Genomic DNA, 57,671 nt, shown 5'->3' with positions numbered 1-57,671 from the left:
TTCGGCTAAATCGAATAGTTGCTCGTAAAGGAGCTTACCATCTTTTTTGCCGCTCAATTTAATGGTAGCATTTTTAGCGAAAACAGCATCCCAAGCAGCACGGGCATCAGTCCAGTAACTTTGCTGGCCTGCCCACCATTTTTTGGCATAAGCAAATTTAGCTTCGTCAACCTTGGTAAACTCCTCAAAACCTTTTTCCTGGGCTATAATTTTGTCTCCATCGGCACTGCGTACTACCTTATTATTATCCTGCTCGTACATCCAACCATTAGCGGTTAAGTAAATGCGGTTACCGCGATTAAGTACATTATAGTCGCTGCGTTTGGTGAACTCGCGGCGTGGCAGCGGCGAATCTGTTTTGCTTTGCCATTCGTGGCGGCCATCAACGTGTAACCAGGTACCAATGCTCTCGTAACGTGGGCTATCATCAACCTGGTAAACTTTCTGGATCCAGCGGCCTTTCACATCTGCCGGTTTTAAAGCAACTTTTTTCCAGGTGTTATCTTTCTCATAAGCCAGTATGGTTGGTTGTTCGTACACCCAATCCTCGCGCCAGTGTTTGATAACGGTGCTATCGCCAACAACTAATAAATGCTGAATGGAGATCTTTTTCGGAGAATCTTCCACTACAATAGCCCATTCATAACCCCATGAATGGTAGCGCGGGTGGAATTTATAAGCGGTATCCGGTGCGAAAGTTTCGGCGTAATTGAAGGTAACTTTGTAGTAACCTGCTAAGGACTTAATAGCGGCCCTGTCCCGCTCAAATTTAGATTGTGCAGATACGCTTATAGCGCAAATGCAAAGTGATAATAAGAATATAAATTTTTTCATTGCTATTATTATTTAGATTAAATCTAAACAAAGAAACGAATTATATTTTTATTTACACTAGGCAGACAATAATAATTCCTCTACATGTTTGAAATGAGGCAGTTAATAATGTATTTTTGTGTAATGATAAAGAAGGCAGGCGTATTGTTTTTGGTTTTGATGTATGTAATTACATCAACCGGCTTTGCGCTGAACTTACATTACTGCGGCAACCACGTTGCAGCTATCAAAATAAATGCTCCTGCCAAAAGCTGCGTTGCTCTGATGACTAAAAGCAAAATGAAATGCTGTAAAGATACTAAGCTTGATGTAAAAGTTAAGGATAGCCACGAAAGCCAGCCAAACTCATTTATTGCAAAAACAGCTCCAGTAGTTCTTCCAAAGTCTTTGTTTGGTGATTTTCTATTACCTGTACATCAAATTTTACTTAACTTATTTTTTGACCGCGGCCCACCCGAAGCGCCGAAGCAGAGCGTCCCCTCATTTATTAAAAATAGAACTTTGAAAATTTGATATTGGATCTTCTCCACAAGATTTAACATATCAATTTAAATTTAATTTTTAATAACATGAAAACCCTTAAAGTATATATAATCCTATTTATAGCAACCGTAACCGTTGCAAAAGCACAATTCACAAAGGCCGAACTACAAGTTAGCGGCCTTACCTGTTCACTTTGTGCGCGCACTACCGAAAAATCATTAAAAGCACTGCCATTCGTTAGCGAAATAAAACCCGACCTGATGCGCAACATCTATGTCATCACCTTTAAAAATGATGTCCCGGTAGATTTTGCACAGATCAGCAAAAAGGTAAAAGATTCGGGCTTTTCGGTTAGTTATCTAAAAACCACCTTCAACTTTGATAACGCAAAGGTTGCCGACAATGCTTTCACCTATGGTGCTAATACCTACAAGCTGCTTAATGTTGAAAAAGCATTAACCGGCCTGGTTACAGTTACCATTGTAGATAAAGGTTTTGCACCGTCTTCAGTTACCAAAAAACACCTTGGTAAAGCACCTGAAGAACCTGCAAACGCTACCGGCCGCACTTATCATTTAGCAATTTAAGCACTTTCTTAAAACTCATTTTATGAAGGTTATTTTATTGGCTTTTTGTCTAACGGCAATGGCATGCTTTGCGCACGCACAAGAGTTATATGTAAACACCGAGCCTGCCAGTAACATGGCTGCGCACTCCTTAGGCATAAGGCTGGAGAACCAGGGGTTTAAAGCGGCATCCATGTTTAAAAACCGAACCACTTTAGAGGCTATGTATGGCGCTACCGGCAAACTGATGCTGCATGGCGCTTTATACACCTCTAACTTTTATCAAAGCAACCAACGGTTTGAGGGCAGCAGCTTTTACGCCAAATACAGATTTCTTTCTGTAGATGCAGTGCAAACCCATTTCCGAGGGGCTGTATTTGGGAAAGCGGCTATTAGCCGTAACCCATACCAGCAGCAGGAGATCGCGTTGGAGGGTGATAATTCGGGTTTACAAAGCGGTTTGGTATTTACTCAATTATTGCATAAGTTGGCCATATCCGGCTCGGCAAGTTACCTGCGTGGGTTGAATAGCGCTAATGAATTGGGTACAATTAACGGTGCTAAAGAAGCACTGGCCTATACCCTTTCAGCAGGTTACCTGGTGTTGCCTAAACGGTATACCAGCTACGATCAGGTAAACCTTAATCTATATGTAGAACTGCTTGGTAAGAATAACCCCGGCTATAAACAAAACTATTTGGATGTTGCCCCTGCCATGCAACTGATCTTCAACAGCGTTTGCCGCCTCGATTTTTCTTACCGAACCCCATTGTACAATAACATGCAACGCAATAGCGCCAATATGTACCTGGTACGGTTCGAGTACAACTTTTTTAACTTATAGATCATCTTACAATGAAAATATATCTCGTAATACTCGCCTTGCTGGTATGGGCCATAACTGCCAACGCTCAGCAGATGGACCACATGCAACACATGCAAACGGATACCACTAAAAAACACATGAAGCACGACCAAGCCAAAATGATGGCCGAAATGCAGCATGATACTACGAAGCACAATATGAGCATGACCAGCCAATTTTCGCTGGATTTGCCAATGAGCCGCGATGGTTCGGGAACTTCCTGGGTACCCGATGAAACGCCGATGTATATGTACATGGTGCATGGCAAAAAGTGGATGCAAATGATCCATGGAAGCTTTTTTGCACGATACAATAAGCAGGACCTGCTTAACAAAGGCAGCCGCGGCGGCAGCCAGTTTGATGTACCAAACTGGTTTATGTACATGGCGCAGCGCAAAATAGGCAGCAATGGTTTGTTCGCAATCAACACCATGTTCTCCCTGGATGCATTTACGGTAGGTAACGATGGCTACCCGCTCCTGTACCAAACCGGAGAATCGTATCAGGGCAAAAAACTGGTTGATCGCCAGCACCCGCATGACCTGTTTTCGGAACTGAGCGTGGCTTATACCCAGCGCGTGGCCAAGAACACAGATGTTTCCCTTTCCGTTGGGATGCCGGGCGAGCCTGCGCTTGGGCCACCGGCATTTATGCACCGAATTTCGGCCATGAATAACCCTGATGCGCCCCTAAGTCACCATTATGCGGATGCAACGCACATTACCTTCGGTACGGCTACCTTAGGATTTAGATACAAAAATGTAAAGTTGGAAGGATCGATATTCACAGGCCGCGAACCCGATGAACACCGCTACAATTTTGATAGACCAAGGTTTGATTCTTACTCGGTGCGCTTATCGGTTAACCCATCCAAAGAGTGGGCACTACAGGTATCAAATGGATGGCTAAAAAGCCCTGAGGAAGCCGAGCCAAATGATGATGTAAACCGATTTTCCGCATCGGCCATTCATACTAAAATGCTTGGCGAAAATAGTTACGTAGCCACCACATTGGTTTACGGACAAAACCGCCACCATGGCCGTACGCAGCCTGCTGTATTGTTAGAGAATAGCTTGCAATTAAATAAAACTGCCATTTACGGCCGATACGAATATGTGCAAAAAGATGCCGGCGAACTAGACCTGGAAACCCTTTATCCCGGCAATCCAAACTATGGCATTAATGCCATAACACTTGGCACTAATCGCATTGTATCAACTTTTAAAAACACCAATCTAACCGTTGGTTTGCAAGCTACGCTGAACGCCTCTCCGCAGGCACTGAAGCAACTTTATGGCACGGCACCCATTGGTTTACAGGTTTACCTGCGCATTACGCCCAGCCTCATGAAAATGGGCGTAAGCAAACGCAAGATGGATCATGACATGATGAATATGTAAGTAAAAAGGGCGCTTAAGGCGCTCTTCTTACTTTTTAATTGTCATGCTGAACGATAGTGAAGCATCTGATCTACGCCAAGCATTTTACGAATGCATAGTTCAATAATAGATCCTTAGCTATCGCTCAGGATGACAAAAGGGAAATAGCTTTATTGCCCATCTTCTCCTTCGGCAACTTCCAGCAAACTTTCGGGTTGTTTAAAGTTACTTTTTACGAAGTGGCACCAGTCGCAGGTAACTTTACCACAACCTTTGTTAAAATCGTGGGCCATTACTTTTTGGTACACGGTGGTTATCTGTTGGGTTACATCTTCAATATCCTGAGGGGTAATCACCACTTTGGCTTTAAAGTATTCCCCTTCTTTCTCGGGTTCTACAAAATCAAATATGGTGTTGATCACTTCCCAATCGTTGGTGCGGTCGTTATCTACCAGTATCTTGTAGAAAACCGCTTGGCGCCAGTAATCGCCGCCGTTTGGTTCTTCGTAGGTAGGCCGGTTTAATTTAGGTTTGGCGTTACGCACGCGGCCTGTCTTATAATCAACCACGGTTACTTGTTTGCCGTCAAATTCTATCTTATCCAGGTTACCCTTTATCGGCACACCTGCCACTTCTATGTTTTTAATACCTCGCTCGGTTTGGGCTACTTTGTTCCAGGTGGGCACATTTTGTTCGTAGTATAGCGGTAATATCTTTTCGCCATAATCCACTCGGCGTTTAAAATCTTCTTTGGTGAATGAATCGCGATTACGGTACATGTACCAGCGGAACTCTTTTAAAAACTCTTCGGTAGATAAAAACTCGTCGTCGTTCTCTTTTAAGCGGCGATACGTTTTGTTAAGCGCCCAGTGCACCGCCTGCCCAAAGGTGGCCGACGGACTTTTACCCGATGGCACCCTGATGAGGCATTGAAAATAGAACCTAAGCGGGCAGTCCAAATAATTACTCAGATGGGTTACCGATAGCGTATAATTCTGCAGCAGTTGATTAATATAGTTCCTATCCAGCAGCTCCACTACCGGCTTATCTGCCTCGCTAAACTGGGTGGCGAAGAACTCCAGCATATCATCGCTGCTTACTTTGGGTCGGTCTATCAATAAATGCGTATCTGCCAAAATCTCGCCAATAAACTGCGATGGTTCCTGGTCTTTACCATTCTTATCCTTGCCCGCGTAAGAAATATTCAGGCATTGTTTGGAACGGGTAAGTGCCACATAAAACAACCTGCGTGCTTCTTCTTTTTGGGCGATATCGTCAGATGCAGCCCCTGTCAAAGTATCCGGATAGCTGAAACCACTGTTGCGGCCTTTGCTGTCCCATGTTTTTTTATCGCAACCGATGAAGAACACATGCTCAAACTCAAGGCCTTTCGAACCGTGGGCGGTAAGGAAGTTGATACCATTATCCGAAAAGATCACCTTATTCAATTCCAGCCTGATGTTGTTTTTACGCATCAGGTCGATGGTGACGATCAGGTCGGCTAATTTTATTTCGGGGTTCTTACGGCTTTCCTCCTTCAAAAAGTCGAAAAAGCTGGTAAGCACCTGCATATGCACGCCTTTATCGGGCTGCTGCATAATGTATTTGAGGATGCCCATTTTGGCTATCACATTCTGAAAAAACTGTTGCAGGGTTACGCTTACGGCATCAGTAAGTAAAGCATCAATATCATTTACCAGGAATTTCATTTCCTGTGTAGGTTGCTTGTTGAACAGATCTGCCTGGGCAACTAACTTTATTTCGCTGATGTAACGGCGCAGCGAGGTCTTGGGCTGGTTATTACTTGCCGTGCCGAAGTTCTCCTTGGATACTGCGATGCTCGCCTTAGCGATCTCGATAGACGGAATGGTAAAGAAGTCGTAATGAAGGATCTCAAAAAGCAACTCATCACCACTATATGGCGAATCCAGTTCCATGCTCAGGTAGCGCAGTATATTAATGATCTTCTCGCCGAAGGGAATAGTCAGCACATCTATCTTGCGTTTGGTGTTTACCGCGATGTGTTGGGTATCTAAAAAGTGCAACAAATCTTCTACCTGGCTGTGGTTACGGTATATCACCGCAATTTCACCCGGCGGGGTATCTTTATCTACCAACCGTTTTATCTTCAAGGCAACATCAACCAATTCCTGGCTTGGGTTTTCGTATTCTTTGATGACCGGCTCAACAATTTCTTCCTTAAAACGCGGGTGCGATGCCTTCAGGTTTTTATCGAGTTTGAGCTGTGCCGTTAAGCGTTCGTTATTATTGTTGATCAGCGCCCTTGAAATATCGAGGATATGCTGATTGGAACGATAGTTATGTTTCAACACAACCGTTTGCAGGGTAGACACATAATCGCCGGCAAAATCAAGAATGTTCTTCATGTTTGCACCCTGAAACTTAAATATCGACTGGTCGTCATCGCCCACCACAAACACGTTTGGGGTTTCCCAGTAGTTCAGCAAAAACTTCAACAGCTGGTTTTGCGAACCGCTTGTATCCTGGAACTCATCCACCAAAATGTATTGGTAACGTTCCTGGTAACGGCGAAGGATCTCGTCATTCTCGCGGAAGGCTTTTAACACCCAAAGGATCATATCGTCGTAATCATACCAATTATTATCGCGCATTTTGCGGGAGTAGTTCTGGTATTCGCTTACGGCAGCAAGCAGTTTGCTCATGGCCTCCTGCACTTTGTCGATATCCTTTTGTTTGGGGTCGCCTATGCTAATGCCTGCTTTGGCGTTGGCGCGTTTGTAAATAAATTCTTCGCGATTTGGCAGATCGTCCAAATATTCCTGTATGGCTTGTTTGATCAGGTCTTCCGTCCAGTTCTCGGTCTTCATGGTCGAGAACAGTTTTTTCAGCCTTGGGGCGTCATAATAAACATCGCCGGTAAAACGCTTTAGTAAATGATCGTTATCAAACTCATCTACCAACTCCCGGAACAACATGGCCGATTCCAGATCGGATAAGGCCTCCAAATTTAGCTTGCCGAAATACTCCAGGTTCTCCTGGATGATCTCGTTACAAAACGCATGGAACGTGTAGATGTTAATGCGATAAGCATCCGGCCCAATAAACTCGAATAAACGTTTGCGCATGGCAACAGCGCCGGCATCGGTATACGTAAGGCAGAGAATCTCGCTTGGCAAGGCATCGGTATCCGTCAGTATCTTACCGATACGCGCGGCCAATATTTGAGTTTTACCCGTACCCGGCCCGGCAACTACCAGCACAGGGCCATCCATTTGGTTAACGGCAGCCAACTGCTCGGGATTTAACCCGGCAAGAGCTTCCTGGAATTTGACGTTATATTTATTGAGTGGAGATTGCATAATTGTACCAGTAAAGATAAGGATTGTAGGCGATGCTAAGTATGGATGTGCAAAGATTGACGGTGGTTTACTCACCGCGACACCGCGACGCTGGTCGACCCTTTCTGATACGCAAAGAGAGTGAGAAAGATTGCCGATGGAACTGACAATTAAAAAAATGTTACAAATACTGAGCGTACTTGCTCATCAACTCGTCATGCGGGGTTAGTTTGCCTTCAGCTGCCTGTTGCTTTGCCATTTCAATTCCTTGTTTTACATTTCCAGCCAAATCGTCCCAAAAATCTTTGTCGTTATTCTCAGGCACTTGTTTAAGTTGAAACAATAACCCCTTGGCCGCAACATCAAAAAGGCGTTTAGCTAACTCTAATTTTTAGGCTATTAAGTTCAAATTGAATGTTTTAAAGGCAGCATAGCAATAGCGTAGCTTGTTGCGAAACACTGCTAAAACAAAAATAGCGATGGGTTTTACACCCATCGCTATTTTTTATAAAACTTTTGACCTTCTTATTTTTGCCTGAACCAAACCTGGATCGGTGCGCCTGAAAATTCGAAATTGGCACGAAGCTGGTTTTCGATAAAGCGGTAGTAAGGTTCTTTTACATACTGTGGCAGGTTACAAAAGAACGCGAACATCGGCGACGTACCTGCTATCTGCGTAATGTATTTGATTTTAACGTATTTACCTTTTAGTGATGGCGGCGGATATTTTTCGATGATCGGCAGCATGATCTCGTTCAATTTGCTGGTAGGGATCTTGCGGGCACGGTTGGCGTAAACCTGGTTGGCCACTTCAATCACCTTTAGCACACGTTGTTTTTCCAATACCGATGTAAACACAATAGGCACATCGCTAAACGGCGCTAACTTCTGGCGGATCTGCTCTTCAAATACCTTAATGGTTTTGTTGTTCTTCTCGATCAAATCCCATTTGTTCACTACGATAACCACGCCTTTCTTATTCTTTTCGGCCAGGTGGAAAAGGTTCACATCCTGTGCTTCCAGGCCATCAACGGCATCAATCATGATGATCACCACATCCGCTTCTTCCAAAGCTTTGATGGTACGCATCACCGAGTAAAATTCGATATTTTCTTTTACCTTGGTTTTTTTACGCATCCCGGCAGTATCGATCAGCATAAAATCATGACCGTACTGATTATAATGGATATGGATAGAATCGCGCGTGGTGCCGGCAATAGGCGTTACAATGTTACGCTCCTGTCCTATAAGGGAATTGATGATAGATGATTTACCAACGTTAGGGCGGCCAATTATGGCGTACTTAGGGCGGGTATTTTCTTCAAAAGGGACATCCTCAAAGTGCTTCACAACCTCGTCCAGCAGTTCGCCGGTACCTGAGCCTGTCATAGACGACAGGGTGTAGATCTCACCTAAGCCTAAGCTGTAAAACTCGGAAGCATCAGCCAGTTGGGCGTTGTTATCCAGTTTGTTTACAACCACAAACACCGGCTTTTTACCTTTACGTAAAAGGTTGGCTATTTCGTCATCCAGGTCGGTGATACCAGTGGTAACATCAACCATAAATAAAATTACCGAAGCCTCCTCGATAGCGATAAGCACCTGCTCGCGGATGGCTACCTCAAAAAGCTCGTCGGAATTGGCTACGTAGCCGCCGGTATCAATCACCGTGAATTTTTTATCAATCCACTCGGATGTACCGTAATGCCTGTCGCGGGTTACGCCGCTAAAATCGTCAACAATAGCTTTACGGCTTTCGGTTAAACGGTTGTATAAAGTGGATTTCCCAACGTTGGGCCTGCCTACTATAGCTACTATATTACTCATGCTTTTTAGAATCAAGAATTAAGAGCCAAGAACCAAGACGATATAAAAATCGTGATCTTATCTAAAAATTCTGTAATGTGTATTAAATTTTTTCTTGAATCTTGATTCTTACATCTTGATTCTCTTCTTTTACTCGTACCCGAATTTTTTTAGGTAATTTTTTTTGCTCCGCCAGTCGGGGATAACCTTAACAAACATTTCCAGGAAGATCTTCTTCTGAAAAAAGTCTTCCATATCCCTACGGGCGTATGTGCCCACTATCTTCAGCATTTCCCCTTTTGTACCTATGATGATATTTTTCTGCGAATCGCGCTCTACAATAATTTCGGCGCTGATGCGGTGCAGTTTTTCACCCTCCACAAACGCGGTTACAATAACCTCGGTGCTGTATGGAATCTCTTTTTTGTATTGTTTAAAGATCTGCGCGCGGATCATTTCCGAAGCGAAGAACCTGTCGTTCCTGTCCGTCAAAGCATCTTTCTCGTAATAAGCGGGATGCTCAGGCAAACCGTCCAACACAAAATCCATAACGGCTTTTATATTATGATCCAACAATGCAGATATAGCGTAGATGGCTTTAGGGTTTAATTTTTCCTGCCAGTATTCTACTTTCTCTTTTACCTCTTCCTCGCTAGATAAGTCTATCTTGTTGATCAAAACAACCAGCGGCGCTGTTGAGCCTTCCAGTTTTTTGATCACATCCTGCTCGTTAAATTCCTCGTGGATATCCGTAACCAGCAGTATCAGGTCAGCGTCTACAATAGAGCCGTCTACCTGGTGCATCATACTTTCGTGTAATGCGTAGTGTGGTTTAATGATACCCGGGGTGTCCGAAAACACGATCTGGTAGTCGTCGGTATTTACAATTCCCAAAATTCGGTGGCGGGTGGTTTGCGCCTTTGGGGTGATGATTGACATTTTTTCGCCCACCAATGCGTTCATAAGGGTTGACTTACCTGCGTTGGGCTTACCAATTATACTTACAAAACCTGCCTTATGCGCCATAAAAAAATAATTAAAATATTATTTGGACTGCAAAGAAACGAATTATATCTTTGCAGTCCAATTAAAAGGAACAGCAAATTGCTTTTTTACAATTGGAAACAAACATTTCGGAGTTATGCCCGTTATGTAATACACCAAAAAGATAGTGCGGGATGGAGCAGTTGGTAGCTCGTCGGGCTCATAACCCGAAGGTCGTAGGTTCGAGTCCTGCTCCCGCTACCCAAAACAAAAGCCTTTAACGAAAGTTAGAGGCTTTTGCTTTCTTATAGTGTGGCTAATTTATTAATTGCCGAAACAGGGTGTTACTGAACACTAACAAACTTGCAGATTTTATGACTGCAATTAAATTTAAAATAGTGCGGGATGGAGCAGTTGGTAGCTCGTCGGGCTCATAACCCGAAGGTCGTAGGTTCGAGTCCTGCTCCCGCTACCTAAAAATGAAAGCCTTTAGCCGAAAAATGGCCCGGCTTTTTATTACTTATTGTGCACACGTAATACAGGTACCCGCTACGAATTAACTATTGTTACAGTGTAATGCCTACTTGTTTTAAGATCGATTCTACAGTAAGCGGGTCTATTATATCAACCTTTGCTAATATTTCTTTAGCTTTATTTGTGTCTATCATTTTAACAGAAATGTCAAACTCATCCATTTGTCCACTTACAAACAGCCTTTCATTAACAGTCATTCCTTTATATTTATCATTCATAATCTAAAAGTTTGGGTTCGCTCCTGAAACTCTCTTAGGTGTAACGTTTTTAGGGTTGATTATATATTCTGGTACTCCCCCTTTGTTTCCATCAAGTGGTAAAGCTGCTCTATTTGTAATAATAGCATTTGGCTTTACAGTTCCTTCAATAACGAACTGACCACTATTCATTGAGCCATTAGCTCCACCTGATGGAAGTCCTGCTGCATCCCGGTAGTTACCTACGCTATTAGGATTGACTGGACTCCAAGAAAAACCATCTGCCTTTGCATCTTGCCCATAAACTCTAAACACAGAAACCTCAGCAGCGCTACCACTCAAAGCTTTTGCCCCCATTCCTAATAGCTTCCCACCCGCGTAGCCTACTGCTAAATCAGTTACTATTTCTTTAGAAAGTCGGGTATTCTCAGCTTTTGCTTCAGCTCGTACTTGAGGGTCTTTATCAAATGCACGGTGAGAGTTTTGACCATCAATCCATTGTGTAACAGCACCTACAAAACCTATAACACCTTTAACTGCAGCTTTCTCAAAAGCCATTACCTTTTGACTCAAATATTGCGTGGTTCTCTTATCTATAAGTCCACCCATTGGAAAACCGCAACATCCCTGCGTTTCCATCCCGTCGGGGTCAATGTTCCTAATTGGGTTATTATCTCCGTAAACATAAGGCGACCACCTTCTTGCCTTCTCCGCCAGCGGGTCAACACTCGTCCATCTACCAATTACCGGATCATAGAACCGCGCGCCATAATCGTATTGGCCTGTTTCGTCCTGTAGTTCCTTTCCATTATAAAGATAATGGTTTTTTGGGCTTGGTACATTCGGTTCCAAAGATTTTATGCTCAGACCGAAGGCATAGTAATCATTCTGCTACAGAATTTTTGGCGTTAGCTGCGTGGCGTTGGCCGCATCCCAGGTCACCGTGGCGCGCGTGTTGCCCAAATGGTCTTTTATGTCATACTCATATTTATACACCGTGCCCGATAACCTGGCCCGGCCTTCCTCCGTTTGTACGAAGTCGATCACGCCGTTGTTGTATTGTAAGCCGTTGATATATTCCGTCGTGGTGGTGCTTGCACCTAACGTAAAGGTCTTTTTCAGTTTCCGGCCTGAGGCATCATAGGTATAGGTAATGGTATTGCCATTGATGATTACCGTTTGCGGCAGGTTCAACTGGTTATAAACGATGTTGCTGATCCCCTTGTTCAGGTCCTTCAGCGCGTTACCGTTCCCGTCATAGGTATACTCGTTGGCTTGTTTCACCGCATCGGTAAAGCCCGCTGTTCCTGCGTAGGTAGCCGCGTCATCCACCCGGGTAAGCCTGTTACCGCTGTAGCTATAGCTCAAGGTATCTATCTTCGTTTTAACGCCGCTTACTTTCTCGTTGCGCCCAAGCGCCGTGATGTTGCCCATCGCGTCATATGCCAGCGTTTCGTTATAAAAACCGTCCTTCGCCGTGCTGGTGGTAGATATCGCCGCAAGCAGCCGGTTAAGCCCGTCGTACCCGTAATCATACGTCTGCAACAGCGGAAGCGGAAGTGACACGTCCGTTCTGCCCTGTTTCCACTTTACTGTGGCGATGTTGCCGTTATACTGCGGCGTGGCCGTGGCGGCGTTCTGGTAGCTGAGCTCCATCCCGAAGGCATCATTGGCATCGCTGTTGGTATAACCACCGTCGCTGTTTAGCCCGCTGTTGTTGATGCTCGTCAGTCAGCCCCGCTCGTTATAACGGTAGTCAATATTCTGTATAAAGCCGGTATACGGGGTCAGGCTGTGCAAGCCTTTCTTTATTACCTGGCCAATATCGTTATAAGTCTCCTTACTTATCGCTACTGTTGCCTGTGAGGTAAGCAACTGATGCCGGAGTTGGTTGTAACTTATGGTTTTACGGCCCATATGGTCATATGTATAACTGTTGGTTACCGTAAGAGCAAGCGTTGCTGCCGTACCGCCGGCGTTTTTAACGTAATTTTGGCGGGTTACTATCAGCGGCTGGCCGTCAAAGTTATACGTTGTTGTTACCAAATCGTAATTATACTTGTTAAGTGCCCCGCCGCCGCCAAAGTAGTGCTGGCTGTAGGTTTTAATGTTACGGCCATCGTTATCGTAATAGTTTATCACCCAAAGCATATCGGCAGTGCCTAAAACGTTTACCTTACCCGCCGTGGGCAGCCCAGTGGTTTGGCTGCTGTACACCGTTGCAGTATAAGGGATACCTGGTATATCGTAGTTATCGTAATAATTAATGCTCTGTACGGTAAGGCTACTAAATAGCAGCAGGTCGCTCAGGTTATCGTACCCTGTTGTGGTGCTGCTATTGCGGCTTCTTTCGGGAATTGCGACCTCGTATTTAATTCCTTAAAAAGCTCATAGTAAAAGAAAAAATACTTTTCGGTTTATATTGATTATGCATCAATGTAGAAAATTACCTTTGCTTAAATTGTTAGGATTGGGCGTCGGCAACTGGCCGAACGATATCCCGGTTTCACTAATCCCGACCCCGTCTAATAAAGGATTCGTTACTGGGTGAAAAACTTATACTTTTAATTGGCTAAATGCTTTGTTAACTAAAAGTAAATAATTTCATGTCGGATTTTATGAATAGTCTTTAATTTTTATTGAAATTTATTACTGATTTTGATAGCCTCGAAGAATTGGAAGACGAACTACTTAAGTACCTTGTTTACTACAATTGGGAAAGCCCCCACCAAGGTATTAATAGTAAAAAACCTATAAAATTGTCACCCTAAACAACAAATAAAAACACTTAATTCTATGGTCGAATTACGTAACCCTTACAATTGCAAGAAATAAGCAATCTCTTTGCTATACAGAGCCGATCTGCCTATGTAGAGATTGCTTAGTTCCCCGCAAAAACGAACTTTAAGATTTTATTTAAACTTATTTTTAAGCGCCGCCAGTTTGCTCATCAGGTCCATTTCAGGTTCCGGCTCTGCTTTAGGCTTAGGTATAAAACTCTTTTGAACCGGCTTTGAGGCTTGTGGCATTGGTGCAGGGGCTTGTCCTTTCACATTCTCCTTCATGCTTAGCGCGATACGTTTTCGGCTTACGTCTACCTCGGTTACAGTAACTTCTACCTTTTGATGTACTTTAAGCACCTCGTAAGGGTCTTTAATAAAACGGTTGGTTATCTGGCTCAAATGCACTAATCCGTCCTGGTGTACGCCAATATCTACAAATGCACCAAAGTTAGTGATGTTAGTAACGATGCCCGGTAGTTTCATGCCTAACTTAAGGTCGCCAATGGCGTTAACACCTTCAGTAAAGCTAAAGGTCTCGAACTGCTCACGAGGGTCGCGGCCAGGTTTGGCAAGCTCGGCCATGATATCGTTAAGGGTTGGTAAACCTACCGTATCCGCAATGTATTTTTGCAACGGGATAGATTTGCGCAGGGTACTATCACTCATCAGGTCCTGCACGCTGCATTTCAGGTCCTTAGCCATTTGCTCAACCAACGTATAACGCTCGGGGTGGACAGAACTACTATCCAACGGGTTCTCCGCTCCGCGGATGCGTAAAAAACCGGCTGCCTGCTCGTAGGCTTTATCACCTAAACGCGCGACTTTCTTCAACTGGTCGCGGCGTTTAAATGCGCCGTTTAGGTTGCGGTATTCTACAATATTTTGCGCCAGCTGCGGGCCAAGGCCGGATACATAGGCAAGTATCTGTTTCGATGCTGTATTCAGTTCAACACCCACAGCATTAACACAACTCATTACGGTATCATCCAATGACGTTTGCAATTTGTTTTGATCAACATCGTGTTGGTATTGCCCAACACCGATTGATTTTGGGTCGATCTTAACCAGTTCTGCCAGCGGGTCCATCAAACGGCGACCGATTGATACAGCCCCTCTCACAGTAATATCCTTATCAGGGAATTCCTCACGGGCAACATCCGAAGCGGAGTAAATAGATGCGCCGCTTTCGTTCACCATAACAATGGTAGCGCCCGGCAGGTTCAGGTTGCGTATAAACAGTTCTGTTTCGCGGCCTGCGGTGCCATTGCCTATGGCAATGGCTTCTATATTATATCGCTCAAATAAATGCTGAACGGTTTTTTCGGCCTCCTTTGCCTGGCCTGCACCAGTATGCGGGTAAATGGCAGTGTTTTCTAACAGTTTACCCTGCTCATCCAGGCAAACTAATTTACAACCCGTTCGAAAACCCGGGTCTAAAGCCATTATGCGTTTCTGACCAAGAGGTGCACCTAACAATAGCTGGCGGGCATTCTCTGCAAATACGCGAATAGCTTCTTCGTCGGCTTTTTTCTTAGTCAATAAACGAATTTCGGTTTCCATAGATGGTTTAAGTAGGCGCTTATAACCATCGGCAATAGCCAAACCAACTTGCGTTGCTGCGGCATTGCGTGAGGTTATAAATTCGCGCTCTAACAGGGCTAAGGCATCCTCTTCGGTTGGTTTAATATCCAGGTAAAGAATCTCTTCCTTTTCGCCTCGGCGCATGGCCAGGATGCGGTGGGATGGTGCCGATTTTACAGGCTCCGTCCACTCAAAATAATCTTTGTATTTAATGCCTTCCTGCTCTTTTCCGGGGGCAACTTTCGACTCAAAAACACCTTTTTCCGTAAATAATTGACGCATTTTCGCGCGTGTTTCTGCATTTTCACTGATGTGTTCGGCAATAATGTCGCGGGCACCGGCCAAGGCCTCGTAGGCAGTGGCAACGCCTTTTTCGTCATCAATAAATTTACGGGCTTCCAGTTCCGGGTCAATACTTCGCTGGGCAAGGATAACATCGGCCAGTGGCTGCAACCCTTTTTCGCGGGCGGCGGTAGCACGGGTTTTACGTTTAGGGCGGTAGGGCAGGTAGATGTCCTCTAACTGTACCATTGTTTCGGCCGCATCTATTTGCTTTTGTAGTTCAAACGTTAACTTGCCCATATCAGTAAGCGATTTCAGGATAGCCTCGCGGCGTTTATCCAGCTCGCGCAATTGTAGCACGCGATCGCGGATGGCGGCTACCTGTACCTCATCAAGGCTGCCGGTAACTTCTTTACGATAACGTGATATGAACGGCACAGTTGCGCCTTCATCAAGCAAAACGATTGTCGCGCTTACCTGTTTGCTGCCAACAGAAAGTTCCCGGGCTATTTTGATATTATATGATTCCATTATATGATTTCACCGATTAGTCCCGATAGCTATCGGGAGATTACACCGATTACCGGGAATGCGAAGTTGGCACTCTTTGGGGAGAAATCAAACGGATATTTTTCAACTATTCATGTTAAAACGGCACAATAACCTTTACACTTAAATTCCTGCCGATATTATAGATACCGCTGCGGCCGTTGGGGGATGCATTGTAGTACTCAAAATACTTTAACCGGTTGAGATTTGATTGATAGGCAACATTAAACAGGTTATCAGCCTGAAAAAATAATTCGCAAATGGGTTTGCCTGATTTTGCTTTTAGTGTCGAACCAATGCCCGCATTGATCAGCGTATAGCCCTGAGTAGGGGTTTCTGTATCATTTAAAGCGTAGAACTTGTTTTGGGCTGCGTAGGCATCTGCCTCGGCACGGAAACACACTTTGGAAAAGATCCCATAGGTGCCCTGCAGTTTCAGCTTCACCTCCGACCTCATATGCAACGGCGGGATAAATGGCAGGTATCTGGCTGCGCCGTTACTTTGGGCTATCAGTTTCTCGTTTTGATTGAGGCCTATTACATAAGCCGCGCTATTGTTCAGCTCGAACCATTTGGCGTTATGCGGGTGCAGGTTAAACGTAAATTCGGCGCCATATAACCGCGCTTTAGATTGCTGGTACTGGTAAGTAGTATTACCAAGCACATTAATAACCGGGTTGCCGCTGGCATCGTCTAACCGGGATTGGTAGATGTAATTCGAGATCTGGTTATTGAAAACCTCCAATATAAAGTCGGCATCTTTTAGGTAGGCAATAAAACCAAGATCTTGCTGCAGACTAAACTCCGGCTTGAATGTCCGGTTACCCAAATAAACAATGTGCGCGCCGGGATCGAGGCCGTTACTGCCAATTTCGGTGATGTTTGGCGCACGGTAGCCACGTGCAATATTGGCCTTTAGCAATACGCGTTCGCTCACATTGTAGGTAAGCCCTAAACTACCCGAGATGCCATGGTAAGTATGCTTAAAGCTAGGGAATTGCAAAGTGCCGCTTGGGTCGGTAGCTGTAACACGCTGCTCAAATCCGTTAGCGGGATTTTCGCCTACGTAAAAATCATTCCATTTGATATTACGGGTATCATAACGCACACCGCCCGATATATCGGTTTTGCCAATGCTTTTCTTCACGAAAAAGAACCCACCAATATCAAACAAATTATAATCGGGTATTGGGAAATCGGTACCGTTTTTATTGCGGTTGGTTTGGGCTATGCCATTCACACCGAACGAAGTTTCCCACCCATTAACTACCTGCGGACTGTACCTAAAATCGTAGTTCAAAGTATTCAGCGTAACGTAAAGCCCGGCCTGATCTGGTTGTGTGGGGTGGTTATACTCGCGCCTTACGCTTTGTTGCCAGCCAAGTGCCGAAGCAAAAATGCCATCGCCCAGTTTAATTTCGGTTTTGTTGTAAATGCGATAATGCTGGATATGCTGATGCAACGGCGTAACACCGTACGATGTCATCCATTCTTGCGGGGCAAAGGGACGGTTCTTGATATTATCGTTACCTGCTTCGGCCACCTGAACGGTAAATCTGCGGGTAAGCGAATCACGGCTGCCATCGGGGATTTCCTGTTTGTTATTATAGGCAGTTATTGCGAATTGCGACGACCCCCATTTTTTATCTACCTTTGCCATTCCTGAAAAAATATATTCCTGAAACGCCGAATTGTAAACATAGCCGTCGACTTTATTTTGATAATTATGAGCCGCCTTGCCGGTAGCCCGGAAGGCATATTTCCAGTCATTTTTTTTGTAGGATAGCCCAAGCGACGAACCTATCAGCCCGTTATTACTATGGTAATCGGTAATAATATCACCATTCAGTTTGCCATCCTCGCCATTAGGGATGTAGGGGATGAGGTTGATAACCCCCGCCAACGCGTCCGACCCATAGGTTAAACTTGCAGGGCCTTTGATAACCTCGGCGCGGGAAATGCCATACTGGTCAACCTCGATGCCGTGCTCATCGCCCCATTGCTGCCCTTCCTGGCGGATGCCATCGTACAAAGTAAGCACGCGGTTATAGCCCAGTCCACGGATAAACGGCTTGGAGATATTTGGCCCTGTAGTAACCGCCGTTACGCCCGGGATGCCCTTTACAATAGCATCGATTATATTATTGTTTACGTGTTGGTCGATGTCTTTTTTGCTTAAAACTACAATAGGCACGGTGTTGCTGCGCAGTTCGGTAGCACGAGATACGCCGGTTACTACCACTTCGTTTAGTTTAGAGCTGCCTTCTTTTAATTCGGCATGCTGGGTAACGGGTTCGCCTGTGGCGATGGTCACTTTTATACGCTCGGGGAAATAGCCAATGCTGCTGAACAGTATGGTATATTCGCCAGGCTCTATGTTTTTTATCTCGTAAAAGCCCTTATCATTGGTTGTTGTGCCGTGTTTGGTGCCGATTAGGGCGACAGTAGCGTAAGCCAATGGCTCATTATTCACCGTCACGGTTCCCTTTAAGGAATTTTTTTGTGCCGACGCTGTAAGTGTAGAAAGTATGATTATAATTATTAGTAGATGGCGCATAGATTTTTTTTTACAAACGTACAAAAAATTTGATTTATCTATTAAATAAAATTAGTCAAGACTAATTTTATTTATAATCATATGTTTTCATTTATATTTGTATAACCCAATAAATAAGTATGCATACGCTATCCGAAGAAAATTACCTGAAATGTATTTATCGCCTTTGGCATGACAAAGGGCAAAAGATAACGCCCACTGCCATTGCGGAGTCGCTTGGTAACAACCCGGCATCGGTGGTGGATATGATTCGTAAGCTTACCGATAAACAGCTAATATCGTACGATAAAAAGAAAGGTGTAGAACTGACCGCGCAAGGGCAAAAGGATGCTACATTAATTGTGCGCAGGCACCGCCTTTGGGAAGTGTTTTTGTTAGAGAAACTGGGCTACCACTGGGACGAGATCCACGATATTGCCGAAGAACTGGAGCATATAAAGGATGCCACCCTTGCCGACAGGCTGGATAAATTTTTGGGGTTCCCGGAGTACGACCCGCATGGCGACCCGATACCAAAGGCCAATGGAAAAATGGCCAAACGTTTTTCTACCACCCTTGCCGATGTTAAAACCGGTGGTAGTTGCCGCGTTGTGGCCGTAAAAGATACCACCAGCCAATTTTTGCAATATCTGGTAAAACTGGATATCAATATCGGCACAAAAATTCAATTGATAGAGGAGATCCCATTCGATAGTTCGCTGGTGATCAGTATCAATGGAGCAGAGCATAAAACGGTTTCGCAAAAGTTTGGAGAGAGTTTGCTTATAGATATGTAGTAGTGTGTAAGTGTATAATCTCCATGTAATTGCGAGCGATAGCGTGGACAACCGGCCAGCGAGGGTTCATTAATACCTTATAGAAAAATAATTGCATTAATAATCTCAGCATATCCGCTTGTCCTCTGAGATTGCCACGTCATTCCGTTCCTGGCAACTACATGTTTTAATAATGCAAGTCAGTATTGTTTACCCACCATGCTCACCCAACAGTTTCTTTAAACTTTCCAGCGTATCAGCTTCTTCCTTCGGTTTATCATGCCGCCACCGTAAGATTCTTGGGAAACGCAGGGCGATGCCCGATTTATGTCGGGATGATTTGTTGATGCCTTCGAAACCTATTTCAAAAACAAGCTCGGGTTTTACGGTACGTACGGGACCAAATTTTTCTAATGTATTGCGTTTTACAAAATAATTCACCTTGTTGATCTCGGCATCGGTGAGGCCACTGTATGCTTTGGCGAATGGCACCAGTTTATCGCCATCCCAAACGGCGAAGGTATAATCAGTATACAAATCGGCACGGCGGCCGTGGCCTTTTTGGGCGTAGATCATCACAGCATCAACCGAGAGCGGGTCTATCTTCCACTTCCACCAATCGCCGCGGCGACGGCCAACCTGGTATTCAGCTCTTTTGCGTTTCAGCATAATTCCTTCAGCGATCATAGCGCGGGATTGCTCCCTTGTTTTTTCCAACTCTTCCCAGCTATCAAATTTAATGAGTGATGAAATGCGGAACACTTCCGGGAACTCAGTTTCCGCCTGTAATTTTTCCAGTATTTCTCTCCGTTCCGACTGTGATTTGTGGCGGATATCTTCGCCCGCATATTCCAGGCAATCGTAAACGATGGTAGCCACCGGGCTATCGGTCAGGATCTTTTTACTTAGGTTTTTACGCCCTATGCGTGTTTGCAGCACACTAAACGACATGGGTAAGCCATTCTGAAAACTCAGGATCTCGCCATCCAGCACGGTGCCATCCGGCAATGCTTTCAGGAATGGATGTAGCTCCGGAAATTTCTCGGTAGCCAAGTCTTCACCGCGGCTCCAGATAAAGATCTCACCGCCGCGTTTTATCATTTGCGCTCGGATACCGTCCCATTTCCACTCAGCCTGCCAGTCGGCAGCATCACCCAAGGCATTACCCACATCCTCTGCCGATTTTCGTTTCTCGGATGTTTCTTGGATAGGATAAGCCAAAAAGAAAGGGTAAGGGCGCGAAATGTTATCTGCAGCGTTTTGTTCTTGGATCAGCTGGTCATAAGTATAATCCTCGGGCATCCAGCTACCCATAATACGGTGGGTAAGTGCGGGGGCTTCTATCCCGGTAATATCCGCCAAAGCTTTTACCACCAGGTTACTGGATACGCCAATGCGGAAGCTGCCTGTAAGCAATTTGTTAAACACAAAGCGTTCCTGCCTGTCCAGCATCGCCCATGATTCTATTAGCCACAATTTTCTTTCTTCTTCGGTACGGGCGGCTTGTTGGTTAATCTCGGCTATCCACTCCGTTAACGTTTTACTGCTGCTGCCGGGGCTTTCGGGCATCAATAACGACATCGTTTCCGCCAGGTCACCCACCACATGGTAGCTTTCTTCAAACAGCCATTGCGGGATGTTTGAAGCCTCGATAGCCCAGGTACGGATCAATGTTGAATTGATTGGGCGCTTAGGCCGCCTGCCGGTGAACAGGGCAAGCATGTGCATTTTATCGGTATCGGGTACGTTGGTGAAATAGTCCTTCAGCACCTTAACTTTCTCGTTGGTTTTGTTGGTCTCGTCTAAGGAGAGGAAGAGTTGTGCGAATGCTTTCATATAACAGCCCCTCCTACCCCTTCTAAATCTCCTCCGCTGGTTAGCGGAGAAACATTTTGATTGTTTTGAGTGCCAGGAAGCTCCTCTCCTCCCGGGGGAGGTTGGGTGGGGGCCTCAGCGTCTTCTTCTTCGCCGCCATAAAGGGTATGCACCTCGCTGGCGTTAAATCCAATTTCGTTCAAATACCGGGTGAATGATGCGGTATAGCCGTGGGTGAGGTAAACACATTCACAATCCGTTGCGTCAATGGCGCTTACCAGGCCATTCCAATCGGCATGGTCCGACATGATGAACCCCCTATCGGCAGCGCGGCGGCGTTTTGCTCCACGGATAGCCATCCAGCCGCTGCAATAGCCAAAACTATACGGGCCAAACTTGCGCATCCAGGGTGTGCCTACTGATGAAGGCGGAGCAATGATGATGCCTTTGCGGACTTCTTCTTTTGATGATTCAATAGTGATACGTTCGGTTGGGTTCAATATCACACCGTTACGGCGCAGGGCTTCGTTGGTGTTTTCGATAACGCCGTGGGTGTATACTTTGCCAACGCTCAGATCGAGATTTTGCAGGATGCGCTGGGCCTTGCCTAATGAGTAGCCCACGATAACTGTAGCCACGCCATTTTGGACATTGGTGCGCCACCAGTTGTTCACTTCAGTAAAAATTTCAGTTTGCGGTTTCCATGAATATACCGGCATCCCGAAGGTACACTCGGATATAAAATGATGGCATTTTACCGGCTCAAAAGGGGTAGAAATACCGTCATCGTCCGTCTTGTAATCACCAGAAACCACCCAAATAACGCCCTTGTATTCAATTCTGATCTGCGCCGATCCAATCACATGCCCTGCCGGGAACATCGAGATGCTCACACCATGTTTTACCACGGTTTCGCCATACTCGATAGTACGCAGGTTGATGTCACCCAAACGGTAAAGCATCACCTCGCGCGATAGGTGGTGGGCCAAATAATTCTTGTGCCCAAAATAGGCATGGTCGGCGTGGGCGTGGGTGATCACGGCATCGTCTACAGGTTTCCATGGGTCGATATAAAATCTTCCCTGTTCGCAGTAAATGCCGCGGTCAGTAAATTCAAGTAATGGTTTAGCCATGGATTTAGTAATAACCTATGGATTTAATTTAAGTTTTCTTTTAACCACAGAGGACACAAGAAAGATACAGAGAACACTGAGATTTTTAAAATAACAAAAAGAGGCGCAATTTCATTGCGCCTCTTTTTGTTATTTTAAACCTTGGTATTAGTTTGTACCTGCAGGTTTTACAGTAGTTAACTTGCTTCCTAAAGTAAGATAATCAGTTAATACCTGGCCTGCTTCTTTTTGCAGGAAGTCCGTATCCTCTTTTTTAGGTTTTACCTGGCCTTTTTTTAATGGCTGTAAACCTAAGGCTAAACGGCGAAGATTGTTGTGCTCAAACGCTTTTTGTTCATCCGCATCACGCTCTTGTTTAAGCTTCTGCTCGTTAAGAGTTACGCTTTTCTCACCAGACTGTTTTTTAGACTCTTCAATATCCTGTAGCAGGTATTTATAACTCTGGCTTGCGGCCATACGGTCTTCATGTAACTTTTTAAGCTGCGGCAAAACGGTAGTAAAATTACCTACAGCCGTGTAATCGCTTTTTTCGATCACATCAAAAGGCATTGCAGATGGCTCGGTATCTTCACCATATTTATCCAACGGGATGATAGACGGGAAATCAACATCGGGCAATACACCTTTATGCTGGGTAGAATTACCGTTAATACGGTAGAATTTTGCGATAGTTAAATTCAGCTGTCCAAACTTATTCTGGCTGCCTGTAGCTACTATTTTGGTTTTACCCGCAACAGCTAATAATTTGTCTTTTAATGATGGGGTGATCACCTTATCCAGGTCGATAGCGTTTTGTACCGAACCTTTACCATAAGTTTGTGTACCTAAGATCAGGCCACGGCCATAATCCTGTATTGCGCCCGAGAAGATCTCTGATGCGGACGCGCTAAAGCGATCTACCAGTACCGCTAACGGGCCAGAGTAAGCAATAGCAGGGTCATCATCTTTATTAACCTCTACCTGGTTACGCGAATCGCGCACCTGTACCACAGGGCCGGTTTTAATGAATAAACCGGTAAGCTCAACCGCTTCCATCAACGAGCCGCCACCATTTTGGCGAAGGTCGATAACTACGCCGTCAACGTTTTCGCGTTTAAGAGTGTCTAATATCAACTTAACATCGCGGGTGGTACTTTTGTAATTAGGGTTGCCTGCTTTGTAATCGGCAAAATCAAGGTAAAACGCCGGGATAGAAATAACACCTATCTTAACAGCTTTGCCATTTTGCATATACGTACGGGTCTCTTTTTTAGCAGAGATATCTTTCAAAATAATTTTTTCGCGCACCAGTTCAATTACCCTTGGCTTAGCAGTTGGTGAAACACCCTTGGCTAATAATTGTAACCTTACAGTTGTCCCTTTAGGGCCACGGATCAGCGCAATAGCATTGTCTATTCTCCAACCCACAACATCCTGAAATTCGCCGGTTTTGCCTTGTGCTACCGCTATGATACGGTCATCGGCATTTACCAGTTTGCTTTTATCGGCAGGGCCGCCCGGGGTAACGCTCTTAATGGTCACAAATTCGTTCTCCATTAATAGTGATGCACCGATACCTTCTAAAGAACGCGACATGTCAATATTAAAATTCGCCGCGTTTGACGGGTTAAAGTAATTGGTGTGCGGGTCAATCGCTTCGGTGAACGAATCCATAAACGCCTGGAACACGTCCTGGTTAGATAATTTGTTTGATTGAGAAAGGATGTTGGTGTAACGTTTCTTCAGCGTTTCTTTATTAGCGGCAAGTTCTTTACCGGTAAGCTTAAGGTTAAGCAGATCGTATTTTACGCGTTGCGCCCAAACATTATGCAGGGCGGTTTCTGATGCTGCCCACGGCAACTTATCCCGGTTGTAGGTGTAAGTTTCATTTTGGCTAAAATCAAAGCTTTTGCCCAATTGCGCTATCGAAAAGTTAACATACTCGGTATATCGTTTTTGGAATACATTAAAAATGTAAAATACATTAGCCAGGTTACCGGCCTTGATATCATCATCAAAAGTAGTTTTGAACTGCTCAAATTCTTTAAGATCTGATGCTAACAAGTAATTATGGTTCTCATCAAGTTTTTTGATGTAACGGTCATAAATAATAGCGGACACCGAATCATTCAACGGCACTTTTTTATAGTTATAATCAGAGATGAGCGTATAAACATATTTTAAAACAACGCTTTGCTGCTCATCGGGTTGCAAATCATTAGGGCCTGCGTGTTTGTAGTTTACTTTGGCCGGGGCGGCATGGCACGCAAACGCGGTAGCTAATGCCAGCATTAAATACAATTTCTTGAACATATCTTTTACACTATTTAAATCGGGACCTGTGTGAAACATCAATACTTGTGCCTGTTTTTAATTTGTACAATAAAAAAGAGACGGCCAAAAAGCCGTCCCGCTAATATATTGAATAACAATATTACAATAATGTTTGGGTTGTTTTATTATAGATGCCGCATTTTACCTTAATGTTACAAAAACAGGCTTTTATTTAGATTTACCGTTAACCTCAACAGCTTCGGCATAGCGCAACTCTGATTTTGGTAACCAAACCTTGTTGCTTTGTACAAATTTAATCTTGCTATCTATTAACTTAACATCATTGGTACGCCCTGTAGTACGTGCAAGGTCGCGCGCTTCGGCAAGGTCCTGCTGTGCCTGGGTCAAATCGCCAAGCTCGGCTTTAATAAGAGCCAGGCTAATTAAGTTATTAATGGTGTGTTGGTAGTCGTTTTGTTGTTTAGAGATGAGGATGCTTTGCAGGTAATACCACTTCGCTTCCGACAGGCGGTTTTCGCCAACATATATATTGGCAAGTTCGCTAAAGCGGTAGCTGGCTAAAGCATATTCGCGGAAACGCATATTATGCTGGGCCGCGCGCATTACTATACGCTCATTAATTTCCAGGCTAAACTGGCTGCGTGGTATTACGTTTTTTGCAAGTTTTTTTGGGTTGTAACGGGCTGGTTTGTCTGCCAAATACCTTTTAAGAGAATGGTCTTTTACCTGTGATATTGGGGCGTACCGCACGTGCTTTTTAAAATCGCCGCGCCACCACTGGGCAGATGCCGATAGGTTTAAAGCGCAAAAAATCACTAATATTAGGTATCGCATTTAAATTATAAGCGGGGGATATTAAGTTAATTATTTTAACTCGTATTCAAATATAAAAATTAGTTTCTTGATTTGCAATACCTTAAGCGGGTATAAACGACTGTGATTTACAGACTTGTACAACGTACTCTCTAAACGTAAATTAAGAGGAAATATTGTTTGATGGATTTAACTCTACTGTTAAAAATCGGTTTTTTTACCTACTCAAACACCTCCACTTCACCATCATGCAGGGCCCAAACCATGTAAGGGTGAGTATCGGCATGGTAAATATGGCCGTTGCTAGTAATGCCGATGATGCCTGCAAAACCATCGTAAGGTTTCATTTCGTCTAAAGTTTTTGCTGTTGCGACGGAAAGGGGCATGCCATCGGTTACGCGGGTAACAATTTTTGAGGCTATGGCTGCGCTGGTAATATCCTCGCCCACGCCTGTGCAGGAAATGCCAGCGAATGCATTGGCATAGTTACCAGCGGTAGTAGCAGAATCGCTTACCCGGCCGGGGATCTCAAAACCTTTGCCACCGGTAGACGTTGCTGCCGCGATGTCGCCATAAATATCAAGCGCCACACAGCCAACGGTACCCAGGCGGATAGAATCACTCAATTTTTTTTCGTATTCTTTACGGCGCTGGGGGATCTCGGGGTTGTAGTAAGTAAATCCGTTTTCGGATGCAAAGCCGTTGGCGCCTTGTCCGCTTAACACGCGGTCGTCATATTCCATCAGCTTCTCGGCAACGCAAATGGGGTTTTTAATATCCTCAATATTAATTACGCCGCTAAACTTTTGGGTTTTGCCATCCATCAGCGAAGCGCTTAACCTTATCTTGCCATCGCTTTGGATCTGCGAACCGGTACCTGCGTTAAACAGGTCGCAATCTTCAAGTAAACGCACCGCATAAACCACGGTTTGAGCAGCAGTGTGGTTTTCCAGATATTTGTGTCCCTGGGTAACAATTTCGCGCAAGGCATCCTGCTTGGCCTTTTTTACCTCCTGGTTTGTGCCCGACTCGCTAAAAAAACCTCCGTGTATGATCAGTTTCATTGTAATAAATCGTTACTGCTATCGCTATCCTGAACGCTAATATAAACGCCCTCCTCAACCTTAACCGCTTTTTTAATAATCATACGATGCTGCTGCAAGTCGTATTTATCAAATATCGACATTACGTGCACCTTTAGGTTCTCAATAGAAACGGGGTCGCCTATCTCTACATCATAAACGTTTGTTTCTACAATATTCTTGCCATCAACCAACATTATTAATCCCGAGCCTATCGCCTCCATCGTGGCGCCTTCGGTTATCAGCAGGCCGGCATCTTCGCCAAGGCCAATGCCCAGTATGCCCGGGTTAGTAGCTACAGCGTATAATAAACGGCCAATGCGGCCACGTTGTACAAAGTGGGTATCCACAATAACAGAGTCTATAAAGCCAAGGCCTGCGGTTATCTGTACCTCGCCCTTTATAAGAGCCTCGTTGCTTTGCCCGCGATAGATCATGTGGGTTGATGCCGCTGCGGCACCTGCTGAGGTACCTGCTATTATAAAGTTATCGTTTTGGTAGCGTTGTTTCAGAATCTGCAAAAATTGCGTTCCGCCAAAAATGGCAGTTAAGCGCAACTGGTCGCCACCGCTAAACATTACTACATCAGCTTTGCTAATGCGTTCTAAATATTCGGGGTTAGCAGCATCCTCGCGGCTTTTAATGTGTAGGATGTTTACATGGGTAACGTTTAGCTGGTTAAAGGCTTTAATATATTCGTTACCAACCAGTTCCGGGATCTGCGATGCGGTGGTGATCACCTCTACAACAGAGCCTTCCTTGTTTGCCGACTCGTTTATAATGCGCCTTAATATGCCTTTTTCAAAAAACTTGATATAGTTAGGTTTCATGATATGCTCCAGCACACTTACATTACTGCCCATATCAACAGCACCACCAATAATTACTAATTTTCCTTTAGGGGCATCCATAAATCTTTATATCAATTTGTACAAATTAAAATAAAATTGATTAAAAACTAATGGTTTAATTAATAAAACTGCATTTTTTGCCCGAAACATTTTATTAGATTGATAAGTTATTTAGATTTAAAAAGAAATTCCCGACGGGTTTATAGAAGCAAATATGAAGATTGAAAATATACAGGTACTACGTGGCCCCAACCTTTGGAGTGTTAGCCGCAAAAAATTGATCCAGATGCGGTTGAACCTTGAGGAGATGGAAGACCGCCCGTCAAACACTATTGATGGCTTTTACGAGCGCATGAAGGAGCTTATCCCAAGCCTGTACAGTCACCGCTGCTCTCCGGGTGTACCGGGTGGCTTTTTTGAGCGTGTTATTGCAGGTACATGGATGGGGCACGTGATAGAGCATATCGCCTTAGAGATTCAAACGCTTGCGGGGATGGATACCGGCTTTGGCCGCACCCGCGAAACTAAAACACCGGGCACTTATAACGTTGTATTTGCTTATTTAGAAGAGAAAGTGGGCGTATTTGCTGCCGAATCTGCCGTGAATATTGTGCAAGCGCTTATAGATGGTACCGAGTATGATTTGGAAAAGGATATCCAAACTATGCGCGAAATTCGCGAGAATACACGCCTTGGCCCAAGCACCGGTTCGATAGTGGAAGAAGCTATTTCACGTAAGATCCCGTGGATTAGGTTAAACAACCAATCGTTAGTGCAATTGGGTTACGGTAAAAACCAGGTTCGTTTCCGCGCTACCATGACGGAGAAAACCAGCAGCATTGCCGTTGATATTGCCAGCAATAAAGAAGAGACCAAGCGCCTTTTACAGGAGCAGGCCATCCCCGTTGCCAAGGGCATAACCATCAGCAAAACCGAACAGGTGATAGAGGCTATTGACCGCATTGGCTTCCCGCTGGTGTTTAAACCGTTTAATGGTAACCATGGCCGTGGCATCAGCATCAATATAAATACTATAGAAGATGCTATTGCCGCATATGAGTTTGCCGCCAATATTTCGCGCCGCGTTATTGTAGAGCGATACATTACCGGTTACGATTTTAGGGTTCTGGTGATAGATAATAAAATGGTAGCCGCTGCCCTACGCGACCCTGCCCACATCATCGGCGATGGCGAACTGAACATCCAGGAACTGATCGACAAAACAAATACCGACCCTCGCCGTGGTTACGGCCATGAGAATGTGCTAACACTGATAGATATTGACCGTGATACTTTAGACCTTATTGAGAAAAAAGGTTACACCTTAGAAACCGTACCCGAAAAAGGTGAAAAAATCTTTGTAAAATCTACTGCTAACCTAAGTACCGGCGGTACTTCTATAGATGTTACTGACCATGTGCACCCACAGAATATTTTTATCTGCGAGCGCATCTCAAAGATCATCGGCCTGGATATTTGCGGTATTGATATTATGGCGCAAAACCTTACTGAGCCGCTTACCGAAAACGGTGGCGTAGTATTGGAAGTGAACGCAGCGCCGGGCTTTAGGATGCACATTGCCCCCAGCGAAGGCTTGGCACGCAACGTAGCCGGCCATGTTATTGATATGCTTTACCCACCGGGCAAATCGGCACGCATCCCTATTATTGCTATTACGGGTACTAACGGTAAAACTACCACCACCCGTTTAATTGCACACATTGTAAAAAATAACGGTCACCGCGTGGGCTTTACCACATCAGACGGCATCTACGTACAAAACACCATGATGCTAAAGGGCGACACCACAGGCCCGGTGAGCAGCGAGTTTATATTGAAAGACCCTACGGTAGATTTCGCTGTATTGGAAACCGCCCGTGGCGGCATCCTGCGCTCGGGGCTTGGCTTTAGCTCTTGCGATATTGGTGTTATCACCAACATCCAGGAAGATCACCTTGGCCTGTCAGACATCCACACACTGGAAGACCTTACCCGTGTAAAAAGCGTGGTGATCAACGCAGTGAGGAAAGGTGGTTGGGCTGTATTGAATGCCGACAACAAGTATTGCGTACAGGTTGGTAAAAAAGCGGATTGTAACGTAGCCTATTTTAGCCGCGACGAGAAAAACCCGGTAATTGTTTCGCACTGCAAAAAAGGCGGTATAGCCTGTGTGTGCGAAAACGGATTTATTACCATTATTAAAGGCGACTGGAAGATACGTGTGCAACGCACCATCCAGATCCCGCTGACCTTTGGCGGTACCGTTCCGTTTATGATAGATAACGTAATGGCGGCCACCCTGGCTACTTACCTCCATGGCTTTAAAACAGAGGATATCAAGATATCGCTTGAAACATTTATTCCATCGGCAGCGCAAACACCGGGACGTATGAACATCTTTGAGTTTAAAGATTTCCGTTTCATGATTGATTTTGCGCACAACCCCGATGGTTATAACGGCATCAAAACGTTCTTAAGTCATATTGATTCGCCGTTGAAGATCGGCATCATAGCCGGTACCGGCGACAGGCGCGACGAGGACATTCGCGAGTTAGGTAAAATAGCTGCCGAGATGTTCGATTACATCATCCTTCGCCAGGAAAAACACCTCCGCGGCCGCACCGAAGAAAATATCCTCGACCTGTTAAAAGCAGGCATTGCCAACGGTGGCAACACACCATACGAGGTAATCCCGAAAGAGGTAGATGCCATAAAACATGCCATGAGCCTGGCCAAATCGGGCGCATTCATCACCGCGCTAAGCGACGTGATAAGTAATGCCATAGAAACGGTACAAAATTACCAGGAGCAGGAAAGAAACGGGTTGTTTAACGTTTAGAGGCCTCTCCCTGCCCTCTCCAAAAGAGAGGGCAGGGAGAGGCCTCTTTTCATTATAGACTGCCCCCAAAAAGTTAGACACTTATTAGGGGCAGTCCAGTTCGCCGGGCGGGCTTTTTAGTTCACGATTTTACTAACCCGATAGTTGCTTCGTCGACCCTCTCTTCGCTGCGCGCAAAGAGGGTCGACCAGCGTAGCGCAGTCGGGGTGAGTAAATTGGGCGCTTGCAAAGTTCAATTGGCCTGCTGAGCGATAGCGAAGCATCTATTCTTCGCCATGCAAGTGGATATGCATAGCTGTTAGATCCTTCGCTATCACTAGGATGACAAAAGATTTTAAGCCCTCTCCTTTGGAGATGATTTGGGTGAGGCTAAATAATAATGCCACAGCAACATACTCGCCACCGTTCTATAGGGCTTCCAGTCCTCGGCAATAGTTATCAACTCTTCTTTGGTAGTTTCTTTAGGCAAATCCTTCAATCTTTTTATGGCATTTACAATAGCCAGATCACCGATGGGTAAAACATCGGTATGCTGCAGGGCAAACATTACGTATACATCTACCGTCCAGTTACCGATGCCCTTTAGGGCGGTTAGTTGGCGGCGAATTTCTTCGTCTTCCATTTGTTTAAAAACTTCGAGGTCAATTTGTCCGCTGATAATAGCTTCGGCGAGGTAGCGGATATAGGCCGTTTTCTGACGGCTGCAATAGCACTCGCGCATTTCGGTATCGGTTAATAATAAGATGCGGGCAGGGGTGATCTCCTGCACACGCTCGCGTAGTTTATTCAGGGCAGATAATGCCGACGCCAGCGATACCTGCTGCTCCAGTATGATATGCACCAAACTCTCGTACGTGTTTGGCCGCGACCAAAAAGGCGGGTAACCATAAAGTTTAATAACATTATTAAAGTCGGTATCTATTGCGGCAAGTTCGTCGCAAATGGAATAATATGTGGCGTGGGTAAACTGTTGCGGCATATAATTGTTAATATAAAATTACTAAATTTCTTAGGATTTAGCATTTCTAATTCTGAATTTTACATTTATGATCAACCTGCCGCCTTTAGCCGAACGTATGCGCCCAAAATCACTGGATGATTACGTAGGCCAGAAACACCTTGTTGGGCCGGGTGCGGTTTTGCGCAAGGCTATTGAGAGTGGCACCTTGCCATCTATGCTGTTTTGGGGGCCGCCGGGGGTAGGTAAAACTACGCTGGCTTATATTATATCTCAGTCGCTGTACCGCCCGTTCTTTTCGCTCAGTGCCATAAATTCGGGTGTAAAGGATGTGCGCGAGGTTATCGAAAAGGCATCCCTACTGAAAGAGCAAGGCGAGATATTGCCGATACTTTTTATTGATGAGATCCATCGTTTTTCTAAATCGCAGCAGGATTCATTGCTGGGTGCGGTTGAGCGTGGCATTGTTACGCTGATAGGAGCCACTACCGAGAACCCATCGTTCGAGGTCATCTCCGCTTTGCTGTCGCGATGCCAGGTTTATATTTTGCAGCATTTGGCGGAGCAGGATCTGCTCGACCTGCTGGAAAAAGCCAAAAAGGAAGATGTTGTACTGAAAGAGAAGAATATCATCATCAAAGAACATGAAGCCTTACTACGCCTAAGCGGTGGTGATGCCCGCAAGCTGCTGAATATTTTCGAGTTGCTGGTAAACGCCTTCGACAGTAAAAAGATAGTGCTCACCAATGAGGTGGTATTAGAGCATGTACAGCAGAACATGGCCCTATATGACAAGACTGGCGAACAACATTACGACATTATATCTGCCTTTATCAAAAGCATGCGTGGCAGCGACCCTAACGGCGCGGTTTATTGGCTGGCGAGGATGATCGTAGGTGGGGAAGACCCACTATTTATTGCCCGCCGAATGCTGATATTGGCATCAGAGGATATCGGTAACGCCAATCCCAACGCTTTATTACTGGCGCAAGCCTGCTTTGAATCGGTCAATAAAATTGGTATGCCCGAGTCGCAATTGATCTTGAGCCAAACGGTGATTTATTTGGCTACATCACCAAAAAGCAATTCGGCAACTACGGCTATTGGTGCGGCTATTGCATTGGTACGCCAAACCGGCGACCTTCCTGTTCCCCTACACCTGCGTAATGCGCCAACAAAGCTGATGAAGAACATAGGCTACGGCAAAAACTACAAGTATGCCCACAGCTACGAAGGCAACTTCGCCGATCTTGATTTTTTACCCGAAGAGATTCGCGGAACAAAAATTTATAATCCCGGTAACAATGCGCGCGAGAATGAATCAAAAGAAAAGCTAAAGAAACTTTGGGGCGACAGGTACAAATATTAGTATCTTAACCACAACTGTTTTTTAGGCTTAAATCTTACATCCTCACATGATATCAACCTTTTTCGATCACGAGCTGAAAGCCTTTTGGCGCTCGAAAAACACAGGTAAAAGTATAGCGGTAAAAGTGGTAATGGGGGTCTTGATCCTTATCCTGTTTTTATATGTGCTTTTATTTGGGGTTTTACTGGATGAGATATTAGGGGCAATGTTCCCTGAAGAAAACCTGACCATCGCGTTCTGTGGCATCATCTTAGTTTACTTCCTGTCGGACTTGCTAATGCGGATGCAACTGCAGGAACTGCCTACACTTAAAGTACAGCCATATTTGCACCTGCCCGTAAAACGGAATAGTGTGGTTGGTTATTTGGCTTTAACGGCGTTGTTATCGTTTTTTAACTTATGGCCGATTATCATTTTGGGGCCGTTCATTATAAAAGTGATATTGCCTGCATCGGGTGCAGGCGTCACTGTAGCATTTATAATTTCTATCATCGCGTTAGCATTATTTAATAATTACCTGGCCTTATACATTAAGCGCAAAGCCAACTTAAACGGTTGGATCTTCCTGATCGCCGGTGGTATTTTAGCGCTAATTACCTGCGGCGATTACCTATGGCATATCTACTCGCTAAAAGCAATATCATATCTGTTTTTTGGTAACCTTATTTTAAAACCTTACCTGGTTTTGCTACCTATTGTGCTTGCCGTAGCGATATATTACGTTAACTTTTACTATTTAAAGGGCAACCTGTACCTGGAGGAATTAAGTTCTAAAAAAGAAGATGCCAAAAGTAGTACTGAGATCCCTTTTCTTGGCAGGTTTGGGCAAGTAGGCGATTTGGTTGCCAATGAGGTTAAGCTGATCCTGCGGAATAAAAGACCGCGATCTGCCCTTATTATGGGTTTGCTATTTATGTTTTACGGGCTGATATTTTACACCAATCCCAAAATGGGCGAAGGCTTTAAAGTATTCGTGGGCATGTTTATGACAGGGATCTTCATCATTAACTACGGGCAGTTTATGTTTAGCTGGCAAGCCGGACACTTTGATGGTATACTGGTAAGCAAAGTAAAATTCACCGATTTTTTAAAGGCCAAATACCTGCTGTTCAATATTGTATCAACTGTAGCGTTTATCCTTACTACCCCTTACGTTTACTTTGGGTGGAGAACAGTAATGATCCACTTTGTAATGTACTTGTGGAACCTGGGCATCAACACCACCATTGTGCTTTACTTTGCCAACCGTAACTACAAACGCATCGACCTGAGCAAAGGTGCATCCTTTAACTGGGAGGGCGTTGGCGCAAGTCAGCTGTTGCTGTCGTTCCCGCTGATATTGTTCCCATATTTGGTTTACCTGCCGTTTAAATATTTAGGTTATACCGATGCGGGCTTAGCGGTACTGGCGGTTATTGGCGTTGCATTCATCATCACCCGCGATTTCTGGATCAAGAAACTCGACCAAGATTTCCAAACCAAACGATTTAAAATAGCCGAAGGCTTCAGAAATAAGTAATCATGATAGAAATTAAAGACCTTAAAAAAGTTTACAACGGTTTAACTGTAGTAAACGTGCCCTATCTGCAGATAAACAAAGGCGAAAGTATTGGCCTTGTGGGTAATAACGGTGCAGGTAAAACCACTTTGTTCCGCATGATATTAGACCTGATCCGTGCTGATAAAGGTGAAGTGCTATCAAACGGCATAAATGTCGCCGGTGGCGAAACCTGGAAAAACTATACCGCGGCTTACCTTGACGAAGGTTTCCTGATCGATTACCTTACCCCCGAAGAGTATTTTTACTTTATAGGTGGCCTGCATAATCAAAATAAAGCTCAGGTTGATGAAAAGCTGGCAAGCTTGTCGGAGTTTTTCAATGGTGAGATCATCAAAAAAAGTAAATACATCCGCGACCTGTCTAAAGGTAACCAGTGTAAAGTTGGGGTAGGCACATGCCTGCTGCAACAGCCGGAATTGCTGATGCTGGATGAGCCGTTCGCTAATATTGACCCGAGCACACAGTTTAGGTTGAAGAATATTTTGAAGGATCAGAATAAAAATCATGGGGTAACTACGATTGTGTCCAGTCACGATCTGAACCACGTAACCGATGTTTGCGATCGTATCTTATTAATGGAAAAAGGCGTGGTGATCAAAGACATGGCCACAAGTTCATCAACCCTAACCGAGTTGGAAGAATATTTTGGTGTGGGACAAAGCATAGCATCGTACACAGTAAACCCGGAAGAAAACCACTAAAATTTGCCCTATGTATTTGATACGAAAAGGAACCGTAGCCGATATAGATGCCATTTTACAGATAGCCGAACAAACCTGGTGGCCTACATACGAACCTTTGCTTGGCAAAGAGCAGGTAGCCTATATGCTTCGCGAACTATATGCGGCAGATAAAATAACCAAACAGGTGGCTGAAAAACAGCAAACGTTTTTATTGCTGATAGAGGGGGGTGAACCTGTCGCTTTTGCAGCTTATTCGCCACGCGAGGAGGATGCCGACATATACAAACTGCACAAGCTTTATTGCCTGCCTGTAACCCAGGGCAAAGGCTATGGCAAGATCCTGATAAACGCCGTTGCCAATAAAACCCTTAAAGCGGGCAAGCGTACTTTAGACCTTAACGTAAACCGTTATAACAACGCCAAAAGCTTTTACGAGAAAATGGGTTTTGAAGTGATATACGAAGAGGATATCTCTATAGGGCCTTATTGGATGAATGATTATGTGATGAGGAAGAAGTTGTAAAATAATCCACCATGTAATTGCACGTAGCGTAGCTACGTGGCAATTACAGCAAATTCGCTTGGCCTATGAGGTTGCCACGCTATCGCTCGCAATTGCATGGGTTTATTAAAAGTTTACGCTGTAAAAGCCTCTATTGCTTTCTCAATCCTAATTATCGTTTCGCTTTCGCCTAACAATTTAGCTATATCAAACACATGCGGGCCGAATTTGCCACCTACCAGCATAATACGGAATGGTAACATTACATCGCCTGCTTTTAAGCCTTTTTCTTCGGCAAGAGCTTTGAATTTGGCTTCCAATTCGTGGGCATCTACCGGCTCTGCGCTTAATATTGAGATGAACGCGGTGAAAAAATCAGTTTTGGCATCCGTCCATTTTGGTTTAACGGCATTCAGATCATACTCGGCAGGTTGCTGGAAAAAGTATGCCGATTGCTGGTAGAAATCTGGCAATACAACGCAGCGTTCTTTCACTACATCAATCACCTTTAGCAGATAAGCTTCGTCTTTTATAACAATGCCTTTCGCTTTCAATATCTCCCAAACTTTAACTTTCAAGGTTTCGGCATCGGTGCGTTTTATCCACTCGGCATTGTACCATTTGGCTTTTTCAAAATCGAATTTTGCGCCGGCTTTGCTGATGCGATCGATAGAAAATTTCTCTATCATTTCATCCAGCGTGAAAATTTCCTGGTCGGTGCCGTCATTCCAGCCAAGCATGGCCAGCAGGTTCAAAAATGCTTCGGGCAGGAAACCTAACTCGCGGAAACCCGGGGTTAGTTCGCCTGTTTTGGCATCAAACCAGTTCATGGCGTAAACCGGGAAACCAAGGCGTGCGCCATCGCGTTTGCTTAGTTTGCCGTGGCCATCTGGTTTTAGTATTAATGGCAAGTGTGCCCATTGTGGCATATCGGCTTTCCAGCCCAGGTACTCCCAAAGCAGAATATGTACCGGTGCCGATGGCAGCCACTCTTCGCCACGGAAAGCGTGGGTAATCTTCATCAGGTAATCATCAACCACCACGGCTAAGTGGTAGGTTGGCATACCGTCGGCTTTTAAAAGCACTTTATCATCAATCTGGTTAGTCTCGAAACTAACGTGGCCGCGAATCATATCGTTAAAGTTGATGGTATCGTCCTCCGGCATTTTAATGCGGATAACATGCGGTGTACCATCATGCAATAGTTTTTCGGTTTCCTGCAAAGGCAGGTTCAGTGAATTGCGCAGGCCGTTGCGGGTTGCAACACCGTATTGAAAGTTTGGCACTTCCTTACGTTTGGCATCCAGTTCTTCGGCAGAGTCAAAGGCATAGTAGGCGTGGCCTTGTGCAACCAGTTTCTCGGCGTATTCGCGGTAGATGGGTTTGCGCTCGCTTTGGCGGTAAGGGGCGTATTGGCCGCCAACAACCGGGCTTTCATCGGGCGTAATGCCGCACCATTTAAGGCAATCCAGTATGTACTGCTCGGCGCCATCTACATAGCGGGTTTGGTCGGTATCTTCTATACGGAGCACAAAATTACCTTTGTGTTTTTTAGCAAATAAGTAATTAAACAAAACGGTACGCACACCACCCAAGTGTAAACCACCTGTAGGGCTTGGCGCAAAACGGACTCTTACTTTTTTTTCTGACATCGCGCAGTAAAGATAATGCGAATAACCCGAAGCCGAAAACTTGATATAAAATGTGGCAGGAGGGATACAAAATGATTGTCATCCTGAGCTTGTCGGAGGATTAATAAGGAGGCTAATGGTTCGACAGGCTCACCATGTAACCCCGCTTTTTTTATTGAAATACCCACATAATTCCCGGGTGTCCCACTATATATTACACAAGTAATAATTATTGCTTAATATGCTAATAACTAACACCTTACAGGTTTAAATTTTATAATAAAATAGTTGAATTAAATTATAAGTAATTGATTGCTAATTATTTGCAATTGTTAAGAGGTGTCCCACTTGTTTCTAAATGGGACACCGTGGGACAGCAGATTTTTTCGCCCTTTTTTCACCTTTTTTCGCTCATCATCCGATACGGATTTATTGCTTTTAAGCTATAAATACGTCACCCCGTCAAATACGGATTTGGTGTAGTAGATAGCATCGAAAGGTTCGTTCTCCAGCATCTGGCAATCGGCTTTTACGTTGGTGCAAACCACATCGCCAAATATGCTGGCAATGGCGGCGTCGGCAGCATCGCGGCCGGTAGCTATTTTAACCAGGCCGTTTAACGGGGCAAGCTTGGTAGCGTCAAACAGGATCCATTCGCCACCTATGTAGGCTTCAAAACAGGCGTGAAAATCGGCAGGGACAAGCTTGTAGGCGTACCCTGTAAAGTACCGTGCCGGGATAGTTAAAGACCGGCAAAGGGCTATACCCAAATGCGCGAAATCGCGGCATACGCCGGCTTGCTGGGTAACGGTATCATAAGCTGATGTTTCGGAGTTACTAAAGCCACTCAGGTACTCCACATTTTTATGGATCCACTCGGTAACGGCTACTACCTGTTGGTAGGTATTGTTTATTTGCCCGAAGGTGTTGTTGGCTAAACGGTACAACTTGTCCGACTGGCAATACCTGCTTGGGTTTAAATAAGTAAGCACTGCAGGGTCAAACTGGCTTACGGGCACCTCTGTATAATTGTGGTAATCTTTTATCTCGTAATAATTGTCAACGGTGGCCTCGTATTTTATGTTGACGGTGCCCGTATCGATAATATCTAACCGCACAAAACGATTTTCCCCATTGGTGGAAGGTAACTCTTCGGCCATAATATCGGGCTCGATGCTTAGTTTTTCGTTCAGTATGGTTTGGCGTGCGGTGCGCAGCGCATGTACATTTAATATTAAAGTACTGGGTGCCTTTACATCGTATCCTAACTCTGCCGAAACTTTAAACTTCATCTTTTACCGCGGGTAATTTTGCAAACGCTTTTTCCATCCAATCTCCCGATATATGCTGCAATGCGGCTTTCAGCTCATCATCCCATTGTGCCGATATGCTGGCCATGTCTTTTTGAGTATACCGCTGCTCAACTAACGTAAAAGTATCTTTCCTGTATAGTGCAACATCTATCGGGAAATCGACATTGTTACTGCTCACCCTGGTAGAATCGAACGAGAGGAACGCAGCCTTCAATGCTAAATGCATACCAGAATCCTCGTCGATGGTACGATTTAAGATGGCCTTGCCGTGGCCCGAATTACCAATAGCTACAAATGGTGCGCCCTGCCCAAGTTCCACCCAATTCCCCTCGGGATAAAGCAGGAAAAGCTTATGCTCGCTGTCGCCTTTTAACTGGCCGCCAATAATGGTGTTCAGGTCGAATTTAAAACCTGCTTTTTCAAGCGTTGCACGGTCTTCCTCGCCAACCCGGCGTACCTGTTCGCCAAAGGCATTCACGGCCTGGTAAAGTTTATCGTAGGTTTGGGTTTCTACCAATTCGTTAAAATAAACAACGGCCTTGTCGCGTACAGAACGCAGGCCGCTGGTCATGATGAACATTGAGCCACCATCTTTTTGCACGGTGGTCAATTTCTTTTTAACGGTAGTTTCTGTACCCGATGTTATGCGGGTATCGGCAAGGGCAATTAAGCCTTCTTTAACTTTAATTCCTAAACAGTAAGTCATATATACCTTAATAAGCCCCCTCTAAATCTCCTCCGGAAGGGGATACTTTAAAAACTAATCAAATGCCCTCCCTTCCGGGGAGGGTTGGGTGGGGCTTTTATATTTACTTATTGCTGCTGTTGTTGTTGCTGCTGAATCATCTCCATGTACTTCGCATAGCTATTGCGTGATGCAGTAGTAGAAGGTTTTGGATAATCATTCGATATGGTAAATATATCTTTTTCTTCGTGAACTTGCCCGTCCTCGTACCCAACAGAAACGGATACTTCCAGCCTGTGGCCTGCAGCACCTTTGTAAACGCCCTTAACCGGCGAGCAATCACTAAAGTTACGGCCAACGGCTAAACGCACGTGGTTCTCGTTAGCCGCGCAATTGTTGGTTGGGTCGATACCCAGCCAGCCGTAACCGGGCAGGTAAGCCTCGGCCCAGGCATGGGTAGCACCTTCGCCACGCATGCCATCTTTATTGGGGCATATGTAACCGCTAACGTAACGTGCAGGGATGCCAACCAGGCGCAGCATCACCATTAACAGGTGGGCAAAATCCTGGCACACACCGGCACGGATCTCCCAGATCTCATCAAGGGTGGTTTCTACAGTAGTTACACCTTTTATATATTCGAAATTTTTGTAAACATAGCTGCAAAACTTTAGCGCGGTACGGTAGGGGGTATCTTCTACTTTACGTTCAGATTCTACCACCGGGCGCAGTTCACTCAAGCCTTCAAAATATTCCTGTTTCAGGAAATCGATGTAAGGCACAACATAGCGCAGGTTAAATAAGTCGTTCCATTGTTCGGCCGAAAAAATATTATCCAAAGGTAATGGGCGGGGATGGGTGATGATAGATAGTTGCGAATTGATCATCATTAAATTATGCGGCTCGGTGTAAGTAAAACTACCCACCTCGTTGCCATAATAATCTATATAGGTATCTACCTGCGGGTGCCCGCTGATGTTCAGATCGTGCTTTAAAACTTCCTGGTAAATATCAACAATAGGGTACAGGATAATTTTGTTGGCACTATCGCGCACAAAACCATCATAAGCGTATTTGGTGATATGTTGTATTTTAAATTCGGGCATGGTGCTATTATTTTAATTTGAAGATTTGAGAATTTGAAAATGCTTGTTCCTTATAAGTTCATTTTCAAATTTCAAATCATCTCATTTTCAAATCAGGTTAAGAATTTGCAAAGTAATATTCGTTAAGCGAGTTCCCTATGCGGTAAAGGTCCTCGCGCAGGCTGGTTAAATATTCGTGCAGGCCCATTTGGCCAATGCTTTTAACCGAACTGTATTTGATATTACTTTGCAGTTTTCCAATTTGAAAAGAGATCTCGCGATAATCGTTTACGTTGCTGTTGTTCTTCAGCCTCTCGAAATACCGTTGGATGTTATTTACCGAGTAGATAACCGAGCGCGGGAAATCATTATTCAGGATCACCTGCTCAATTACGTTATGCGCTTCCAGGCCATCGCGATAGGTTTTCTGGTAAAGCTCGTAACCGCCGATAGACAACAATAAGTGTTTCCAGTAAGTAATATCCAAAAGCAGGTCGGGGTTATTGTTTATCGGCCCAAACTTTACATCAAGGATATCTATCGACTGGATAGCCCGTTCCAGGTATTTACCAATATTCATAAAGCTGCGTGCCTGGCCGCGTTCCATCGTGATCTCGGCAGTGCCATAGTACAGCATAACCTCTTTGATCAGCACATCCAGAACGCCTATCGGGTCGTCCTTTTTTAAGCCCGAAAGAATGCGCGGTTCTTTAGCCGTATGGTAATACTCGTTTAGGCATTGCCAAAGGTCTTTGGGGATGTGTTCCTGTACACTGCGGGCGTTTTCGCGGGCAAGAGTTACCAGGTTTACTATAGAGTTCGGGTTTTCCTTATCTATCACCATAAATTTTAAAACCGCGCGGCTGTCGTTATTTAGCTTGGCTATCAGCTCTTCATCCGACCCCGAAAAAATATGGATCACCGGTTCCCAGGTAAAGCCTGCAACCGAATCCTGCGACGAAGCATAGTTGGTCTTCAGCATCCTTAAGATACCGTCGCTACGCTCAATATATCGGCTTAACCAATAAAAACTTGCTGCTACCCTACTTAACATATTTTCTTATTTAGGATTTTCAATTTCGGATTTATTCATCCGGATTGAAGCTCCTTTTGTTTCTAAATTCTTGTTTTCTTAACCCGCTCTAACTCAAAACCCACGTATCCTTACTACCGCCACCTTGCGAACTGTTCACCACCAGCGAGCCTTCTGTTAAAGCTACGCGGGTTAAACCGCCGGGCACTATCTCAATGCCATCCGGGCCGCAAAGGGCGTATGGCCTCAGGTCTATCCGCCTTGGCTGCAGTACCCCGCCTATATAACATGGCGCTGCCGATAAACTAATGGTTGGCTGCGCGATGAAATTGCGCGGGTCTTTCAATATCTCCAGTTTGTATTTTTCTATTTCTTCCTCGCTTGATGCATGGCCCATCAGCATCCCGTAGCCTCCGCTTTCGTTGGTTTTTTTAACCACCATGGTATTGATGTTTTTGAACACAAAGTCGCGCTCATCCGGGTCTGATAGTCGATGCGTTGGCACATTCTTCAATATCGGCTCCTCGTTAAGGTAATACTTGATCATATCCGGCACGTAGATATAAGTAGCCTTATCATCGGCCACGCCATTACCTATGGCATTTACAATGGCCACGTTACCTTTACGGTAGGCCCCCATAAGCCCGGCAACGCCTAAAACGCTGTTGGGGTTAAATACCAATGGGTCTAAAAAGTCGTCGTCCACCCGGCGGTAAATCACATCAACCTGTTGCAGGCCGGTGGTGGTTTTCATGTAAACCTTGTGGTTGTTCACCACCAGGTCGCGCCCCTCTACCAGTTCCACCCCCATTAAACGGGCAAGGGTAGTATGCTCAAAATAAGCGGAATTGTAAATCCCCGGACTAAGCAACACAATAGTGGGGTTGCTGATTTGCCTTGGCGATAGGGATAATAGGTTTTTATATAATATCGACGGATATTCTGTTACGCTGCGTACACCGCAATTTGGCAAAAGATCAGGGAATAAGCGTTTAGTGATCTCGCGGTTCTCCAGCATATAACTTACGCCTGATGGGGTGCGCAGGTTATCTTCCAGCACATAAAACGTACCATCATGGTCGCGGATCAGATCGATGCCGGCAATGTGTACATACACATCATAAGGAACATCCAACTGATACATTTCGCGCAGAAAATGTGGGCAGGAGTACACAATATCTATCGGCACAATACCATCTTTTACAATAAACTGGTTGTGGTAAATATCTTTCAGGAAAAGGTTAAGCGCGGTAAGCCTTTGCTTGATGCCTTTTTCTACAAAAGCCCATTCATCAGATGTAATAACCCGGGGGATAATATCAAACGGAAAGATCTTCTCGATACCCTCGCCGCTATTATAAACGGTAAAGGTGATGCCCTGCGTCATGAACAGGCGTTTAGCCAGTTCTTCTTTTTTATTAAGGTCATCCGGCGATTCTTTTGCCAGGTATTCAATTACTTTTTCATAATGACCACGAACGATGCTGTTTTCGTTGTACATTTCGTCCCATACGCCGTTTATTAAATTATATTTTTCAAAATGCTGTGCTTTGTACATAAAAACCTCCTTTTAATGAGCTAAAAAACAAACGGTTTTCAAAAAGTATTGATTTGCGATTGATTTAACAATCAGAATTAATGATTTTTGGTAATTTATGAAAAAAATCATACAATTAATGCAAGATTTATATTAAAATATAATTAAAATCCTAAATTTTTAAATAATACCAAGCAAAATCGTGTTTGCTGGTTGTCTTTCGGCAGGTTTATTGGCGATGCATAATTACAGAAACAAGCAACCCTACCCTGCGTTTGTAACTAACAGAAGTATTTATGTGAAGAAATTGAGCGTTAAGCTGAAGCCGTTTCGCCTTGTTTTAACGGCTGTTTATCGTTAATGAAGTCGTTAAAAAGCAACTCCCACGATATCTTAAACCAAATGATGATGGGGGCATACGCTTTAATAGCATAAAGCTGCATCCAATGCCGGGCGGGTTTCGGGAACGCGTCTGATGGGCCAAGGCCGGTTACCACCAATAGCAAAACCAGCATAACAATGTTAAAAGCAGTAAAAGGTTTCTCCTGCATCATCATGTAAATTACCGCGCCCGCGGTGGCAATAATAAAGGTGGGATGCTCGGAAGCGGTACTAAAGATCACTACCATCAACAACAACGAACACATAATTTGTAGCTGAAACTTTAATGAAGCATACTGTTTAAACCTTAGTAAAGCCGCGCCAAATACCGCCGCGCCACCTAATAAAAACGGCCAGTTAGGTAGAGTGCTATCCTGAAACAAGCGCCTTACCGCACCCATCAGGCACCAGTCGAAACCCGTGGTCAAATCCTGGTTGGTCAAATTTTTGGATGTTAACGCCGCGAACCAGTCTTTATAGGTCTGCACTAAAAAACCGGGCCCGGAAATGATTGCCGGCAGGCAAAGGAAAACCACCAGCCATACAAACGACCAGATGATATATTTCACCTTGTTTTTTGAGAATACGAAAAACGCTAAACCAACTATCGGATAAATCTTCATTAATGTACCAAACACCGTAAATAGCGTGGCGTATTGCTCTTTTTGCCTTTTCACAAAAGTAAAACTCAGTATAATCATAGCAGCAATTGTTGGATTAAATTGCATGTAGTGACTGGAGTTTGCAAACTCGATGGCACACAGTAAAAGGATAGCTGTTTTGGTTCGGTTGGTAAATGGCAAGGTGTTAACGGCCCACAAAAATATGGCGGCATTACCCACCTCCCAAAAGAAGAAACCCCAGCTTTCGGGCATCAGCGACATGGGGGCTATGAGCAGCGTAAACGCCGGGCCATAAATGTACACGTCGTAATACTCTTTTGGGTAATGCAGATAAAGGTTTATATGATCCCTAAAGTGAAAATAAGAGGTTCGGAAAATGAGGTAATTATTATCGATATGCCTGAAATACTTTAGCTGCCAGCAAAAAACAGCCACGGCTATGTACAGGATACACGCCCACTGGTAGCCGGTTAGTTTAAGGAATTTTTTGGCTGATAATGTCTCGCTCATTTATATTTATAAAATAAAGCAAAATATATTTATCTGCTCAGGGTAAATGCAACAAAAAAGGCCGCTTAATAAAAGCGGCCCTGAAAAACTGATCTGCACAAAACTGAAGATCTAAATTCTCTTATTTTTTATGATGTTCGAAACCACGGGCTTCAAACGCTAAAAGCACATTGGCAATAACTCTATTATAAATAATTGTGTTGCTGGTGCTGCTGATGATGATAGCGCCGTTGGTACGTGTAGCCTCATTTATCTGGCTTGACGGGATAGCAGTAAGCAATTTATTTAAGTGGAAACTTAGCTTAGCGGTAACATTGGTAGTTGCATCAACGGTAACGTTTTCAACTTCAGCTTTCAGGATAGCGTTATCGTTGTAATCAAATTCGATAGGTACAGCGGCGCCACCTAAAGTAGTAAATGTACCTTTAACGGTAAGCGGAATATCTGCGCCTGCTGATTTTACCAAAATTATTTTTATCTCGATCTCTTTGTATTTACCGGTATCAATTTTAGCGCTAACAGTTGCCGGGTCTATAGCCAGCAGATCGAGGTTAATGATGTTTTTTGTGGTGATCTCAATTTCTGTATTGTCTTTTTTGGCTTCCAATTTAAAGCGGCTGATGTTGGCAATAGCCGACGTCCATTTGATAGAAGCATTTGCAGCGACAAATGCATCGTTTTGCAGTCCATTGGTTTGCAAGCCGCTTGTGGATGTTGTAGCTAAAGTTGAAGCAGCATTATCCGCCGTAAGCGCAAAGGCTACGTCAGCACTTGATGCCGTACTTGTCGATTTATCTTTTGTACAAGATACCAGGGCAACGCTTGCCATCATGGCAACCGCGCTAAATTTCAAGAATGAGTATTTCATATGTTTTTTTTCAAGGTTATATTAGCTTAATACGTTGGGCCGTTGCGTTCGGTTGCCCTGCAAGGGTGAAAATACATAAAAAGATGTTACATTGGATTAGAATGCTGTTAGAATCAAAAAGCCCCCAAACTTTCGAGAAGTTTTTTTTGGACATGTATGATAGGGTTTGGGCAGGGTTTAAAAAACGTAATTAACGGAGAAATTAACAGCGTTAATAAAAGATACGTTGAAGCCGTTGGTAGTGCCCCGTTGGTATCCGTCCATTTTTTGGTGCGAATAACTGATGTCGCCTAACCTGGCCATAAGCCCAAGCTTTTTAACTGGGAAGTAAACAAAATCGAGCCCCACGCCTCCCGAATAGCTTTTGGTATCGCCGTTATAATAAGAGGGGGTGCCATTGTCGGTAGCAGAATGATGGGTACTGTTATAAGCAACAAACGGGCCGGTACGGATACCTATCTTGTTTTCGTAAAGCACATACTTGCGTAAATATAAAGCACCATCAAACCCATGCGATTTTTGTAAAGCGGGATAGGTTACATCCTGTTCATTGTCCTGTTTGGACCCACCATAAGCCGCGCTAATGCCAAGGTCCAGATTGTCTGCAATAAAATAGCTGTAATTGGCCCCAATACTGTAAGTGGTGTATTTGCTGTGTTGGCTTGGCCCTAAAATACTGGTACTGTAACCAATAGCCTGGTAGTTCGAACTTGAGCTTGAGAAGCCGAAACTGGCACCGAGTATCTGGCTGCCCTTTTCTGTTTATGCTTTTGCGGTTTGAATTGCGATTGCCGATAAAAATACCAGCAGGAGTTTTTTGTACATAAAATTGTTTTAAGGTTTGTTGTATGATTAAAAATCGGCTGTATGACGGCGTTAACGAGCAGTGGTATATGCGCTTGCAGCAGAAATATTTAAAATTTACTTGATAGGTTTATAATGTGCTGTTTAATTTTTAAGTAGTAATTTCTTTACTTTACAAACCTTATATCTGTTGATTATTAGAATGTAAATTTGACGTTCATTGCCTTACAAATAAAAAACATGAAATTAATATACCTGTTACCGCTACTGTTATTAACCACCCCCGCATTTTCCCAGGAAAAGGCCGACTCCGCGAAAGAACCCACCGTTATAAAAGGCGATTACCGCGACGACTGGGCCGACCTGCGCCATTACGAACCCGAGAATAAGACCCTGCCACCCGCAACGGCCAATGATAAACGCGTGGTGTTTTTGGGTAGTTCGATATTTGAGAAATGGAAAGAGCTTGTGCCCGAATATTTTAGTGGTAATAAAAACTATCTCGATCGCGGCATAAGCGGGCAGATCTCACCGCAATTGCTGCTACGTTTTAGGCAGGATGTGATCAACCGGAAGGCTAAGGCAGTTATTATACTGGCGGGTAGTAATGATATTGCCGGTACTACCGGGCATGTAACTAACGAGCGCATTATGGATAACATCCGCTCGATGACGGAACTGGCGAAGGCAAACAACATCAAGGTAATACTTTGCGCTTACCTGCCCGTGTTTGATTACCCCTGGCGCAAGGGCTTAGAGCCCGCCAATAAAATTATTGCATTAAACAAGCTAATAACCGCATACGCCACGGCAAATAAACTCACCCTGCTGGATTATTTTACACCATTGGTTGATAACCGTAACAACGGGCAACGGCCCGAATTAACACTTGATGGTGTGCACCCAAACGTTGCCGGATATAAAATTATGGCGCAGGTAACTGATGAAGCTATTGCAAAAGCTTTTCATAAGTAAAAACTACCGATTATTTATATCTCATCATCAAAAACTATAGTATTTAAATTACCAATATGAAAATAGCCACCTATAACGTTAACGGCGTAAATGGCCGCTTACCGGTTTTATTACGCTGGCTGGACGAAACCAAACCCGATGTTGCCTGCCTGCAGGAACTGAAAGCACCGGATGAGAAATTCCCGATGGATGCTATAAAAGAGCTGGGCTACAACGCCATCTGGCACGGGCAAAAAAGCTGGAATGGTGTGGCTATATTAGCCCGCGGTGTTGAAATACAGGAAACACAACGCGGCTTGCCCGGCTACCAGGATGATACTCATAGCCGTTATATAGAAGCCGTTGTAAATGGCATCACCATTGGCTGCCTTTACCTACCAAACGGCAACCCCGCGCCCGGCCCCAAATATGATTATAAACTGCACTGGTTCGAGCGTTTTACGGAACATGCCGCAGGTTTATTAGCATCGGGCAAACCGGTTGTTTTAACGGGCGACTATAACGCTATCCCAACCGAACTTGATGCTTACAAAGCCGAGCGCTGGGTGGAAGATGCGCTCTTTCGCCCGGAAACCCGTTTGGCTTACAAAAACCTGATTGACCAAGGCTGGACGGATGCCTTGCGCAAGCTTAACCCGGACAAGGTAATTTATACTTTTTGGGATTATTTCCGTAACGCTTACGGGCGTGATGCCGGGTTGCGGATTGATCACTTTTTGCTTAGTCCGGATGTAGATAAGCGCCTGTTAGCCGCAGGTGTTGACAGGCAAGTGCGCGGTTGGGAAAAGACGAGCGACCATGGCCCGGTTTGGGTTGAACTGGCAGACGCTTAATTATATTACGGCAATAACTGTTGCAATTGTGAAACACTTATATACTTTTACACTTATTTTAGTTAATTTTTCACTCAATATATAGCAGCTACAAATTGAATAAAGCACATACACCTAAAACCAGCAGGAATTTACGTTTAATAGCAGGCTTTTTACTCGCCGGTTTTTTGGGTGTGGCTAATACAGCATACAGCCAGGTAAAGGTGGCAATAGATTCTACTAAGGCCACGGTTGCGGCGCCGGATACTTCTCGCGCGCGCAAGCAGGCGGTAGCTCTGTCTAAACAATATGATATAGATAACCTGTTCAGCGATATTTTTCACCCAAAAAAGAAACCCGATTCGGTTATTAAAAAACCATCGGGTATTACAATTATCCCAAGCATCGCATCAAACCCGAGCATCGGGTCGCAGATAGGTATCAAGGCGGTTGCTGGCAGGGTGCTGGGTAACGAGCCGGGTACATTTATGTCGGTGGCGGCTACCTCGGCATCTATTACCACAAAAAACATTATCTATTTTTACATTAACCACAATATATTTACTCCCGGTAACCGCTGGAATTTCCAGGGTAACCTGATAGCTGCTAAAACCGTTACGCCCGATTTTGGACTCGGTATTGGCAACGGTGCTACTGGCAGTGTAAATGATAAGATCCTTACCAACCCTGACCGCAAAGGTTACGCCATCCACTCGCAACTTTACAGCTTCCGCGAAAAAGCGTATAAAAATATTGAGAAAAACCTGTTTGTAGGTGCCGGTCTGTCGTTTGACCTGAGAAGAAAAATCACTGACGTAAGCACACCTGAGGTGCCAACACCATATTCGATCTATAACGAGCGTTACGGCTTTAATAACGACCATTACACATCGAGCGGGTTGCTTTTTAACGTGCAGTACACCACCCGCGATAACCAGAACCGAGCATACAGCGGTATCTATGTTGATGCCGGTTTTAGGGTTAATCAATCGTGGATGGGGAGCTCTAAGAACGCGGTACAGTTCACTGCCGACTTTAGGAAGTACTTCAGTTTGTCTGAAAGTCATCCCGAGCATGTTATCGCCTTCTGGAATTGGGGCTCGTACCTCATAAGCGGCGCATTGCCATATCTTGACCTACCGGGAACGGCTAAAGATGGTGCTTTCCGTAGCGGCCGTGGTTATACCACAGGTTACTTTAAAGGCACACAATACGATTACTCGGAAATGGAATATCGTTTCCCGATAACCGCAAACAAATTTTTAAGTGGTGTAGCATTTGTAAATGTGCAAACCGCAAATGATGAGTTAGGCACTAAGCTGTTCGAAAAATGGCAGCCCGGCGGTGGCGGTGGTTTACGTGTATTGTTTAATAAGGCTACACGTACCAACCTTTGTTTAGATTATGCCTGGGGTAAGTATGGGTCGCGTGGTTTCTTTTTGGGGTTAAACGAGGCATTCTAATTACTACTTAGCAAGCTGCTGCAAATAATCAGAAACTTTACTGCCGCCATAATCGGCGCTGCCCTCGTGGCGGAAAACCATTTTACCGTTTTTATCAAAGATGACGGTGGTTGGAAGTGTACCCTTAAATAGGCTTTCGGGGAAATTCCCAACAACCCTGTATAATGGCATACCGTAGTCGCGCTTGCGCATAAACAGCCCCGACTTGTCAAAATTCCCATCGGCATCAATCATAATAAATACTATGTTTTTATTGCCTTTAAGTTTGCCATAAAGCTCATTAATGGAAGGCATTTCGGCAATGCAGGGAGGGCACCAGGTAGCCCAAAAGTTGATTAATATCACCTTGCCTTTTTGCTCCTGAAGGTTTAAGAATTTACCATCGGCGCCTTCAAAAGTAACCGGCGGTAAGGTAACCGGCAATGTCGACTTAAGGGTTTCGGTAATATCCGGCTGAAAAAAGCCCACCTTCATTAATCCACGAATAAATAACCCTTTAACCGACGGTACAAAAATTATAAGCAACAAAAAAACTATCAGCAAACCATTAAACAAATTGGACCGGGTTAGTATTTTTGTTGCCTGTAAATTCATGCCTGTAAAATTAGGCATTTTTGTGTTACCCGGGGAAATTACCGTTTATAACCTCAAATAACTCTTCACGTTTTATGCGCATGCCAGCCGCCATGCCAATGCCGGCTTCTAAAGTGCCGGCTTTTAATGCGGCCATTGCGCCTTCAATAAATTCTGCAACAGGGATGCCACCGTGCGATTGGTCTTTGTCCTCGCGCCTGTCGTGCCCAAGTTCGGTATCAACAGCGGGCGGGGCAATTTCAAAAACCTTTATGCCGGTATCTTTCAATTGGTAGCGTAAAGATAAAGTTGCCGAATGCATGGCCGCTTTGGTAGCGCAATAAACGGCCATCATGGCTATGGGCACAAACGCAAGGCCCGATGTAATATTTACAATAGCCGCATTTTCTTTACCCTTTAAACCGGCTATAAATAACGATGCAAGGTGGATGGGGGCTATCAGGTTGGTAACCACCTCTGTTTGTAGTTTATCAAGGTCGATGCCATTTTTAAAATCAGTGATGAATTGTACACCTGCGTTGTTGATTAGTATATTGGTATCCGGGTAATTTTCGGCTATCCAATCCACCAGTTCAATGCGTTGCGCCGCCTCCTCTAAGTCGGATACTTTGGTAATGATGCCGGGCAGGCGGTCTTTAATGGCTTGCAGCCTGCCCTCGCGGCGGCCGGTGATGATCACCTTGTTGCCTTCCTTTAAAAATTCTTCGGCAAAGGCAAGGCCTATGCCCGATGTACCACCGGTGATGAGTATGGTATTCCCTGTTATGTTCATGGTTATTTAGTTTGGTACAAATATGCTTTTAATAGCAGTTAAACGGTTGCAAACATCAATCCAATGTTTATCAAATTCAAACAATAGCAAAGATGTTGCATTGGCTATTATGTGTTTACAAATGCCCAAATTAATAAGGTAATTGTAAGAGAATAGGGGGTATAAATTATATTTTTGAGCGAACAGGCCCAATCTTATGAGAAAACCCACAGCCGAAATATTTAAAGCCAAACAACATTTTGACATGCTGGACGGCTTGCGTGGTGTTGCCGCGCTATCTGTGGTGTGTTTCCATTTTATGGAGATGGTTTATGCGCCGGAGAGAAACTTTATCGCCCATGGTTTCCTGGCGGTCGATTTCTTTTTCTGTCTCTCAGGTTTTGTGATCGGGTATGCTTATGACGACAGGATAGGCAAGATGGGAGTTATTGAGTTCTTTAAATCGCGCATCATCCGCCTGCACCCGCTGGTTATTTTAGGTTCGATATTAGGGCTGCTTGCCATTTTGTTTGATCCGTTTGCTGTACTGCCTAACGGCTACAGCGCGGGCAAAATTGCGTTAGTATTTTTAAGTTCGGTATTGCTTATACCATATCCAGTAATGCAGGAGCGGGCGTTTAACCTGTTCAGCTTTAATGCCCCGGCCTGGTCGCTGTTTTGGGAATATGTGGCTAATATTTTTTACGCGTTCATCCTTTTTAAGGTAGGGCGCAAATTGTTGCTGATATTAACCGTATTTGCGGCTTTAAGTATTTGCTATGTGGCTTACAGAACAGGCAATATTATAGGCGGATGGAGTGGCGGCACCTTTTGGGATGGCAGCGCGCGCATTAGCTATTCTTTTTTAGCAGGGCTACTAATTTATCGTAGCAGGTGGATCATTAAAAACAAACTGAGCTTTTTTGGTTTAGGTGCTTTATTAATACTTGCATTTGTGATGCCTTTTAACAAATGGGTTTGGCTTACCGAGCCATTGGTAGTACTATTCTATTTCCCGCTATTGGTTTCCCTTGGCGCAGGCGCGGCATTAACACCGGGGCTTAAAAAGCTTTGCCAGTTCTCGGGAAATATGTCTTATCCGTTGTATATGACCCACTATGCCGCTATATGGGCTTTCGGCAATTACTACAACGCCAATAAACCGGCAACAGGCCAACTGGCGCTAATTATTATTGTGGGGATGATACTGTTGGTGGCGACCGGTTACCTGGTGATGGTGTTTTACGACATCCCGGTACGGAAATATCTGACAACTAAACGCAAACAAAATCTGTAGAAATAACAATGCCCTAAATTTTGTAAAATACCGTTTAGTAATTTCTTACCTTGCAATTAATGACGGAATACATTACTGCAATAAAAGACTGGATTGTTGAACTTGGCGACAAGCACGACGTTGACCCTTTATTTTTGGGCTGCCTTTACCTCGTAAGTAAAGTAATGCTTTTTACCACGCTTGGTTTTTTAGTGAGAAACATCCGCAAAAAAAAGCCTGTTACTTTATTAATACTATTGGCCGGCATCTTTTTTTGTATCCCATATACTTACATCATCATAGCCGGTCGCAACCTCCCTGTTTGGGTATATGTGCTTATTGCCTGCATAATTATGTACGGCGGTTACACCATCTGGAAAAAGGTGACCGAAAAGCCAAAAGCGCTGGATGGTGTTGAATAATCTGTTACCATTAACCATATTCTGGCGTAACGAATGGTGACGATTTAAGTTTTTTAAACTAAAAGACCTCCCCCGTTATCGGAGAGGTCTTGATGCTATTTAACGATCATTATTTTATGGCTAACAAGTCTACCTTTTCAATAATGGGGTCTTTAGCTAAAAGTTCTGCAGCGTTTGCCATAAGGGCTTCCGCTATTTTGCCATTAAGGTGTGCCTGGCGGCCTTCTTCTGTTTCAAAGGTGTCAAATATCCCAAAGGTTGACGGGCCCAATTGCAGAGCATACCACCTTACAGTATCCGGCTCTGTTTCGGCCAAAGGCAAAGCGCTTTTTAAAAATGCCAGTACATCGGCTTCCTTACCCGGCTTTGCTTCCACGCGGGCCAATAATGCAAATTTTTCCATGATTGATGTGTTGATGGGTGTTTATATTTCTATAAACGAAAAATCAATCTGGTCCGATGTTTTAATTTTAATTATTTATTAAGGTTGCCCGTGCTCTTCAACGCCCAATAAACCAAAACCGGCTGAACAACCGCATAAAGCGTTTTGCACCGGTATCTAATCCAAACGCACAGCGGTGATTTATATACTGCGATATGTTGCCATAAAAAATATGGCGGCAACTTTACCTAGGGTTTGCTTATGTTTTTCAGGAGTAAAGACAAGGGCAGTACCCAATGTGATCTCGGCACCGCCGGAAAGCAGAACGGTATCTTCCGTTTTTAGCGGCACCCAATCAGGCACGTGCGCCCTAAAGGGTTTAAGTGCAAATGCTAAATGGCTTATACCTGCAAATATCAGGTTAGCACCTAATAGTATCCTTGCTGCTTTTTAATGGTTTCGTCTTTCACAATAGTATGTTTTATCGGGAAAGGTGCATATACTGTTCCAGTAAGGTTTATAGTGGGAATAGTGTTCCTTTAATCACCTCGTGGTCTATCCTCTAAAGTCGTCATTAAGGGAATGCCACCTCGCTCCCAGTTTGGCCAGTAAATATAGGCCGGTTGCATATACAAGTATGCTGATAGGCGCGGTGATCCGGAATAATTTTCTGCCCCGTCATCATCCGCGATTTTACACCATAGTAACATTCCCTATAATTTCTCATTCTGTAACCGTAAATAGCCAATAAGCTGTTTGGAAGAAATAAAGTTGAATTCCAACTCCAACTTCGGAGTAATGACCTTCTGCTTTCTCACCTCCTTAAAATATATTATGCTTTGGTCACCGGCAGGTTGAAATAAAAACGACTGCCTTCACCAACTTCACTTTCAAGGCCAATGGAACCACCCTGGGCTTCAATAAAATCTTTGGATATCGCCAGGCCAAGCCCCGAACCCGACTTATTTTGACCGTCTGTAGGCACCTGGAAGTAACGATCGAACAGTCGTTTTTGGTAAACTGGATCTACACCTTTTCCAAAATCACGTACTGAAAATTCTATATGTTGCCCTTTTAGGGAGAGGTTGAGTTCTATTTTTGATTTTGCAGGACTATAGCGCAATGCATTAGACAAAAAATTGATCAGCACCCAGGCCGTCTTTTCTACATCTGCATTTACCTCGGGCAAATTTTCTGGTACACTATGTTCTATTGTAACCCCTTTTTGCTCTGCTTCAAAACGTACGGCTTTAATCGCGTAGTCTACGATCTTATCAGGATTTGATGCGACAAAATTAAGTTGAATATTCCCGGTCTCGACCTGTGAAATGTCTAAAAGTTCTGAATTGATTTTAAGCAGCCGCTCAGAATCCTCCTCAATATGTTTTGCCAATTGTTGCTGCTCCTTATTTAATGCACCAACACGTGGGTCGACCAGTAACTTAAGGCTCATTTTTATAGCCGAGATGGGCGTTTTCAATTCATGCGATATGGTAGCAATAAAATTTGTTTTGGCCTCGTCCCGCTCTTTAAATTCTGTAATGTTTTTTAAAATATAAACTTTACCTGCAGACTTATTGGCAATTCTTACCGGGCCTGTATCCGGGCCGATATTTGGAACATTAATCTCACGCGTTTCCAGTTGGAAATGTGAATTCTGGCCTTCTACTACGATCTTGAAGGGCTTACCCGTTTGCTGTCCATCCACAATAGATTTAAATAGCTCGTTGCTTTTTATAATATTTGCTACAGAACGATCTTCCATTTTAGGTTCACTGATATTTAGGATTTTTTTAGCGGCGGTATTAATAAACAGGATTTCTTGTTTTTCATCAATTCCAAAAATGGCATCCTGCATCTGTTCGATGATAGTTTCAATCCGGAGTTTATCGGACATTACCGTAGATAAATTACTATTTTGCCATTCGTTTAAACGGGTAGCCATATCGTTAAATGCCTCAGCTACTTCTGCGAACTCATCATTTTGGGTAAAATGTATGCGCTTATTGTAATTCTGCTGACTGATTTCCCTGATACCCACCAGCAATGCATTTAACGGCCCTGAAATTATTCCAGGAAAGTTCACACTAAAGCTAAATAATACGAGAAAGGTGAAGGTGCCTACGAGCGCCAGAACAAGTGTTGCTTCGTCAACTGATGAATTTGCCTTCGCATTTTTGTTCGTGATAGCTCTCATATTCACAATCTCAACTTGTCTTAGACTTCGCCTCGCTTCCAGTTCTGCCTGTTGCAGGTCTTTGAGATCGGTTTTTTGCCGGAGATTTACGAAAGCATTTCTCAAAGCTGTTGCAGCCTGCCTTTCACCTGGTTCGGTAATGTTATGTTCTTCGGCTATGAGTTGCTTTTCAAAAGATCTTAAAGCGGCGGCATTGAGCGGCAATTTATTCTCATCCAATACAGAGCGCATTTCGCGGGTAAAACTTAACGAATTATAGTTATCCTGTAAAATGACTTTGGCACCCGTAGAGAGGCGGTTAATAAAGATTAGCGACAGTATGCCGAAGGCCAGCACTACCAGGAATAAAAAACCGAATCCCAGGCGAAGTTTATTTTTTACTTTCATGATAATATTACTAAATCAGTTTCTGTTTCTGCGATTTTGTTAAGTAATTCATTAAATACAGTAGTGCGTAGGATAACCTGCCAAATGTTTAAATGGGGTTTGCCGATACAGATCGTGGTGATCTCTTTTTCCTCAGCGACCTGCATAATGGTTTTGGTGATTTGGTCACTTTTAACTTTTACAACCTCTGCGCCGAGTTCGGTTGCCAACTTAAAATTATTGATCAGGTGCCTTTGTTTATCCAGTTTAATACGCTCCAAACTTTCGCTACTGCTTTGTACGTAAAGCACAATCCACGGCGACCGGTAGTAGGAAGCCAACCGGGCGGTTTTGCGGATAACGATCTTAGAGGTCTCGGCATTGGAGGAGATACATGCCAGGAATTTTTCCGGCCGCAGTTTGATCTGCTTAGGCACTTCTATATTTATCTTACGCTCTAAATGATGCGCAACTTCCTTCAATGCTATTTCACGCAGCTGTAGGATCTTTTCGTTCCGGAAGAAGTTTTGAAGGGCGGTTTCTACTTTGGCCTTGTCATAAATCTTACCGTCTTTAAGACGGTCTATCAGCTCATCAGCGGTGAGGTCAATATTGACTATCTCATCAGCGATCTCTAAAATTTTATCGGGGACGCGTTCGGTAATTGGTATCCCGGTAATGTCTTCTATTTCTTCGTTCAGGCTTTCGAGGTGCTGGATATTTACAGCGGTTATGACGCTGATGCCCGCCTCCAGGATATCCCTTACATCCTGCCAGCGTTTGCTGTTTTTGCTACCCTCAATATTGCTATGGGCCAGTTCATCCACAATAACAACCTCGGGGTGGCGATTAATAATGGCCTGCAAATCCATTTCCTCAAGTTCTTTCCCCTTGTAAAAGGTCTTCCGTCGGTTTATCACGGGCAGGCCGGCCAACAAAGCATGAGTCTCTACGCGGTTATGCGTTTCTATATAACCGATCTGAATATCTATATTGTTTTTAAGCAGCGCATGGGCTTCCTGCAGCATGCGATAGGTCTTACCTACGCCGGCACTCATGCCGATATAGATTTTTAATTTCCCCCTCCTGGATTTTTTGACCAGTTCGATGAAATCTTTCACGGAATTGTCCTTATGCGCTTCTTCTTCCATAATGAAAATGGCCGGCTACCGGAGTAGCCAGCCTTTTAATGTTGTCTTTTTATTTAAAATGCGTAAACCGCAGCTACCAAAAATTGCGAAGCCTGTTTTGTTGGCCCTGCATTTTTGTTGATGAACTGCGCTGTTGAGCCATTATCTAACCTAATCTCGGGTATCAAATTTAACGGGCCTGCTTTAATATTTGCTGTTAAAGTAAACGCGGTGATAGATTCGCCTGCCGGTGGGCCTGTGGTTACAAAGCCACCGTTTTTAGTTTTAAAGTATTCGCCCCTTAAGCCTAAAGTTACATCTTTTGACACTGCTAATTGCGGGTATAATGCTACACCTTCAAAACCACCTTTTACAGCAGCGGGTGCCGAGAAGCTTGCGCCATTCAGCCCTAATTTAAAGGCATCCGTAATTTGGTATGCGGTGGTCAGGTCGACGATGGTACCTGATGTTTTACCGCTTAACAGGTTGACGTAAGCCGTCCATCCCTTAACCGGGCTAACAAACAATTGCGCGCCGAAGGTTGATACATCTTTTGTAGACTGGTAGTTATTCCAGGTATCATTAAAAATACCTGCCATTAAGCTAACCTTGCTATTGAAGCCATAGGTAGCCTTGAAGCCCGCATTTTGGAACGGGCCGTTGGTAAACAGGTACGATGTAGAATAATTGAAATTCCCTACCGGGGATATTACCTCGTAACCTAAAAAGGTGGACATATAACCCGCCGTAAGGTTCAATTTATCGGTAACATCATAGCCCATATACAAATTCTGGATATGGAACGATTGCCCGTTAGTGCCGCTATTGGGGATCGATTGTACTTCGCCACGCGGGCCGAATGATAGCTCGCCCACAAATGATGCTTTGTTTACTTTCTTTTTCACAGCCAGGTCAACCATCCCAATCGAGATAGAGTTTTGGTCGGTTGCAAAGCTGGTGGGGATGTTTGAAACACCTGCCGCGTTGCGGAATTTAGAAAAATCGTATTTGTAATAAGCATCTATTGACCCTGAAATGGTTAACGGGTTCTCTACGGTTTTGGTAGTATCCTGTGCTTTAGCCGTTATGGCCGCTAAAAATATTGATGATGATAATAGAAGTGTTTTCATGTTATGTTAAAATCATATAGGTGACGTCATCCCGAATTTATTTCGGGATCCCATTTGCAAGGTTGCCGACTTTGCTTGTGAAATACTGAAACAAGTTCAGCATGACTATTCGTTGGTTAACCACAGAGTGCACGAACGCTTGTAAGTTTTAGCTCACGGTTTAATCTTTGTGTACTCTGTGGTTTTCTCTTGGTGTCCTTTGTGGTTAAATCTTATTTGTTTTTTTTTAACTCATCAAGTGCTACATTCAATTTTAAAACGTTCACTTTTGCGGGTCCAAACAGGCCCAATAGCGGGTTTTCGGTATGCTGGTTTACCAATGCGTTCACTGCTTCCACATCAAGGCCG

The 57,671-nt window shown here is 44.3% G+C and carries 50 protein-coding genes, 2 tRNA genes and 1 pseudogene (1 of these 53 running past the window's edge); 17 read left to right on the top strand and 36 right to left on the bottom strand.

Annotated elements, in window-relative coordinates; all coding sequences use genetic code 11:
• Positions 1 to 834, bottom strand: the 5' portion of a protein-coding gene (locus NAF17_RS08290; protein ID WP_252757534.1) for a DUF6607 family protein. It extends 84 nt beyond the left edge of the window; only the first 834 of its 918 coding nucleotides appear in the window; it begins with the start codon at positions 832 to 834; the stop codon falls past the left edge of the window.
• Positions 835 to 957: 123 nt separating this feature from the next.
• Between NAF17_RS08290 and NAF17_RS08285 the strand changes: the two genes are divergently transcribed.
• Genes NAF17_RS08285 through NAF17_RS08270 form a run of 4 tightly spaced genes read left to right on the top strand, consistent with a single transcriptional unit; the run spans position 958 to position 4,148 of the window.
• A complete protein-coding gene (locus NAF17_RS08285) occupies positions 958 to 1,347 on the top strand; it encodes an HYC_CC_PP family protein (RefSeq protein ID WP_252757533.1) in 390 nt (129 codons plus the stop codon).
• 56 nt (positions 1,348 to 1,403) lie between these two features.
• Positions 1,404 to 1,904, top strand: a complete 501-nt coding sequence (locus NAF17_RS08280) for a heavy-metal-associated domain-containing protein (protein ID WP_252757532.1) — start codon at positions 1,404 to 1,406, stop codon at positions 1,902 to 1,904.
• A 22-nt stretch (positions 1,905 to 1,926) separates the two neighbouring features.
• A complete protein-coding gene (locus NAF17_RS08275) occupies positions 1,927 to 2,727 on the top strand; it encodes a hypothetical protein (RefSeq protein ID WP_252757531.1) in 801 nt (266 codons plus the stop codon).
• Between the two features lie 11 nt (positions 2,728 to 2,738).
• Positions 2,739 to 4,148 carry a hypothetical protein gene (locus NAF17_RS08270; protein WP_252757530.1) on the top strand — a complete coding sequence of 470 codons (1,410 nt, stop codon included), beginning with the start codon at positions 2,739 to 2,741 and terminating at the stop codon, positions 4,146 to 4,148.
• A gap of 149 nt (positions 4,149 to 4,297) precedes the next feature.
• Here the strand turns inward: NAF17_RS08270 and NAF17_RS08265 are convergent, their stop codons facing one another.
• The 4 genes from NAF17_RS08265 to era form a co-directional block, all read right to left on the bottom strand.
• The gene (locus NAF17_RS08265; RefSeq protein ID WP_252757529.1) at positions 4,298 to 7,468 is read right to left on the bottom strand and encodes an ATP-dependent DNA helicase; all 3,171 of its coding nucleotides are present in this window, start codon (positions 7,466 to 7,468) and stop codon (positions 4,298 to 4,300) included.
• A gap of 160 nt (positions 7,469 to 7,628) precedes the next feature.
• A complete protein-coding gene (locus NAF17_RS08260; protein ID WP_252757528.1) occupies positions 7,629 to 7,772 on the bottom strand; it encodes a hypothetical protein in 144 nt (47 codons plus the stop codon).
• A 200-nt stretch (positions 7,773 to 7,972) separates the two neighbouring features.
• Positions 7,973 to 9,274 carry a ribosome biogenesis GTPase Der gene (gene der, locus NAF17_RS08255; RefSeq protein WP_252757527.1) on the bottom strand — a complete coding sequence of 434 codons (1,302 nt, stop codon included), beginning with the start codon at positions 9,272 to 9,274 and terminating at the stop codon, positions 7,973 to 7,975.
• A 129-nt stretch (positions 9,275 to 9,403) separates the two neighbouring features.
• Positions 9,404 to 10,279, bottom strand: coding sequence for a GTPase Era (era, locus tag NAF17_RS08250; RefSeq protein ID WP_252757526.1), 876 nt, complete (start codon positions 10,277 to 10,279; stop codon positions 9,404 to 9,406).
• Between the two features lie 146 nt (positions 10,280 to 10,425).
• On the opposite strand from era, the gene NAF17_RS08245 reads away from it, so the two are divergent.
• Positions 10,426 to 10,502 (top strand) — tRNA-Met (locus tag NAF17_RS08245).
• 134 nt (positions 10,503 to 10,636) lie between these two features.
• Positions 10,637 to 10,709, top strand: a tRNA-Met gene (locus NAF17_RS08240).
• 94 nt (positions 10,710 to 10,803) lie between these two features.
• Here the strand turns inward: NAF17_RS08240 and NAF17_RS08235 are convergent.
• The 7 genes and pseudogenes from NAF17_RS08235 to NAF17_RS08210 form a co-directional block, all read right to left on the bottom strand.
• Positions 10,804 to 10,968: a hypothetical protein gene (locus NAF17_RS08235; protein ID WP_252757525.1), complete on the bottom strand. Its 165-nt coding sequence runs from the start codon at positions 10,966 to 10,968 to the stop codon at positions 10,804 to 10,806.
• Between the two features lie 24 nt (positions 10,969 to 10,992).
• Positions 10,993 to 11,607, bottom strand: a complete 615-nt coding sequence (locus NAF17_RS08230) for a hypothetical protein (RefSeq protein ID WP_252757524.1) — start codon at positions 11,605 to 11,607, stop codon at positions 10,993 to 10,995.
• Between the two features lie 9 nt (positions 11,608 to 11,616).
• A pseudogene (locus NAF17_RS18285) lies at positions 11,617 to 11,838 on the bottom strand (RHS repeat-associated core domain-containing protein); the annotation flags it as partial.
• 21 nt (positions 11,839 to 11,859) lie between these two features.
• The gene (locus tag NAF17_RS08225; RefSeq protein ID WP_252757523.1) at positions 11,860 to 12,534 is read right to left on the bottom strand and encodes a hypothetical protein; all 675 of its coding nucleotides are present in this window, start codon (positions 12,532 to 12,534) and stop codon (positions 11,860 to 11,862) included.
• Positions 12,535 to 12,699: 165 nt separating this feature from the next.
• The gene (locus tag NAF17_RS08220; RefSeq protein WP_252757522.1) at positions 12,700 to 13,185 is read right to left on the bottom strand and encodes a hypothetical protein; all 486 of its coding nucleotides are present in this window, start codon (positions 13,183 to 13,185) and stop codon (positions 12,700 to 12,702) included.
• A 695-nt stretch (positions 13,186 to 13,880) separates the two neighbouring features.
• Entirely contained in the window at positions 13,881 to 16,145 is a 2,265-nt protein-coding gene (locus NAF17_RS08215) for a Tex family protein (protein WP_252757521.1), read from the bottom strand.
• Between the two features lie 115 nt (positions 16,146 to 16,260).
• Entirely contained in the window at positions 16,261 to 18,720 is a 2,460-nt protein-coding gene (locus NAF17_RS08210) for a TonB-dependent receptor (protein ID WP_256474474.1), read from the bottom strand.
• A gap of 119 nt (positions 18,721 to 18,839) precedes the next feature.
• Between NAF17_RS08210 and NAF17_RS08205 the strand changes: the two genes are divergently transcribed.
• Entirely contained in the window at positions 18,840 to 19,496 is a 657-nt protein-coding gene (locus NAF17_RS08205; RefSeq protein WP_252757519.1) for a metal-dependent transcriptional regulator, read from the top strand.
• 189 nt (positions 19,497 to 19,685) lie between these two features.
• Here NAF17_RS08205 and NAF17_RS08200 read toward each other — a convergent pair whose 3' ends face one another.
• From NAF17_RS08200 to NAF17_RS08175, 6 genes are all read right to left on the bottom strand, one after another.
• Positions 19,686 to 21,311, bottom strand: a complete 1,626-nt coding sequence (locus NAF17_RS08200; RefSeq protein ID WP_252757518.1) for an ATP-dependent DNA ligase — start codon at positions 21,309 to 21,311, stop codon at positions 19,686 to 19,688.
• Positions 21,308 to 22,423, bottom strand: coding sequence for a ligase-associated DNA damage response exonuclease (locus NAF17_RS08195; RefSeq protein ID WP_252757517.1), 1,116 nt, complete (start codon positions 22,421 to 22,423; stop codon positions 21,308 to 21,310). The genes NAF17_RS08200 and NAF17_RS08195 overlap by 4 nt, the downstream gene beginning before the upstream one ends.
• A gap of 147 nt (positions 22,424 to 22,570) precedes the next feature.
• Positions 22,571 to 24,715, bottom strand: coding sequence for a carboxy terminal-processing peptidase (locus NAF17_RS08190; RefSeq protein ID WP_252757516.1), 2,145 nt, complete (start codon positions 24,713 to 24,715; stop codon positions 22,571 to 22,573).
• 189 nt (positions 24,716 to 24,904) lie between these two features.
• The gene (locus tag NAF17_RS08185; RefSeq protein ID WP_252757515.1) at positions 24,905 to 25,531 is read right to left on the bottom strand and encodes a tetratricopeptide repeat protein; all 627 of its coding nucleotides are present in this window, start codon (positions 25,529 to 25,531) and stop codon (positions 24,905 to 24,907) included.
• Positions 25,532 to 25,731: 200 nt separating this feature from the next.
• The gene (locus NAF17_RS08180) at positions 25,732 to 26,574 is read right to left on the bottom strand and encodes an isoaspartyl peptidase/L-asparaginase (protein WP_252757514.1); all 843 of its coding nucleotides are present in this window, start codon (positions 26,572 to 26,574) and stop codon (positions 25,732 to 25,734) included.
• Positions 26,571 to 27,503 (bottom strand): cyanophycinase, encoded by a 933-nt coding sequence (locus tag NAF17_RS08175; protein WP_252757513.1) that lies wholly within the window; start codon positions 27,501 to 27,503, stop codon positions 26,571 to 26,573. Before NAF17_RS08175 ends, NAF17_RS08180 begins: the two co-directional genes overlap by 4 nt.
• Before the next feature lie 154 nt (positions 27,504 to 27,657).
• Here NAF17_RS08175 and cphA point away from each other — a divergent pair, with 154 nt between their 5' ends.
• Positions 27,658 to 30,282: a cyanophycin synthetase gene (cphA, locus tag NAF17_RS08170; RefSeq protein WP_252757512.1), complete on the top strand. Its 2,625-nt coding sequence runs from the start codon at positions 27,658 to 27,660 to the stop codon at positions 30,280 to 30,282.
• Positions 30,283 to 30,616: 334 nt separating this feature from the next.
• Here cphA and NAF17_RS08165 read toward each other — a convergent pair whose 3' ends face one another.
• The gene (locus NAF17_RS08165) at positions 30,617 to 31,261 is read right to left on the bottom strand and encodes a DNA-3-methyladenine glycosylase family protein (protein WP_252757511.1); all 645 of its coding nucleotides are present in this window, start codon (positions 31,259 to 31,261) and stop codon (positions 30,617 to 30,619) included.
• Positions 31,262 to 31,328: 67 nt separating this feature from the next.
• On the opposite strand from NAF17_RS08165, the gene NAF17_RS08160 reads away from it, so the two are divergent.
• From NAF17_RS08160 to NAF17_RS08145, 4 genes are read left to right on the top strand one after another with little or no spacing between them, the layout of a single operon-like run.
• On the top strand, positions 31,329 to 32,609 hold the full coding sequence (locus tag NAF17_RS08160) for a replication-associated recombination protein A (RefSeq protein WP_252757510.1): 1,281 nt from the start codon (positions 31,329 to 31,331) through the stop codon (positions 32,607 to 32,609).
• 46 nt (positions 32,610 to 32,655) lie between these two features.
• Positions 32,656 to 34,128: a DUF5687 family protein gene (locus NAF17_RS08155; protein ID WP_252757509.1), complete on the top strand. Its 1,473-nt coding sequence runs from the start codon at positions 32,656 to 32,658 to the stop codon at positions 34,126 to 34,128.
• 2 nt (positions 34,129 to 34,130) lie between these two features.
• The gene (locus NAF17_RS08150) at positions 34,131 to 34,871 is read left to right on the top strand and encodes an ABC transporter ATP-binding protein (protein WP_252757508.1); all 741 of its coding nucleotides are present in this window, start codon (positions 34,131 to 34,133) and stop codon (positions 34,869 to 34,871) included.
• A gap of 10 nt (positions 34,872 to 34,881) precedes the next feature.
• On the top strand, positions 34,882 to 35,376 hold the full coding sequence (locus NAF17_RS08145) for a GNAT family N-acetyltransferase (RefSeq protein ID WP_252757507.1): 495 nt from the start codon (positions 34,882 to 34,884) through the stop codon (positions 35,374 to 35,376).
• Between the two features lie 113 nt (positions 35,377 to 35,489).
• On the opposite strand, the gene gltX is transcribed toward NAF17_RS08145, so the two are convergent.
• The 9 genes from gltX to NAF17_RS08100 form a co-directional block, all read right to left on the bottom strand.
• Positions 35,490 to 37,007: a glutamate--tRNA ligase gene (gene gltX / locus NAF17_RS08140; protein WP_252757506.1), complete on the bottom strand. Its 1,518-nt coding sequence runs from the start codon at positions 37,005 to 37,007 to the stop codon at positions 35,490 to 35,492.
• A 422-nt stretch (positions 37,008 to 37,429) separates the two neighbouring features.
• Entirely contained in the window at positions 37,430 to 38,278 is an 849-nt protein-coding gene (locus NAF17_RS08135) for a transglutaminase-like domain-containing protein (protein WP_252757505.1), read from the bottom strand.
• On the bottom strand, positions 38,268 to 39,005 hold the full coding sequence (locus tag NAF17_RS08130) for a proteasome-type protease (RefSeq protein ID WP_252757504.1): 738 nt from the start codon (positions 39,003 to 39,005) through the stop codon (positions 38,268 to 38,270). Before NAF17_RS08130 ends, NAF17_RS08135 begins: the two co-directional genes overlap by 11 nt.
• A 107-nt stretch (positions 39,006 to 39,112) precedes the next feature.
• Positions 39,113 to 40,090: a transglutaminase family protein gene (locus tag NAF17_RS08125; protein WP_252757503.1), complete on the bottom strand. Its 978-nt coding sequence runs from the start codon at positions 40,088 to 40,090 to the stop codon at positions 39,113 to 39,115.
• A gap of 97 nt (positions 40,091 to 40,187) precedes the next feature.
• Positions 40,188 to 41,123, bottom strand: a complete 936-nt coding sequence (locus NAF17_RS08120; RefSeq protein WP_252757502.1) for an alpha-E domain-containing protein — start codon at positions 41,121 to 41,123, stop codon at positions 40,188 to 40,190.
• An 88-nt stretch (positions 41,124 to 41,211) separates the two neighbouring features.
• Positions 41,212 to 42,660 carry a circularly permuted type 2 ATP-grasp protein gene (locus NAF17_RS08115; protein WP_252757501.1) on the bottom strand — a complete coding sequence of 483 codons (1,449 nt, stop codon included), beginning with the start codon at positions 42,658 to 42,660 and terminating at the stop codon, positions 41,212 to 41,214.
• Between the two features lie 293 nt (positions 42,661 to 42,953).
• Positions 42,954 to 44,153: a glycosyltransferase family 87 protein gene (locus NAF17_RS08110; protein ID WP_252757500.1), complete on the bottom strand. Its 1,200-nt coding sequence runs from the start codon at positions 44,151 to 44,153 to the stop codon at positions 42,954 to 42,956.
• A gap of 121 nt (positions 44,154 to 44,274) precedes the next feature.
• Positions 44,275 to 45,021 (bottom strand): hypothetical protein, encoded by a 747-nt coding sequence (locus NAF17_RS08105; RefSeq protein ID WP_252757499.1) that lies wholly within the window; start codon positions 45,019 to 45,021, stop codon positions 44,275 to 44,277.
• A gap of 177 nt (positions 45,022 to 45,198) precedes the next feature.
• Positions 45,199 to 45,498 (bottom strand): hypothetical protein, encoded by a 300-nt coding sequence (locus NAF17_RS08100; RefSeq protein WP_252757498.1) that lies wholly within the window; start codon positions 45,496 to 45,498, stop codon positions 45,199 to 45,201.
• Positions 45,499 to 46,065: 567 nt separating this feature from the next.
• On the opposite strand from NAF17_RS08100, the gene NAF17_RS08095 reads away from it, so the two are divergent.
• The 3 genes from NAF17_RS08095 (at position 46,066) to NAF17_RS08085 (ending at position 49,075) form a co-directional block, all read left to right on the top strand.
• Positions 46,066 to 46,800 (top strand): GDSL-type esterase/lipase family protein, encoded by a 735-nt coding sequence (locus NAF17_RS08095; RefSeq protein ID WP_252757497.1) that lies wholly within the window; start codon positions 46,066 to 46,068, stop codon positions 46,798 to 46,800.
• 56 nt (positions 46,801 to 46,856) lie between these two features.
• Positions 46,857 to 47,633 (top strand): exodeoxyribonuclease III, encoded by a 777-nt coding sequence (gene xth, locus NAF17_RS08090; protein WP_252757496.1) that lies wholly within the window; start codon positions 46,857 to 46,859, stop codon positions 47,631 to 47,633.
• A 95-nt stretch (positions 47,634 to 47,728) separates the two neighbouring features.
• The gene (locus NAF17_RS08085; protein WP_252757495.1) at positions 47,729 to 49,075 is read left to right on the top strand and encodes a BamA/TamA family outer membrane protein; all 1,347 of its coding nucleotides are present in this window, start codon (positions 47,729 to 47,731) and stop codon (positions 49,073 to 49,075) included.
• 3 nt (positions 49,076 to 49,078) lie between these two features.
• On the opposite strand, the gene NAF17_RS08080 is transcribed toward NAF17_RS08085, so the two are convergent.
• Positions 49,079 to 49,669, bottom strand: coding sequence for a TlpA family protein disulfide reductase (locus NAF17_RS08080; RefSeq protein ID WP_252757494.1), 591 nt, complete (start codon positions 49,667 to 49,669; stop codon positions 49,079 to 49,081).
• Positions 49,670 to 49,694: 25 nt separating this feature from the next.
• A complete protein-coding gene (locus NAF17_RS08075; RefSeq protein WP_252757493.1) occupies positions 49,695 to 50,441 on the bottom strand; it encodes an SDR family oxidoreductase in 747 nt (248 codons plus the stop codon).
• Positions 50,442 to 50,637: 196 nt separating this feature from the next.
• Here NAF17_RS08075 and NAF17_RS08070 point away from each other — a divergent pair, with 196 nt between their 5' ends.
• Positions 50,638 to 51,717 carry an acyltransferase family protein gene (locus tag NAF17_RS08070; protein ID WP_252757492.1) on the top strand — a complete coding sequence of 360 codons (1,080 nt, stop codon included), beginning with the start codon at positions 50,638 to 50,640 and terminating at the stop codon, positions 51,715 to 51,717.
• 59 nt (positions 51,718 to 51,776) lie between these two features.
• Entirely contained in the window at positions 51,777 to 52,118 is a 342-nt protein-coding gene (locus tag NAF17_RS08065) for a hypothetical protein (RefSeq protein ID WP_252757491.1), read from the top strand.
• Between the two features lie 109 nt (positions 52,119 to 52,227).
• Here the strand turns inward: NAF17_RS08065 and NAF17_RS08060 are convergent, their stop codons facing one another.
• From NAF17_RS08060 to NAF17_RS08035, 6 genes are all read right to left on the bottom strand, one after another.
• A complete protein-coding gene (locus tag NAF17_RS08060) occupies positions 52,228 to 52,521 on the bottom strand; it encodes a putative quinol monooxygenase (RefSeq protein ID WP_252757490.1) in 294 nt (97 codons plus the stop codon).
• 180 nt (positions 52,522 to 52,701) lie between these two features.
• Positions 52,702 to 52,905: a hypothetical protein gene (locus NAF17_RS08055; RefSeq protein WP_502212829.1), complete on the bottom strand. Its 204-nt coding sequence runs from the start codon at positions 52,903 to 52,905 to the stop codon at positions 52,702 to 52,704.
• A gap of 427 nt (positions 52,906 to 53,332) precedes the next feature.
• On the bottom strand, positions 53,333 to 55,084 hold the full coding sequence (locus NAF17_RS08050) for an ATP-binding protein (protein WP_252757488.1): 1,752 nt from the start codon (positions 55,082 to 55,084) through the stop codon (positions 53,333 to 53,335).
• Positions 55,081 to 56,214 carry a sensor protein KdpD gene (locus NAF17_RS08045; protein WP_252757487.1) on the bottom strand — a complete coding sequence of 378 codons (1,134 nt, stop codon included), beginning with the start codon at positions 56,212 to 56,214 and terminating at the stop codon, positions 55,081 to 55,083. The genes NAF17_RS08050 and NAF17_RS08045 overlap by 4 nt, the downstream gene beginning before the upstream one ends.
• Before the next feature lie 53 nt (positions 56,215 to 56,267).
• Positions 56,268 to 57,323, bottom strand: coding sequence for a porin (locus tag NAF17_RS08040; RefSeq protein WP_252757486.1), 1,056 nt, complete (start codon positions 57,321 to 57,323; stop codon positions 56,268 to 56,270).
• Positions 57,324 to 57,535: 212 nt separating this feature from the next.
• Positions 57,536 to 57,671 (bottom strand): potassium-transporting ATPase subunit C (locus tag NAF17_RS08035; protein ID WP_252758483.1); only part of this gene is annotated, 136 nt, incomplete at its 5' end.

Origin of the sequence: Mucilaginibacter aurantiaciroseus (assembly GCF_024055595.1) — a bacterium.
Lineage (GTDB): Bacteria > Bacteroidota > Bacteroidia > Sphingobacteriales > Sphingobacteriaceae > Mucilaginibacter > Mucilaginibacter aurantiaciroseus.
Note: the sequence above shows the minus strand (reverse complement) of the source record. Positions and strands in the feature narration are given on the sequence as shown.

Coding starts and splice junctions, on each gene's coding strand:
- NAF17_RS08285 (WP_252757533.1), top strand. CDS start 958: ATGATAAAGAAGGCAGGCGTATTGTTTTTGGTTTTGATGTATGTAATT.
- NAF17_RS08125 (WP_252757503.1), bottom strand. CDS start 40,090: ATGCCCGAATTTAAAATACAACATATCACCAAATACGCTTATGATGGT.
- gltX (WP_252757506.1), bottom strand. CDS start 37,007: ATGTCAGAAAAAAAAGTAAGAGTCCGTTTTGCGCCAAGCCCTACAGGT.
- NAF17_RS08130 (WP_252757504.1), bottom strand. CDS start 39,005: ATGACTTACTGTTTAGGAATTAAAGTTAAAGAAGGCTTAATTGCCCTT.
- der (WP_252757527.1), bottom strand. CDS start 9,274: ATGAGTAATATAGTAGCTATAGTAGGCAGGCCCAACGTTGGGAAATCC.
- NAF17_RS08190 (WP_252757516.1), bottom strand. CDS start 24,715: ATGTTCAAGAAATTGTATTTAATGCTGGCATTAGCTACCGCGTTTGCG.
- NAF17_RS08205 (WP_252757519.1), top strand. CDS start 18,840: ATGCATACGCTATCCGAAGAAAATTACCTGAAATGTATTTATCGCCTT.
- NAF17_RS08215 (WP_252757521.1), bottom strand. CDS start 16,145: ATGGAATCATATAATATCAAAATAGCCCGGGAACTTTCTGTTGGCAGC.
- NAF17_RS08270 (WP_252757530.1), top strand. CDS start 2,739: ATGAAAATATATCTCGTAATACTCGCCTTGCTGGTATGGGCCATAACT.
- NAF17_RS08075 (WP_252757493.1), bottom strand. CDS start 50,441: ATGAACATAACAGGGAATACCATACTCATCACCGGTGGTACATCGGGC.
- xth (WP_252757496.1), top strand. CDS start 46,857: ATGAAAATAGCCACCTATAACGTTAACGGCGTAAATGGCCGCTTACCG.
- NAF17_RS08185 (WP_252757515.1), bottom strand. CDS start 25,531: ATGCGATACCTAATATTAGTGATTTTTTGCGCTTTAAACCTATCGGCA.
- cphA (WP_252757512.1), top strand. CDS start 27,658: ATGAAGATTGAAAATATACAGGTACTACGTGGCCCCAACCTTTGGAGT.
- era (WP_252757526.1), bottom strand. CDS start 10,279: ATGGCGCATAAGGCAGGTTTTGTAAGTATAATTGGTAAGCCCAACGCA.
- NAF17_RS08265 (WP_252757529.1), bottom strand. CDS start 7,468: ATGCAATCTCCACTCAATAAATATAACGTCAAATTCCAGGAAGCTCTT.
- NAF17_RS08135 (WP_252757505.1), bottom strand. CDS start 38,278: ATGAAGTTTAAAGTTTCGGCAGAGTTAGGATACGATGTAAAGGCACCC.
- NAF17_RS08160 (WP_252757510.1), top strand. CDS start 31,329: ATGATCAACCTGCCGCCTTTAGCCGAACGTATGCGCCCAAAATCACTG.
- NAF17_RS08080 (WP_252757494.1), bottom strand. CDS start 49,669: ATGAATTTACAGGCAACAAAAATACTAACCCGGTCCAATTTGTTTAAT.
- NAF17_RS08150 (WP_252757508.1), top strand. CDS start 34,131: ATGATAGAAATTAAAGACCTTAAAAAAGTTTACAACGGTTTAACTGTA.
- NAF17_RS08210 (WP_256474474.1), bottom strand. CDS start 18,720: ATGCGCCATCTACTAATAATTATAATCATACTTTCTACACTTACAGCG.
- NAF17_RS08095 (WP_252757497.1), top strand. CDS start 46,066: ATGAAATTAATATACCTGTTACCGCTACTGTTATTAACCACCCCCGCA.
- NAF17_RS08145 (WP_252757507.1), top strand. CDS start 34,882: ATGTATTTGATACGAAAAGGAACCGTAGCCGATATAGATGCCATTTTA.
- NAF17_RS08175 (WP_252757513.1), bottom strand. CDS start 27,503: ATGGATGCCCCTAAAGGAAAATTAGTAATTATTGGTGGTGCTGTTGAT.
- NAF17_RS08110 (WP_252757500.1), bottom strand. CDS start 44,153: ATGAGCGAGACATTATCAGCCAAAAAATTCCTTAAACTAACCGGCTAC.
- NAF17_RS08230 (WP_252757524.1), bottom strand. CDS start 11,607: ATGGAAACGCAGGGATGTTGCGGTTTTCCAATGGGTGGACTTATAGAT.
- NAF17_RS08280 (WP_252757532.1), top strand. CDS start 1,404: ATGAAAACCCTTAAAGTATATATAATCCTATTTATAGCAACCGTAACC.
- NAF17_RS08050 (WP_252757488.1), bottom strand. CDS start 55,084: ATGAAAGTAAAAAATAAACTTCGCCTGGGATTCGGTTTTTTATTCCTG.
- NAF17_RS08040 (WP_252757486.1), bottom strand. CDS start 57,323: ATGAAAACACTTCTATTATCATCATCAATATTTTTAGCGGCCATAACG.
- NAF17_RS08195 (WP_252757517.1), bottom strand. CDS start 22,423: ATGGCTAAACCATTACTTGAATTTACTGACCGCGGCATTTACTGCGAA.
- NAF17_RS08165 (WP_252757511.1), bottom strand. CDS start 31,261: ATGCCGCAACAGTTTACCCACGCCACATATTATTCCATTTGCGACGAA.
- NAF17_RS08115 (WP_252757501.1), bottom strand. CDS start 42,660: ATGTACAAAGCACAGCATTTTGAAAAATATAATTTAATAAACGGCGTA.
- NAF17_RS08200 (WP_252757518.1), bottom strand. CDS start 21,311: ATGAAAGCATTCGCACAACTCTTCCTCTCCTTAGACGAGACCAACAAA.
- NAF17_RS08235 (WP_252757525.1), bottom strand. CDS start 10,968: ATGACTGTTAATGAAAGGCTGTTTGTAAGTGGACAAATGGATGAGTTT.
- NAF17_RS08155 (WP_252757509.1), top strand. CDS start 32,656: ATGATATCAACCTTTTTCGATCACGAGCTGAAAGCCTTTTGGCGCTCG.
- NAF17_RS08180 (WP_252757514.1), bottom strand. CDS start 26,574: ATGAAACTGATCATACACGGAGGTTTTTTTAGCGAGTCGGGCACAAAC.
- NAF17_RS08275 (WP_252757531.1), top strand. CDS start 1,927: ATGAAGGTTATTTTATTGGCTTTTTGTCTAACGGCAATGGCATGCTTT.
- NAF17_RS08045 (WP_252757487.1), bottom strand. CDS start 56,214: ATGGAAGAAGAAGCGCATAAGGACAATTCCGTGAAAGATTTCATCGAA.
- NAF17_RS08060 (WP_252757490.1), bottom strand. CDS start 52,521: ATGGAAAAATTTGCATTATTGGCCCGCGTGGAAGCAAAGCCGGGTAAG.
- NAF17_RS08120 (WP_252757502.1), bottom strand. CDS start 41,123: ATGTTAAGTAGGGTAGCAGCAAGTTTTTATTGGTTAAGCCGATATATT.
- NAF17_RS08105 (WP_252757499.1), bottom strand. CDS start 45,021: ATGAAATACTCATTCTTGAAATTTAGCGCGGTTGCCATGATGGCAAGC.
- NAF17_RS08070 (WP_252757492.1), top strand. CDS start 50,638: ATGAGAAAACCCACAGCCGAAATATTTAAAGCCAAACAACATTTTGAC.
- NAF17_RS08065 (WP_252757491.1), top strand. CDS start 51,777: ATGACGGAATACATTACTGCAATAAAAGACTGGATTGTTGAACTTGGC.